Source organism: Aequorivita aurantiaca (assembly GCF_030410135.1).
Taxonomy (GTDB): domain Bacteria; phylum Bacteroidota; class Bacteroidia; order Flavobacteriales; family Flavobacteriaceae; genus Aequorivita; species Aequorivita aurantiaca.
Map to the genome: position 1 here is coordinate 173015 of NZ_JAUGQQ010000004.1, position 57671 is coordinate 230685.

60 protein-coding genes (2 of these 60 running past the window's edge) are annotated in these 57671 nt (G+C 40.6%); 24 read left to right on the forward strand and 36 right to left on the reverse strand.

Features of this window, described 5'->3' with window-relative positions; genetic code table 11:
- From QRD02_RS08445 to QRD02_RS08475, 7 genes are all read right to left on the reverse strand, one after another.
- On the reverse strand, positions 1-331 hold the 5' portion of the coding sequence (locus QRD02_RS08445) for a four helix bundle protein (protein ID WP_290254494.1). 77 nt of this gene lie to the left of the window's left edge; 331 of the gene's 408 nt are visible here — the first part of the coding sequence; its start codon is at positions 329-331; its stop codon lies off the left edge, out of view.
- Between the two features lie 3 nt (positions 332-334).
- Positions 335-1090, reverse strand: a complete 756-nt coding sequence (paaC, locus tag QRD02_RS08450) for a 1,2-phenylacetyl-CoA epoxidase subunit PaaC (protein WP_290254495.1) — start codon at positions 1088-1090, stop codon at positions 335-337.
- Between the two features lie 13 nt (positions 1091-1103).
- Positions 1104-1478, reverse strand: coding sequence for a four helix bundle protein (locus tag QRD02_RS08455; RefSeq protein ID WP_290254496.1), 375 nt, complete (start codon positions 1476-1478; stop codon positions 1104-1106).
- Between the two features lie 34 nt (positions 1479-1512).
- Positions 1513-1803, reverse strand: coding sequence for a 1,2-phenylacetyl-CoA epoxidase subunit PaaB (gene paaB / locus QRD02_RS08460; protein WP_290254497.1), 291 nt, complete (start codon positions 1801-1803; stop codon positions 1513-1515).
- 73 nt (positions 1804-1876) lie between these two features.
- Positions 1877-2833, reverse strand: coding sequence for a 1,2-phenylacetyl-CoA epoxidase subunit PaaA (gene paaA / locus QRD02_RS08465; RefSeq protein ID WP_290254498.1), 957 nt, complete (start codon positions 2831-2833; stop codon positions 1877-1879).
- Between the two features lie 41 nt (positions 2834-2874).
- A complete protein-coding gene (locus QRD02_RS08470) occupies positions 2875-3948 on the reverse strand; it encodes a 2Fe-2S iron-sulfur cluster-binding protein (RefSeq protein WP_290254499.1) in 1074 nt (357 codons plus the stop codon).
- Positions 3949-4043: 95 nt separating this feature from the next.
- On the reverse strand, positions 4044-4613 hold the full coding sequence (locus QRD02_RS08475; RefSeq protein WP_290254500.1) for a TetR/AcrR family transcriptional regulator: 570 nt from the start codon (positions 4611-4613) through the stop codon (positions 4044-4046).
- A 69-nt stretch (positions 4614-4682) separates the two neighbouring features.
- Between QRD02_RS08475 and QRD02_RS08480 the strand changes: the two genes are divergently transcribed.
- The 3 genes from QRD02_RS08480 (at position 4683) to QRD02_RS08490 (ending at position 7278) form a co-directional block, all read left to right on the forward strand.
- On the forward strand, positions 4683-6524 hold the full coding sequence (locus QRD02_RS08480) for an aromatic amino acid hydroxylase (protein ID WP_290254501.1): 1842 nt from the start codon (positions 4683-4685) through the stop codon (positions 6522-6524).
- A gap of 11 nt (positions 6525-6535) precedes the next feature.
- Entirely contained in the window at positions 6536-6841 is a 306-nt protein-coding gene (locus QRD02_RS08485; protein WP_290254502.1) for a rhodanese-like domain-containing protein, read from the forward strand.
- A gap of 110 nt (positions 6842-6951) precedes the next feature.
- Entirely contained in the window at positions 6952-7278 is a 327-nt protein-coding gene (locus QRD02_RS08490) for a thermonuclease family protein (protein ID WP_290254503.1), read from the forward strand.
- Here QRD02_RS08490 and QRD02_RS08495 read toward each other — a convergent pair.
- The 3 genes from QRD02_RS08495 to QRD02_RS08505 form a co-directional block, all read right to left on the reverse strand.
- The gene (locus tag QRD02_RS08495; protein WP_290254504.1) at positions 7273-7887 is read right to left on the reverse strand and encodes a DUF4230 domain-containing protein; all 615 of its coding nucleotides are present in this window, start codon (positions 7885-7887) and stop codon (positions 7273-7275) included. The genes QRD02_RS08490 and QRD02_RS08495 overlap by 6 nt on opposite strands.
- A 64-nt stretch (positions 7888-7951) precedes the next feature.
- A complete protein-coding gene (locus QRD02_RS08500) occupies positions 7952-10711 on the reverse strand; it encodes a carboxypeptidase-like regulatory domain-containing protein (RefSeq protein ID WP_290254505.1) in 2760 nt (919 codons plus the stop codon).
- A gap of 84 nt (positions 10712-10795) precedes the next feature.
- On the reverse strand, positions 10796-11677 hold the full coding sequence (locus QRD02_RS08505; RefSeq protein WP_290254506.1) for a GLPGLI family protein: 882 nt from the start codon (positions 11675-11677) through the stop codon (positions 10796-10798).
- Positions 11678-11836: 159 nt separating this feature from the next.
- Here QRD02_RS08505 and QRD02_RS08510 point away from each other — a divergent pair, with 159 nt between their 5' ends.
- Positions 11837-12637, forward strand: coding sequence for a hypothetical protein (locus QRD02_RS08510; protein ID WP_290254507.1), 801 nt, complete (start codon positions 11837-11839; stop codon positions 12635-12637).
- A 2-nt stretch (positions 12638-12639) separates the two neighbouring features.
- Positions 12640-13254, forward strand: a complete 615-nt coding sequence (locus QRD02_RS08515; RefSeq protein ID WP_290254508.1) for a deoxynucleoside kinase — start codon at positions 12640-12642, stop codon at positions 13252-13254.
- 16 nt (positions 13255-13270) lie between these two features.
- Here the strand turns inward: QRD02_RS08515 and QRD02_RS08520 are convergent, their stop codons facing one another.
- The 4 genes from QRD02_RS08520 to QRD02_RS08535 form a co-directional block, all read right to left on the reverse strand.
- Positions 13271-14533 carry an MgtC/SapB family protein gene (locus QRD02_RS08520; RefSeq protein ID WP_290254509.1) on the reverse strand — a complete coding sequence of 421 codons (1263 nt, stop codon included), beginning with the start codon at positions 14531-14533 and terminating at the stop codon, positions 13271-13273.
- Between the two features lie 124 nt (positions 14534-14657).
- A complete protein-coding gene (locus tag QRD02_RS08525; protein WP_290254510.1) occupies positions 14658-17147 on the reverse strand; it encodes a sodium-translocating pyrophosphatase in 2490 nt (829 codons plus the stop codon).
- 142 nt (positions 17148-17289) lie between these two features.
- Complete coding sequence (locus QRD02_RS08530; protein WP_290254511.1) at positions 17290-18690, reverse strand: MATE family efflux transporter; 1401 nt, start codon at positions 18688-18690, stop codon at positions 17290-17292.
- A gap of 86 nt (positions 18691-18776) precedes the next feature.
- The gene (locus QRD02_RS08535; protein ID WP_290254512.1) at positions 18777-19739 is read right to left on the reverse strand and encodes a helix-turn-helix transcriptional regulator; all 963 of its coding nucleotides are present in this window, start codon (positions 19737-19739) and stop codon (positions 18777-18779) included.
- Positions 19740-19854: 115 nt separating this feature from the next.
- Between QRD02_RS08535 and QRD02_RS08540 the strand changes: the two genes are divergently transcribed.
- The 4 genes from QRD02_RS08540 (at position 19855) to QRD02_RS08555 (ending at position 21378) form a co-directional block, all read left to right on the forward strand.
- A complete protein-coding gene (locus QRD02_RS08540) occupies positions 19855-20343 on the forward strand; it encodes a DinB family protein (protein ID WP_290254513.1) in 489 nt (162 codons plus the stop codon).
- Positions 20344-20345: 2 nt separating this feature from the next.
- Complete coding sequence (locus QRD02_RS08545; RefSeq protein WP_290254514.1) at positions 20346-20558, forward strand: hypothetical protein; 213 nt, start codon at positions 20346-20348, stop codon at positions 20556-20558.
- Positions 20559-20629: 71 nt separating this feature from the next.
- Positions 20630-20935, forward strand: a complete 306-nt coding sequence (locus QRD02_RS08550) for an ArsR/SmtB family transcription factor (RefSeq protein ID WP_290254515.1) — start codon at positions 20630-20632, stop codon at positions 20933-20935.
- 20 nt (positions 20936-20955) lie between these two features.
- A complete protein-coding gene (locus QRD02_RS08555; protein ID WP_290254516.1) occupies positions 20956-21378 on the forward strand; it encodes an SRPBCC family protein in 423 nt (140 codons plus the stop codon).
- Between the two features lie 159 nt (positions 21379-21537).
- On the opposite strand, the gene QRD02_RS08560 is transcribed toward QRD02_RS08555, so the two are convergent.
- Positions 21538-22515, reverse strand: coding sequence for a GlxA family transcriptional regulator (locus QRD02_RS08560; RefSeq protein WP_290254517.1), 978 nt, complete (start codon positions 22513-22515; stop codon positions 21538-21540).
- 262 nt (positions 22516-22777) lie between these two features.
- Here QRD02_RS08560 and QRD02_RS08565 point away from each other — a divergent pair, with 262 nt between their 5' ends.
- From QRD02_RS08565 to QRD02_RS08575, 3 genes are all read left to right on the forward strand, one after another.
- The gene (locus QRD02_RS08565; RefSeq protein WP_290254518.1) at positions 22778-23302 is read left to right on the forward strand and encodes a DinB family protein; all 525 of its coding nucleotides are present in this window, start codon (positions 22778-22780) and stop codon (positions 23300-23302) included.
- An 18-nt stretch (positions 23303-23320) separates the two neighbouring features.
- Positions 23321-23767, forward strand: coding sequence for a VOC family protein (locus QRD02_RS08570; RefSeq protein WP_290254519.1), 447 nt, complete (start codon positions 23321-23323; stop codon positions 23765-23767).
- 139 nt (positions 23768-23906) lie between these two features.
- The gene (locus QRD02_RS08575) at positions 23907-24152 is read left to right on the forward strand and encodes a Kazal-type serine protease inhibitor family protein (protein WP_290254520.1); all 246 of its coding nucleotides are present in this window, start codon (positions 23907-23909) and stop codon (positions 24150-24152) included.
- Positions 24153-24297: 145 nt separating this feature from the next.
- On the opposite strand, the gene QRD02_RS08580 is transcribed toward QRD02_RS08575, so the two are convergent.
- The 6 genes from QRD02_RS08580 to QRD02_RS08605 all read right to left on the reverse strand — a co-directional run bounded on the left by QRD02_RS08580 (position 24298) and on the right by QRD02_RS08605 (position 28023).
- Positions 24298-24567: a hypothetical protein gene (locus QRD02_RS08580; RefSeq protein WP_290254521.1), complete on the reverse strand. Its 270-nt coding sequence runs from the start codon at positions 24565-24567 to the stop codon at positions 24298-24300.
- A gap of 255 nt (positions 24568-24822) precedes the next feature.
- Positions 24823-25314 carry a hypothetical protein gene (locus QRD02_RS08585; RefSeq protein WP_290254522.1) on the reverse strand — a complete coding sequence of 164 codons (492 nt, stop codon included), beginning with the start codon at positions 25312-25314 and terminating at the stop codon, positions 24823-24825.
- Positions 25315-25328: 14 nt separating this feature from the next.
- The gene (locus tag QRD02_RS08590) at positions 25329-25868 is read right to left on the reverse strand and encodes a hypothetical protein (protein ID WP_290254523.1); all 540 of its coding nucleotides are present in this window, start codon (positions 25866-25868) and stop codon (positions 25329-25331) included.
- 400 nt (positions 25869-26268) lie between these two features.
- Positions 26269-26892, reverse strand: a complete 624-nt coding sequence (locus QRD02_RS08595) for an HD domain-containing protein (RefSeq protein WP_290254524.1) — start codon at positions 26890-26892, stop codon at positions 26269-26271.
- A gap of 61 nt (positions 26893-26953) precedes the next feature.
- Positions 26954-27142, reverse strand: coding sequence for a hypothetical protein (locus QRD02_RS08600; RefSeq protein ID WP_290254525.1), 189 nt, complete (start codon positions 27140-27142; stop codon positions 26954-26956).
- An 80-nt stretch (positions 27143-27222) separates the two neighbouring features.
- A complete protein-coding gene (locus QRD02_RS08605) occupies positions 27223-28023 on the reverse strand; it encodes a hypothetical protein (protein ID WP_290254526.1) in 801 nt (266 codons plus the stop codon).
- A gap of 717 nt (positions 28024-28740) precedes the next feature.
- Between QRD02_RS08605 and QRD02_RS08610 the strand changes: the two genes are divergently transcribed.
- The 10 genes from QRD02_RS08610 to QRD02_RS08655 all read left to right on the forward strand — a co-directional run bounded on the left by QRD02_RS08610 (position 28741) and on the right by QRD02_RS08655 (position 40180).
- A complete protein-coding gene (locus tag QRD02_RS08610; protein ID WP_290254527.1) occupies positions 28741-30096 on the forward strand; it encodes a DNA cytosine methyltransferase in 1356 nt (451 codons plus the stop codon).
- Positions 30080-31615: an ATP-binding protein gene (locus QRD02_RS08615; RefSeq protein WP_290254528.1), complete on the forward strand. Its 1536-nt coding sequence runs from the start codon at positions 30080-30082 to the stop codon at positions 31613-31615. The genes QRD02_RS08610 and QRD02_RS08615 overlap by 17 nt, the downstream gene beginning before the upstream one ends.
- 7 nt (positions 31616-31622) lie before the next feature.
- Positions 31623-33851 (forward strand): Z1 domain-containing protein, encoded by a 2229-nt coding sequence (locus QRD02_RS08620; protein ID WP_290254529.1) that lies wholly within the window; start codon positions 31623-31625, stop codon positions 33849-33851.
- Positions 33848-34834, forward strand: a complete 987-nt coding sequence (locus tag QRD02_RS08625; RefSeq protein ID WP_290254530.1) for a PD-(D/E)XK motif protein — start codon at positions 33848-33850, stop codon at positions 34832-34834. The genes QRD02_RS08620 and QRD02_RS08625 overlap by 4 nt, the downstream gene beginning before the upstream one ends.
- Positions 34835-34845: 11 nt before the next feature.
- On the forward strand, positions 34846-35067 hold the full coding sequence (locus tag QRD02_RS08630) for a hypothetical protein (RefSeq protein WP_290254531.1): 222 nt from the start codon (positions 34846-34848) through the stop codon (positions 35065-35067).
- Between the two features lie 240 nt (positions 35068-35307).
- Entirely contained in the window at positions 35308-35778 is a 471-nt protein-coding gene (locus QRD02_RS08635) for an OsmC family protein (protein WP_290254532.1), read from the forward strand.
- 242 nt (positions 35779-36020) lie between these two features.
- Entirely contained in the window at positions 36021-37115 is a 1095-nt protein-coding gene (locus QRD02_RS08640; protein ID WP_290254534.1) for a sensor histidine kinase, read from the forward strand.
- Positions 37102-37779 (forward strand): response regulator, encoded by a 678-nt coding sequence (locus QRD02_RS08645; protein ID WP_290254536.1) that lies wholly within the window; start codon positions 37102-37104, stop codon positions 37777-37779. The genes QRD02_RS08640 and QRD02_RS08645 overlap by 14 nt, the downstream gene beginning before the upstream one ends.
- A gap of 158 nt (positions 37780-37937) precedes the next feature.
- Positions 37938-39497: a TrkH family potassium uptake protein gene (locus QRD02_RS08650; RefSeq protein WP_290254537.1), complete on the forward strand. Its 1560-nt coding sequence runs from the start codon at positions 37938-37940 to the stop codon at positions 39495-39497.
- Positions 39498-39514: 17 nt separating this feature from the next.
- Positions 39515-40180: a potassium channel family protein gene (locus tag QRD02_RS08655; protein WP_290254538.1), complete on the forward strand. Its 666-nt coding sequence runs from the start codon at positions 39515-39517 to the stop codon at positions 40178-40180.
- A 398-nt stretch (positions 40181-40578) separates the two neighbouring features.
- On the opposite strand, the gene QRD02_RS08660 is transcribed toward QRD02_RS08655, so the two are convergent.
- Entirely contained in the window at positions 40579-41565 is a 987-nt protein-coding gene (locus QRD02_RS08660; RefSeq protein WP_290254539.1) for an SDR family oxidoreductase, read from the reverse strand.
- A gap of 257 nt (positions 41566-41822) precedes the next feature.
- On the opposite strand from QRD02_RS08660, the gene QRD02_RS08665 reads away from it, so the two are divergent.
- Positions 41823-41999 (forward strand): hypothetical protein, encoded by a 177-nt coding sequence (locus QRD02_RS08665; protein WP_290254540.1) that lies wholly within the window; start codon positions 41823-41825, stop codon positions 41997-41999.
- A gap of 206 nt (positions 42000-42205) precedes the next feature.
- On the opposite strand, the gene QRD02_RS08670 is transcribed toward QRD02_RS08665, so the two are convergent.
- The 9 genes from QRD02_RS08670 to ku all read right to left on the reverse strand — a co-directional run bounded on the left by QRD02_RS08670 (position 42206) and on the right by ku (position 51527).
- On the reverse strand, positions 42206-43684 hold the full coding sequence (locus QRD02_RS08670) for a geranylgeranyl reductase family protein (protein WP_290254541.1): 1479 nt from the start codon (positions 43682-43684) through the stop codon (positions 42206-42208).
- A 3-nt stretch (positions 43685-43687) separates the two neighbouring features.
- Positions 43688-44716 carry a polyprenyl synthetase family protein gene (locus tag QRD02_RS08675; protein ID WP_290254542.1) on the reverse strand — a complete coding sequence of 343 codons (1029 nt, stop codon included), beginning with the start codon at positions 44714-44716 and terminating at the stop codon, positions 43688-43690.
- Between the two features lie 4 nt (positions 44717-44720).
- The gene (locus QRD02_RS08680) at positions 44721-45416 is read right to left on the reverse strand and encodes a COG1470 family protein (RefSeq protein ID WP_290254543.1); all 696 of its coding nucleotides are present in this window, start codon (positions 45414-45416) and stop codon (positions 44721-44723) included.
- On the reverse strand, positions 45379-46086 hold the full coding sequence (locus QRD02_RS08685) for a COG1470 family protein (RefSeq protein WP_290254544.1): 708 nt from the start codon (positions 46084-46086) through the stop codon (positions 45379-45381). Before QRD02_RS08685 ends, QRD02_RS08680 begins: the two co-directional genes overlap by 38 nt.
- A 12-nt stretch (positions 46087-46098) precedes the next feature.
- Complete coding sequence (locus QRD02_RS08690) at positions 46099-46776, reverse strand: hypothetical protein (protein ID WP_290254545.1); 678 nt, start codon at positions 46774-46776, stop codon at positions 46099-46101.
- Positions 46763-47563 carry a COG1470 family protein gene (locus QRD02_RS08695; protein WP_290254546.1) on the reverse strand — a complete coding sequence of 267 codons (801 nt, stop codon included), beginning with the start codon at positions 47561-47563 and terminating at the stop codon, positions 46763-46765. Before QRD02_RS08695 ends, QRD02_RS08690 begins: the two co-directional genes overlap by 14 nt.
- A gap of 20 nt (positions 47564-47583) precedes the next feature.
- Complete coding sequence (locus tag QRD02_RS08700) at positions 47584-48078, reverse strand: hypothetical protein (protein WP_290254547.1); 495 nt, start codon at positions 48076-48078, stop codon at positions 47584-47586.
- A gap of 255 nt (positions 48079-48333) precedes the next feature.
- Positions 48334-50745: a DNA ligase D gene (gene ligD / locus QRD02_RS08705; RefSeq protein WP_290254548.1), complete on the reverse strand. Its 2412-nt coding sequence runs from the start codon at positions 50743-50745 to the stop codon at positions 48334-48336.
- 2 nt (positions 50746-50747) lie between these two features.
- A complete protein-coding gene (gene ku, locus QRD02_RS08710) occupies positions 50748-51527 on the reverse strand; it encodes a non-homologous end joining protein Ku (protein WP_290254549.1) in 780 nt (259 codons plus the stop codon).
- 166 nt (positions 51528-51693) lie between these two features.
- Between ku and QRD02_RS08715 the strand changes: the two genes are divergently transcribed.
- Positions 51694-53157 (forward strand): exonuclease domain-containing protein, encoded by a 1464-nt coding sequence (locus QRD02_RS08715; protein ID WP_290254550.1) that lies wholly within the window; start codon positions 51694-51696, stop codon positions 53155-53157.
- A gap of 41 nt (positions 53158-53198) precedes the next feature.
- Here QRD02_RS08715 and QRD02_RS08720 read toward each other — a convergent pair whose 3' ends face one another.
- The 5 genes from QRD02_RS08720 to acnA form a co-directional block, all read right to left on the reverse strand.
- The gene (locus tag QRD02_RS08720; protein WP_290254571.1) at positions 53199-53858 is read right to left on the reverse strand and encodes an HAD family hydrolase; all 660 of its coding nucleotides are present in this window, start codon (positions 53856-53858) and stop codon (positions 53199-53201) included.
- 103 nt (positions 53859-53961) lie between these two features.
- The gene (locus QRD02_RS08725; protein WP_290254551.1) at positions 53962-54969 is read right to left on the reverse strand and encodes an LLM class flavin-dependent oxidoreductase; all 1008 of its coding nucleotides are present in this window, start codon (positions 54967-54969) and stop codon (positions 53962-53964) included.
- Between the two features lie 45 nt (positions 54970-55014).
- Positions 55015-56082: an NADH:flavin oxidoreductase/NADH oxidase gene (locus QRD02_RS08730; RefSeq protein WP_290254552.1), complete on the reverse strand. Its 1068-nt coding sequence runs from the start codon at positions 56080-56082 to the stop codon at positions 55015-55017.
- Positions 56083-56116: 34 nt separating this feature from the next.
- Positions 56117-56443, reverse strand: coding sequence for a hypothetical protein (locus QRD02_RS08735; RefSeq protein ID WP_290254553.1), 327 nt, complete (start codon positions 56441-56443; stop codon positions 56117-56119).
- A gap of 40 nt (positions 56444-56483) precedes the next feature.
- Positions 56484-57671: the end of an aconitate hydratase AcnA gene (acnA, locus tag QRD02_RS08740; RefSeq protein WP_290254554.1), read on the reverse strand. The gene runs 1593 nt beyond the window's last position; the window shows 1188 of its 2781 coding nt (coding positions 1594-2781); its start codon lies beyond the right edge, outside the window; its stop codon occupies positions 56484-56486.

Genomic DNA, 57671 nt, shown 5'->3' on the forward strand with positions numbered 1-57671 from the left:
CTGCATTATCAATATCCCTTAAAAGATTGGCTCCATTTTGGATTTTGAGATTTACTCTCGATTCTTTCAGTTCTTTTAAGACAATTCCCATTTTGTGAATAAAATCTTTCGCAGATTCTGCACCTTGAACCTCTCCATAATTTAAAGCTGCGCCAGTTGAAGATCTTATTAGCTGTTTTGATAAATGATCCAATGCATAGTTATATTCAAGTTTCTTAAAGAGATTAATACAAAGAATTGCAAAATCAATTAATCTATCCTCCAAATCAAATTTTCTTTCCACACTATTTTTGTATTGAAAATTGTTAATTGTTAATTGAATATTGAGCATTTATTACCAAGTCATATTCGGATATGTGCGCTGCATATATTGCAAATCGGCCAAAATATAGCCCATGTGCTCCGTGTGAACGCCTTCTTTTCCGCCTTTGGTGAAATATTTATTTTCGGGAATTGCGAGTGTTGCTTCATTTAAAATTTCGGAAACCTCTTCGTAATATTTTTCTTTAAAAGTGGAAACATCTACGCCAACTCCATTCTTAGCCATTTCGGTTTCTGCTTCTGTCATAAAAAAAAGTTCATCCGTAAATCGCCACAGATCGTCAATTGCTTCCTGCATCTTTTGATTGCTCTCTTCAGTTCCGTCGCCTAAGCGTTTCACCCAATCCGATGAAAATCGTTTGTGGTAACTTACTTCTTTAATACTTTTTTTAGCAATTGCGGCCAAAGTTTCGTCTGGGCTATTCTGAAGTTTTTCCAATAACATAAAATGGTAAACATCAAACAGGAATTGGCGACCAATTACATATCCAAAGTGTGTATTGGGCTGTTCAACGAGCAAGCAATTTCTGTATTCGCGTTCAATTCGGAGGAAGGCGATATCATCTTCTGTTTTTCTGTCGCCAGTTAACTTTGCTGCATATTGATAGTAACTTCGCGTTTGCCCCAATAAATCCAACGAAATATTAGTAAGTGCAATATCGGTTTCCAAATTTGGGCCGTGACCGCAAAGTTCGCCCAATCGCTGTGCGAGGATTAGGGAATTGTCGGCGATTGTTAGGATGAAATTAAAATTAAAGGAATTAGGCATTTGGGATTAGGGATTAGTGGTTTCGTTCTTGAATTTTTTTTCTAAGCGAGGAAAGCATTTTTGTTAATTCAGATAAATACATTCTGTTTTCCTCGTCTTCTTTCTGAGAAATGTAGTTTCTTCTTTTGGATTTTGTACTGCAAGAGACACATTCATTACAACTATAAATTGAATAGTTAATATGTTTGATAAATTGCGCGTCACTTCCTGGATATCCTTCTGAAATATTTAGCGCAATTGAATCGGCCGCCCTTCTAAACTGTGAAGAAAGTGCGTATAATTCATGATTAGGAAATTTCATTACTAACGTATTTATAATCTCTCCGAAATCCATGGCTTTTTGATAGACTTGTAAACCTTCAAATTTAAAATGATAGTTACTTTTCATACTATTTCCTAATGCCAAATTCCTAATGCCTCAATTACATATGCTTCACCTCATCCGGTAAATCATAAAAAGTGGGATGTCGGTAAATTTTATCCTGTGCGGGCTCAAACATTTCGCCATTGTGTTCGGGGTTTGATGCTGTAATATTTTTGCTTTCCACCACCCAAATACTTACGCCTTCATTTCTGCGGGTATAAACATCGCGGGCGTTTTCCATTGCCATTTCCGCATCGGCAGCATGAAGGCTTCCGAAGTGTCGATGCTCCAATCCGTTTTTACTGCGGACAAATATTTCCCAAAGGGGCCAGTTTTTCTTTTCAGACATTAGATATTAAATTTGGGATGTTAGACTTCAGATTTTAAACGCTTTTTCTCACGTCTCACGTCTCACATCTATTTTAACTTGCTTTCGCTACTTTTCTTTTTTCATTTTTTTCGGCGTATGCCATTGCTGCGTCGCGTACCCATTCGCCGTTGTTCCATGCACTCACACGGGCGTTCATTCTTTCTTTATTGCAGGGCCCGTGGCCTTTTACTACTTGCCAGAATTCATCCCAATCAATTTCGCCAAAGTCGTAATGGCCCGTTTCTTCGTTCCATTTCAAATCTGGATCGGGAACTTTGATTCCCAAAAGATCCGCCTGCGGCACGGTTTGGTCAATAAATTGTTGGCGCAACTCGTCGTTACTTTTTCGTTTCAGTTTCCATTTCATGGATTGCTCCGTGTGAATCGATTCCGCATCGGTTGGGCCCAACATCATTAAACTCGGCCACCACCAACGGTTTAGCGCATCCTGCGCCATTGCCTTTTGCTCTTCGGTTCCGCGGCAAAGCGTTAACATTATTTCAAAACCTTGACGTTGATGAAAACTTTCTTCTTTACAAACTCGAACCATCGCTCGCGCATACGGTCCAAAGGAAGTATTGCAAAGCGGCACTTGGTTTATAATCGCTGCGCCATCAACAAGCCAGCCAATCGCACCCATATCTGCCCAAGTGATGGTGGGATAGTTGAAAATAGAAGAATATTTCGCCTTTCCGGAATGTAATTGCTCGTACAATTCGTCACGGGAAATCCCCAAGGTTTCGCAAGCCGAATATAAATACAATCCGTGGCCGGCTTCATCCTGCACTTTTGCCAATAATGCTGCTTTTCTTCGTAATGAAGGCGCACGGGTAATCCAATTTCCTTCGGGAAGCATCCCAATAATTTCGGAATGGGCGTGCTGACTCATCTGCCGAATGTGGGTTTGGCGGTATTTCTCCGGCATCCAATCCTTCGGTTCTATTTTTTCATCGCGCGCAATGCGGGCTTCGAAAATTTCTTCTAAATTTTTTACTTCCTTTTCACTCATCTTTTTATGCTTTAAGCTTTAGGCATTAAGCCGTAAGCTAGTTATACATCAAAATCTACTTTTACTTTATCTGAAGTTGGCACAGCTTGGCAACTCAACACCAAATTTTGTGAGACTTCTTTATCACTCAATGCGTAATTTATTTTCATTTCAACATTGCCTTCCAAAATTTCACATTTGCAGGTGCTGCAAACCCCACCCTTGCAGGCAAATGGCAAATCTGCACCCGCTGCCAAAGCCGCATCGAGTATATTGTCAAAATCCTTTGTCATTGTGAATTGAAATTCCTTTCCACCATCCACAATGGTCACTTCAACGCCTTCAACATTCTGCTGCGCCAATCGTTCGGCGCGTTTTTTATCTTCTTCGGTCAGGCCTGTCACGAACAATTCAAAATGAATCAGTTCTTTCGGCAAACCTGCTTCAATTAAATAGTTGCTCACATAATGCACCATTTCCTCGGGACCGCACAAAAACACTTCGCTTGTATCGGGAATGTCGATGAAATTTTTGGTCAACACTTTCATCTTTTCATCATCAAACCTACCGTTGAAAAGTTCGATATCACGGCGCTCTTTCGTCAGAAAATAATAAATCTCCAATCTTCCAAAGTATGCATTCCGAAGCTGTTCCAAAGCTTCTTTAAAGATAATGGATTTCGCGGTTCTATTGGCATAAAACAATTTGCAAGTTGCATTCGGCTCCAATGCCAAATGGGTTTTGATCATTGATAGCACAGGCGTAATTCCACTTCCCGCGGCGAAAAAGAGATAGTTTTTTGCTTTCCCGGGTTGGATATCCACACCGAACATTCCGCTGGGTTCCATTATTTCCAGGGTATCACCCGCCTTCAATTTTGAATTTACAAAAGTTGAAAACGCACCTCCCGGAATTGTTTTTACGGCAACTTGCCATTGTTTTTCCACGGGGCTGGAACACAAACTGTAGCTTCGGCGGGTGTCCTCGCCATCAATATCAGCTTTCAAGGTTAAATGCTGACCTTGGCGGAAATTGAATTCATCCGCCAATTCTTCGGGAACATCAAAGGTTAATACCGAACAGTCGTCGGTTTCTTTGTGAACATCCTTTACTTTTATTCTATGAAATTTCGCCACGTATTTTTGTCGAATTAGGTTAACAAAACTAACGCTTGTTAGTTAGAAATGCAAGGTCCACCCACAAATCCCCTCCAAAAAAGGAAGCGACTTTATTAAATAAGTCCTTTAATTAGTACCGCCACCATATCCCTTTTTAAAATGTTCATATCCAATTTCCCTCTTTTTTGATACCATAAATAAAGCGTTCGCAAGGTGGAAAGTATTGAAAAAAGGATTACTTCGGGATGATGGGCTTTTATTTCACCCATCTCAATTCCTTGTTTTATAATTTTCCTAAAATTCTCTTCATAATCTTCCCGCATTTTTACAAAAGCCGATAAATTTGATTTTTCCAAATGCATCCAATCGTTGTTCAAAGCAGCAAGCGCTTCGGAATAATTCACCGTAATATCTATGTGCATTTCGATTACTTTTTCCACTTTTTCAATTGCAGAAATTTTCTCTGAAACCACGTTTTCCATTCCCACGGTGAATTCCTCCGCGACTTTTAAAATAATTTCGGAAAGTATTTCCTGCTTGCCATTAATGTGATTGTAAAGGCTCGCAGCCTTTATATCCATTGCCGTGGCGATGTCTCGCATTGACACCGTTTTGTATCCTTTTTCATAAAAAAGACGGGAAGCTACTTGTATTATTTCTTCTTTTCGGGAGATTGTTTTCATTGTTGCTGCAAGATAGGAATTTTAGTTTTCAAGACTTATTTTAAAAGCAAAAGACAGTACTTTTGAACTATGGAAAATAAAATTGAAACCAATGAATTGTTGGACCGGTTGCCGCCGCATTTGAAACAGTACATAAAGCCGCAAAATTATGAGCAATACACGCCCATAAACCAAGCTGTGTGGCGTTATGTGATGCGAAAAAATGTGGATTATCTGGCAAAGGTTGCCCACGAAAGTTATTTGGGCGGACTCCGAAAAACCGGGATTTCCATTGATGAAATCCCTACAATGTACGGGATGAACCGTATTTTGAAGGAGATTGGTTGGGCCGCGGTCGCGGTGGATGGATTTATTCCGCCGAATGCTTTTATGGAATTTCAGGCGTATAAAGTGCTTGTAATTGCCAGCGATATTCGCCAACTTGAAAACATAGAATACACCCCAGCGCCCGATATTATTCACGAAGGCGCGGGCCACGCGCCAATTATTGCCAGTCCGGATTATGCGGAATATTTACGCCGTTTTGGGGAAATTGGCGCAAAAGCAATTTCCAGCGCGCACGATATTGAAATGTACGAAGCTGTTCGCGAGCTTTCAATTTTAAAGGAAAGCCCACCCCCCAGCCCCCTTCCAAAGGAAGGAGGAGCATTAACTCCTGCGCAAAAGGAATATTTGCAAAATATCGAAAATGCGGAATTGCGGGTTGAAAAACTGCAAAATAAAAAAGTAAAACCCTCAGAGATTTCATTGATTCGAAATTTGCATTGGTGGACCGTGGAATACGGAATGGTTGGAACTGTTGAAAATCCGAAGATTTATGGCGCTGGACTGCTTTCTTCCATTGGCGAGAGCGTTTGGTGTATGAAAGATGAAGTGAAGAAAATTCCTTATTCCATTGACGCTGCCTACCAAGATTTCGACATTACGAAACCTCAGCCACAACTTTATGTTACGCCAGATTTTGCGTATTTACAGGAAGTTTTGGAAGAATTCGCAAACACGATGGCCGTGCGGAAAGGCGGTTGGCGCGGCTTGAAAAAGTTGATAAAATCGAAACAGCTCGGTACGATTGAAATTAGCACCGGACTTCAAATTAGCGGGCATTTTTCACGAATGATAAAAAATGTCGATAACGAAGTTGTGTATTTTGAAACCGAGGGCGAAACCGCACTTTCGTACCGAGAAAAGGAAGTGATTGGCCACGGAATACTTCGGCATAAAAAAGGGTTTCGTTCACCTTTGGGAAAACTGAAAGGAATTAATCTCTCCATTGAAAATATGGGTCCGCGTGATTTGCAGGCTTATAATTTTTACGACGGAAAACCCATTGCTTTTGAATTCGAAAGCGGCATAACCGTAAAAGGTTTGAACGTTACCGGAATGCGAAATCTTCGTGGCGAATTGATGTTGATTCAATTTACGGACTGCACCGTAAAATATAAAAATGAAGTATTGTTTTCCCCAGAAATGGGCGATTTTGATATGGCCGTGGGCAAGGAAATTGTTTCAGCTTTTGCCGGGGCGGCAGATTATAATTCCTTTGATTTGGTAAACCATATTTCTTCAAGTGAAACTATTAGAGTGGAACTTTCGGACACGGAAAAGGAATTGAACACACTTTATAATTTGGTCCGTGAAATGCGAAATTCAAGAGAATTTAATACGGAAAAACTAAAATCCATTTTCTATGTTTTAGCTGAAAAACATAGAAATGATTGGCTGCTTCCGCTGGAAATACTTGAATTGGTTTTTGAAAATGAGTCCAATTTTTCAGAAGAAGTGCGAGAATATCTTTTAAATATGAAAAAAATAAGACCTAAAGTGGCACATTTGATTGAGGGCGGATTGGAGCTAATTGGAGATCAAACCATTATGCGAAAGCCGTTTCGGAATAAATCGTTAACCACTTAAATAATAAACCAATGGGATTTTTTGATTTTTTATTCGGAAATAAAACGCGGAAAATCGAGGATTTTAGAAATCGAGGAGCCGTTATTGTCGATGTTCGCAGTAAAGGCGAATATGAAAGTGGAGCAATTCCAGGGTCCAAGAATATTCCGCTTCAAAATATTTCTTCAAAAATGGGGGAAATAAAAAGTTGGGACAAGCCCGTTATTACTTGTTGTGCCAGCGGAATGCGCAGCGCGAGCGCAGCCGGAATTCTCAGAACCAATGGAGTGGAAGCTATGAACGGTGGCGGCTGGTTCAGCTTAAGCCAAAAACTTTAACTCTTCCCCAATACCTCCATTTAAAGGACGAAAGAATTTTATCCCTTTTTCAAAGTATTGAATTTCAGTTTTTTGTAGCTTTATAAAATACTAATCAAAAATTTGAAATTATGTATCAATACAAAGCAAAAATTATTGGAGTTTACGACGGCGACACCGTAACCGCAATGGTAGATTTAGGATTTTTCCATTTTCAGCAAATGGTGTTTCGTCTCTATGGTATAAACACACCCGAAATTCGAGGCGAGCAGCGGGAACAGGGATTAATCGTTCGCGATATTCTGCGGGCAATGATTCTCGATAAAGATGTGATTATTAATTCCTATAAAGACAAACAGGAAAAATACGGCAGATATCTAGCAAACATCGTTATTGATGGAGTGGACGTGAACCATTGGCTAGTGCAGAATGGCCATGCCGAGGAATATATGCTATAGTTTCAATTTCTGTAAATCGGTTTCATCTTCGATTATTTTCGAATTATATTGCAACTTCCAGCCCATGGAATTGGTCAAAATATAAATTTTCTGTAGTTCGGAAATAAGCCTGTTTTCGGCATTGGTGCGCAATTCAGATGCTTCAATTTTCTTGCGGAGCGATTTCTCTATTCGGCTTTTAATTTTGTTATAATCCGAAGCCGTAAACTGGTTCAGATAATCCTGAGTGACATCATAATACTGAATATTAGGGTTGATGGAAAGCTCAGGCTCAGGGATTTTAGTAAGGGTAACGGTGCGCGTGTTTTCGTCCACAATTTTTTCAACCTTGCTTAAGTCGTACGCAATCGTGGCCTTCGCATTTACTACGACCAACGCCCTTTTTCTCGCATCAAAAAGACCGTACATTAAATTTTTGCTATCGCTATAACTGAAAACCTGGGCATAACTTCCTTCGGTGACAATCAATTTGCCCACGTTTTTCAATTCCTTTTGAATGAGGGCCGTATTTGCTTCAAGAATTTCACGGTTTTCTTTTTTGTTTTCACAATATCTTAGGCTGAAAACAATTACGAAGGCAATTACAATTCCGAGGAAGATGTTTCTCATGGCAGCAATTTTTAGGTGAATTTAGGAAATATTAATGAGAATGGTTCGCTCGCCCAACAGGATACTATAAGTCATATTTCACAACAAACATCACGATTCGTGGCATCACAAAATATTGTGAAGTTGTGATAAATTGGTCGGTATAACTATCATTGTTGATAGATTTTGTGTCCAAAATATTTGAGGCCTGTACAGAAAATTCCCAAGGGCTTTCACCTTTTCTGTAATAAAGATTTGCATTAAAGAAGGAATATGTGTTCTCAACTGTATTGGCCCGGTTGGAATAATTGTAGTAATCCCATTCCGCAAATAAATTGAAATCCTTCAAAAACCGAATGTTCACATTTGCATATGGCATGTTCGTGTAAAAAACTTGGTTTGCGCCACCATTGTCATAATTGTTTATTATGAAACGGTAGCCAACTTCAAAATTGGGAACGTCTTTAAAATTGCTCAAAACACTGGCATTGTAGTTCTGCGTAAAACTTTCGCTTTTCTGAATTTCACTATTTATGGTGTTATTGGTTTTGCTTAAAAACAATGCTGCATCCAGCTTAAACTGAACCTTTTTTACTGTTTTGCTGAATCTTCCCACAGCCGAAAATGTTTCGTCAGGAAAGTTGCTGTCATAATTTATTGGGCTGCTAACCTGGCTAATACCCACCAACCTCGTGTTCAACTTTACGGCATCCATACGTCGCGTATAGCTCAAATTCCCACCAATGTTTGTGTAATTGAAAAGATTGAAACTAAAATAGGTCAGGTTGTAACTGTGCGAAAGCGAATTCTGAAGATCCCTATTTCCGCGGAAAAGCTGATTGTAATTGTTGAAAACATAGGCCTGGGCATAATTATTTACATCAGTATATTGTGATGTGATTGCATAATTAAACCGAAGATTTTCGCTCTTTTTCATTTCCCAAACCACATTTAAATCCGGCAAAACCATCCATTCGTTTTGGATTGAAGTTGTTCCCAATTGGTCATTTTTCAGGTTATAATTGTGAAGCGTGAGGCCTGGCGTAAAAATAAATTTTCCACTTTTCAGTTTATAGTGCAGGCCGAAAAAGGCATCGGTAAAAGAATAGGTCACATCGTTATTGAAATCATCGGCTTCAAAATTATTTCTGCTGCCATTGTCCAAAATTTGAAAAATACCCGAATTGAATTCTTGGTTGCTGTAAGTGGCCCCAACCGTAAAATTAAGATTGCTCAAATTATTGAGAACATAATAATAATCAACCTTTGCGTCCAACTTGTTGCTCTTTACATTCTTGTTTTGGTTAATATTGTACCGATCCTCACGTTCCAAAGGATCGAAAATATCGGCATCAATATTAAAGGGATCGGTTTCATCAATTACCGTAAAAACGCCGCGAAAGGGAATATTATCCTGCACCGCTTGATAAAAAGGATCCTCATTTTGGTACAAATGCTGCACAGCAGCCGCAAAAATGTTTTTGTCATTTAGTGTATAATATGCATTAACATTTTGATTTATGGAGAAGGGTTCGTTCTTCTTTACTTCGGAAATATCGTTTTGATCGTTCCCGACGGTGGAAATTAAAAAATCATTCTCCGATTGCTTTGAAGTTTTGATGATCGCGTCATAATCCAATTGAAAATTAGTGTTCGGTTTATAGTTCCCGCTCAACTTGAGCATTCCCAATTGGTTGCGCTGATTGTTTTCCGAATTCGTTTTTTCAATTATCTGGGTTGTGGTATATTCACGAAGGCTGTGGTTTACTATGTTTGTTTTATTGTCGCTCAGAATTCCGAAGCCGCTGACATCCAATTTATCGTTCACGGTATAACTGAAATTGGCCGCTATAAATTTTGCATCAATACTTTTTGCACGGTCATTTTGGGAAACCGCAAACCCGAGATCGCTATTGCTGATATTAAAATTTGTCCCGCCGCCCTTGTTAAAATTCTTGAAACCCCCAGTAAAGTTGAAATAATCACGAAATGTGAACGGCACTTCCCCAATATTGTTGAAATCGGTAATAATGTTGATGCTATATTTTGGACTGTAATAAAATAGCTTCGGATGCACTAAATATCTACCGTTTTCCTCGCCGTACTCATCTGCCAAACCCGCTCCCGCAGTCACTTCCCCGAACCAGAAATTCTTTTTTCCTTCTTTTAGCTTTATGTTTATTGCCACATTATCGCGGTCGTTACCGAGGCCTCGCATTTGGTCCACTTCATTGTAATTCCGAAGCACTTCCACTTTATCCACCGCATCGGCGGGAATATTTTTGGTGGCCAACTTGCTGTCCCCGTCAAAAAAATCCTTCCCCTCAACCATGACTTTTGAAACTGTCTTTCCCTCAACTTGTATTTCGCCCTCATCGTTCACTTCAACGCCCGGAAGCTTTTTCATCACATCGCCCAACTTTCGTTCGTCGCCATTCGTGAAACTGTCGGCGTTGTAAACTATAGTATCGCCTTTAACGGTAACGGGCATTTCGTAAACAATTTCCACATCATCAAGTTGATTTTCTTGCGGATTTAAAATGAAATCCAATTCCATATTTTCGGCGTTTTGGGGAACATTCACGGTTTGATCCTTAGTTTCATAACCCAAAAAACTAGCGCGCAAAATATAATTGTTTCCCTTTGGAAGATCGAGTTGGTAACGCCCTTGGTAATTTGTAATTCCGTAGGATTCGGTCTCGCCGGAAGATTTTATGCTGGCAATAACATTGGCAAATTCCAGTGGATTGCCGATGCTGTCCTTAATTGTGCCTTTCACTTTGATGCTTTGGGCGGAAAGGGAAAAAGAGAATAGAAAAAGAAATAATATAAAAGGTTCTTTCATATTTTATGTTGGTCAAAAAACTTCTCGACTGCATTCGAAGAAACAGTCATTGGGCCGGGCAAATGCAGTCGAAACCTAATCTTTTTATCCGCCGAATCCACCGCCACGGCGGCCATTCCCACCACTATTTTGGAAATTTTCCCGTAACTCTTCCGTTTTTTCCTTTACAATTTTATTGTATTCCTCGCGGGTGACTTCCATTCCTTTTTTTGGAGGCTCAATTGTTTCGGCATCTTTTGGGTTCATAACTATTTTGGAACATAAAAGCGTGGTTCGGTAAACGTTCAATTCCAAAATCAGTCCGGGCAGTCCGGCATATTCCCCCGGCCCGTTGCTTACCGGAATCTGTGGCGTAAACCAAGCCGTAACTTCAATTTCCTCCGGAATTTCAATCATATCCATTGGGTCTTGCAACTGTGCTGAATCCTTTTTCACTCCAGAATTTTCCTTTTCATCTTTCTTTTTTGGGCGCGCCATGCTGAAATCGTTCGGGTCAACTTTCTTTATCGCAGTGGCCTTAAAGGCAATGTATTGCCCGATAGGTTTGGATTCCTTTGTAATTCGCCAATCCAACGTTTTAATGGAATCGGTTACCAAAAATTGTTTTCCGAAGAATTCATTTTCCTCAATTATTTTACCGGATTTTAGATTTTTATATTGCGCACCTGGGGTGTAGCTGTTCAACACCATTTTAAACCTGGGATTCATGGGCGTTGCGTCCAGTTTTTCTTCTTCCTTATAAAGAGATTCTTCTTTATTGAAGGTAAGAATGTAGGTTTTTTCCAGCGTGCTCTTCATCATTTGGGAAATTGTTTTCTTCATTTCCTCGGTCATTTCACCTCTGCCACCGCCTAGAGCGTCAAGATCTACGGTAGTTTTGGATTGATAAAAAGCTTGGCCGCTAATGTTCTGGGCATTAATTCCGAAAGAGATAAAAAGTAGAAAAATTAAAATGTATTGATACATATTATATGATTTTGAAGTATGTTGATTTTTAGAAATGTTTAAAAATAGAATATTTTGTTTGAACAAAAGTACGAGTTATCCTTAAGATGAACCAAGGTACAATCTGTTACATTATTTTCCGTTCAAATAGTTCGTCCCATTTTGTAACTTGCCATCATCATGAAACAGCTTTTCCTTCTCCTATTATTTTTTTGCCAAATGGGCATTTCCCAAAGCCTAACTCCGGTAAGTAAAATTCCGTTTACTGCCGATAGATTCATTGGTTTGGATAATTATAAAAACAGCTATTTCATTCGGGATCGGGTGCTTCAAAAACAAGGACCGGACGGACAATATAGATTTAACGATTTGCAACTTGGGCGAATTACTTCCGTAGATATCATCAATCCGCTAAAGGTGGTGGCTTTTTTTCAGGATACGAACACTGTGGTGTTACTGGACAACAACCTCAACGAAATTGAACGTATAAACTTCAATAACCTGCCGCAATTCTTAAACGTGAGCACTGCGACAAATGCGGGCAGCAACAGCCTTTGGCTTTTTAATGTGGACACACAACAATTGGAACTTTACAATTATGGCTCAAAACTGCAAACCGTGGTTTCGCAACCGTTTCCGGGGAAATTGATTTCGCAGGCGAGCAATTTTAACTATTGCTTTACGCTGACCGAAAAGAAATTACGCGCATTTAATAGTTACGGAAGCATATTGAATGAAATGGATTCGAATGGGTTCGAAAAAATAATTCAGCAGAACGAAAACGTGGTTGCCTTAAAAGAAAATGAACTGTTTTACTTGCCAGATTTCGCAAGGCGAAACGACGCAGTTTCTCACGAAATAACCAAGCTTCCAATAACTGAAATAAGCATTAAAGACTTGCAGCTTACCAATGATTTCCTTTATATTTATGACGGCGAAAATTTGCACACTTTTAAACTAACCCTCCCAATTAAAGAATAGCTATGCACGTTGCAATTGCAGGAAACATTGGTTCCGGAAAAACTACCCTTACGCGTTTATTGGCAAAACATTACAAATGGCAAGCCCATTATGAGGATGTGGAGGACAATCCATATTTGGATGACTTTTACAACCAAATGGAACGCTGGTCCTTCAATCTGCAAATCTATTTCTTGAACAGCCGCTTCCGTCAAATATTGGAAATTCGTGAAAAGGGAAAAAGTGTAATTCAGGACCGGACCATTTATGAGGATGCATACATTTTTGCGCCCAACCTACACGCGATGGGGTTGATGACGAATCGGGATTATGAAAACTATCGCTCTCTTTTTGAACTAATGGAAAGTGTGACCGAAGGTCCAGATCTTTTAATTTATTTACGAAGCTCTATTCCAAATTTGGTAGATCAAATCCATAAACGCGGTCGCGATTACGAAAACTCTATAAGCATTGATTACCTAAGCCGCCTGAATGAGCGTTACGAGGCATGGATACACGGTTATGATAAAGGCAATCTCATTATTTTTGATGTGGATAACATAAATTTTGTGGATGATCCCGAACATTTAGGACAGGTAATAAATAAAATAGACGCTGAACTGCACGGACTGTTTTAAAGAAGGAAAGGTAACTTTAGAAATGCCAGCCTTCAGGCCAAAGCCACATCAATAAAAGGCCCGCCGCTATTGAAAGCACCATTGCGCCGCCCAACCACTTTGCCAATTCCTTACTTCCCAAAATGGCAGCAAGCACAATTTTAAAGGCAAAATTGGCCAGCACTCCAGTCATTATCAATCGCCACCCCAGCTCAGTTCCCAAACCGCCTTTAATGGATTGCGCGAGTGAAAGGGTGATTGCATCCTTTTTTGCAAGTCCCCCCACAATGGAAACTATGTATAGGCCACTATTGCCAAATTCCTCCTCCGTATAGGCAACGGCAAGTAAAATAAGCGCGTACAGAAGACCAAAAATAAAAGCACTTTTAAACTGCGCAGGATTTTTAGGTTCGGGCATTTCTTCTTCATTTTCCTCTTTTGAAATGGTATAGAAAAGAATAATGGAAAGTACCGACATAAAAACAAAAAGAATTAGAAACGGCACTATTAAGGCCGGCAATTTTTCTGGAACCACAATTCCTATTTCAACAATAACCCGAATAATGGAAACGGTGACAGCGGCCATAATAACAAAGGCCGACATTTTGCCAAGGGCCTTATTGCTTTTTGAATTTCGCGCATAGCTAACCGTTGTTGCGGTACTACTGATTACACCTCCTAAAATTCCGTTGGAAATCATCCCTGCTTTTTTGCCCACCCACTTGTAAACAAAATATCCCAGAATGCTGATTCCAACAATAAGGGTTACCATGAGCCAGATTTCCCGAGGGTTTAGGACATTTAAGGGGCCAAAAGTTTTATCGGGAAGTATAGGAAGAATGACCAGTGATATGCCCACAAAGGTCATAATTGCTGAAATATCCTTTTCCTTCAATTTGTCAATGAAATTGTGGAGCGTTTCCTTCACATAAAGGAGCACAGCGAGCGCGCCACCAACAACTACGGCTATAAACTGATTGCCCAAAACGAGATAAGAACCAATTGCAAACATCAGCAATACCGCTACTTCGGTGGTTTGACCCACGTTTGTATCGGGCTCCTTCTTAGCTTTTAGATAATTTGCCATTAACATCAACGCCGTGATGGCAATCCCGAAACAGGGCAAAATAAAAGCATTTTCAAAATCTCGAGTAAGAAAACCGGCAAGAACGCCCAAAATGGAAATAAGGGTAAAGGTCCGCACGCCAGCCATTTCGTGGTCTGATTTCTCACGTTGAAGTCCAACAAGAAGCCCAAGCCCAAAGGCGATGCCCAATGTAATTAAATCCGGATAGTTCATAGCAAGGCCTAAGATAGGGAAATTTCAGTATTCAATATTCACAACTCATTATTCAGAATAAAAAAACCTGCAAGTTTCTGGGAAGCCTGCAGGTTGGAACTTAATTTTTGTATTTGGAAATTTGTTATTCCTTATCCTTAATCTTAATTTTTATTCCGTCAACATCTTTCAACTGGGCGCGTACTTCTTCTTCGGTTCCTGTGAAAGTTTTTGTTTCGGTTGTTTCTACGCCGTCAACCGTTCTAATTATGGTCACATTTGCTGTTACCCGATCGTTGTTTTCATTCTTCAACATTTCCACAGTTGTTTCAGTTTTATTCTTTAAATCGCGACCTTCTTCAATTGTGGAACCAGATTCGATATATTGAATTTGCTTGTCAGTGAGAATTGTTTTGTTTCCTTCGGCATCAATGAAATATGAAATTGGCGCTTCGGAATCTTTCGGCGGAACATTCACATCGCCGTGGTTTCCAAGAATTGGCGCGATTACCAAACCAACCAAACAGGTAAGTTTAATCAAAATATTCATAGATGGCCCTGAAGTATCCTTAAAAGGATCACCCACAGTATCCCCGGTTACAGCTGCTTTATGGGCATCGCTTCCTTTATAGGTCATTTCGCCATTGATCATTACACCAGCTTCGAAAGATTTCTTCGCGTTATCCCAAGCACCACCGGCGTTATTTTGGAAAATAGCCCACATTACCCCGCTCACACAAACACCGGCCATATACCCACCAAGTGGTTCAGCACCGAAAAGAAGACCAATAATAATAGGAGTAATAATGGTAATCAATCCCGGAAGAAGCATTTCCTTCAAGGCAGCTTTTGTTGAAATATCAACACATTTTGCATATTCTGGTGTGCCGGTTCCTTCCATAATTCCTGGAATTTCACGGAATTGACGACGCACTTCCTGCACCATTTCCATCGCGGCCTTTCCTACGGATTTCATTGCCATTGCAGAGAAAACCACCGGAATCATTCCACCTACGAATAACATTGAAAGTACGTCTGCGCGGAAAATGTTAATACCATCAATTCCGGTAAATGTAACGTAAGCAGCAAAAAGAGCTAAAGCAGTCAACGCTGCGGAAGCGATTGCGAACCCTTTTCCAACAGCTGCTGTAGTATTTCCAACGGAATCCAAAATGTCAGTACGTTCACGCACGTGTGGTTCTAGTTCGCTCATTTCGGCAACACCACCCGCATTGTCTGCGATTGGACCGAAGGCATCAATGGCAAGCTGCATAGCCGTAGTAGCCATCATTGCGGAAGCGGCCAAGGCAACTCCGTAAAAACCTGCAAGTTCGTAAGAACCATAAATCGCAGCGGCAAATAAAAGTACCGAAGCGAAAGTTGAGTACATACCAACAGCAAGACCTGCAATAATATTGGTTGCAGCACCGGTTGAGGAATTTTTAACGATATCAAGCACCGGTTTTTTACCGAGACTTGTATAATAAGCGGTTACGAAAGAAATCAAGGCGCCCACGGCTAGACCGATACACGCTGCCCAGAATACATTTATGGAAGCGATGGTTTTGTAGCCTTCGCCGAAGAATTTCATATTCATTGTTTCTGGAAGCATCCAGTCTATCAAGAAATAACTTGCAATAAGCGTAATGATTATCGCCGCCCAGTTTCCAGTGTCCAAAGCTTTCTGAACCTGGCTTTCGCGGGCTTCGTTGTTTTTTATTTTCACAAAGAACGTCCCAATGATTGATGCCAAAATACCAACACCTGCAATTACAACTGGCAGAAGAATTGGCCCCATATTGTTGAAACCATCCGTAAACGGAATGTCCAATGACATATCACGAATTACGTAATTACCCAACACCATTGCGGCAAGAACGGTAGCAACATAACTTCCGAAAAGGTCAGCACCCATCCCGGCCACGTCACCAACGTTATCACCAACGTTATCGGCAATTGTAGCAGGGTTACGCGGGTCATCCTCTGGGATTCCAGCTTCAACCTTACCTACAAGATCGGCACCCACATCGGCTGCTTTCGTATAAATTCCACCACCCACACGGGCAAAAAGTGCAATACTTTCGGCACCAAGCGAGAAACCTGCAAGGGCTTCAAGCACGATGGTCATTTCATCATAAAAATTAACGGGATCGGTTCCTATAAATTGACCTATAAAGAAAAGGAAGAACAAGCTCAAGCCCAACACTGCAAGTCCGGCAACGCCCAGCCCCATAACGGTTCCCCCGCCAAAGGAAACTTTTAATGCCTGTGGAAGACTTGTTTTTGCGGCCTCAGCGGTACGTGCGTTTGCGTCGGTTGCAATACGCATCCCAATATTTCCTGCCAAAGCTGAAAATATTGCACCACAAATAAATGCGGGAACAATCATCCAACTAGTTGAAGGCACTATTTGCGAAACTACAAAAAGTAAAACGGCGGCTATTATTGCGAAAATCACCAATAAACGGTATTCTGCATTCAAAAATGCCAACGCGCCTTCTTTGATGCTTTTTGAAATAAACTGCATGCGATCACTACCAGCGGGTTGTTTTTTCACCCAGCTCATCTTCACGAGCATAAACAAAAGACCTAAAACGGCCAGTGCAATAGGAATAAATATAATGTTCTGTTCCATTATTCTAGTTAATTTAGATTGGTTTCAAATTTGCGACTGCAAAAATAGGTAAATTGGTTGGGTTAAAAAATATTAAATATGAAAGAAAAAAGCCCCAGCCAGCGGAAGATTCCCATTTGCTTGGCGATTGATTCTGAAAGGATTAAACTTTTATCGCTTTCCACTTTCCTTTTTTAAACCAAATTATTGCGATTATCGCAATCAACGATTCCGCCAACGCGATGGCCAAAAATACCCCGAGAGGCCCCCAATCCAATACAAGTGAAACCAAATAAGCAAAGGGTAATTGAAATACCCAAAAGCAGAAAAAGTTGATGATGGTTGGCGTTTTCGTATCGCCCGCACCGTTGAAGGCCATCGTTACGGTCATTCCATAGGCGTACAGAAAATAGCCAACAGAAACAATCTGCAAACTTAGTGCGCCGTATTTCAGAACTTCGGGTTCCACACTAAACCAACCGATAATGGTTTTTGCAAACAGCAAATAAATTATTGACACGGCAACCATAAACAATGCGTTATATTTTGCAGTTTTCCAAACGGAAGTTTCGGCGCGTTCGGGTTGATTCGCTCCCAAATTTTGTCCCACCAAAGTGGCCGCAGCATTGCTCAATCCCCACGCGGGCATCATCGTAAACATCATCACCCGAATGGCAATGGTGTAGCCGGCCAATACTTCACTTCCGAATTCACTAATAATCCGCATTAAGAAAATCCAACTGCTGGTTCCGATAATAAATTGCCCAATTCCGCCGAGGGAAACGCGAACCAAGTTTACCATTACGCCTATGTTCACTACAAAATCCTTCCACGCCAACCTAATTCTCGTGCTTCCGTAGAATAAAATATACAATTGGAAAATCACTGCGATTCCTCTGCCAATTGTCGTCGCGATGGCCGCGCCGGCAACACCGTATTCGGGAATCGGCCCCCAACCAAAAATAAAAATGGGGTCCAAAATAATATTGATTGCATTCGAAAGAATGAGCGTCCACATGGCCATCGCGGCATTGCCCGCGCCTCGGTACACCGCATTTATAAGAAACAGGAGCACAATCGTAAAGTTTCCGCCAAAAAGGATTTGGGTATAGCGAAAGCCTTCATCAATCAAATCCTGTTCCGCCCCCATCAGACCAAGGATTTCCTTTGGAAACATTATTCCAATAACACTTACAATTGCGGAAACAAATGTTCCCAATAAAATAACCTGCACGGTAGCTCGCTTTGCTCCTTCCGTATCCTTTTCACCAATGCGGCGTGCAACAATTGCTGTGGCGGCCATGCTTAAGCCCACGGCCAAAGCATACACTAGCGTTATCACGGATTCGGTCAAGCCAATGGTGGCAACTGCGTTCGTACTTATTTGCGAAACGAAAGCAATATCCACCAATGCAAAAATTGATTCCATGCTCATTTCCAAAATCATGGGCACGGCGAGCAGAAAAATTGCTTTTTTGATGCTGGCTTGGGTGAGGTCAATTTCCTTGCCCGCAATGGCTTCCCTTAAAAGACTGAAAAATGATTTGATGGATTGCTTAGCCATTTTTTTTTACAAAAGTGGCGGTAAATGTAGGGAGAAAAGACGCAGAAAGTAATGGGCGATTACGACATTCTAAGGGCATAAGTCTTCTATTGCAATAAATTTTTCTTGCTGTTTTCTATAATTTCCAAAATGTGTTTCCTCAAACTTTCTGGCTCAAGAATTTTGGCATAATCAGCAAACATCAAATACCAGCGCGCAAAGGAGTGTTCTACATTATGGGCGAGAAATGTCATTTCCACGCCCTCCTCTTTTATTTCCTCGGAAATAAAGCCGTGGTTTTTGAGGTCGCTTTTTATATATTTCACGATGGTTTTATCAACCAAAATGCGCACTTCGGTTTTCGGAATTTCTTTTTCCCTTTTACGGAAATCGTCCAGCGTGGCGTGCTCTTTTTGGAACGGTAAATCAGTTCGTTTTATTTCAAGCAATCTGTCTGTACGGAATTGACGGTAATCATTTCGGAAATGGCAGTACGCCAGAACATACCAATAATTATTTTCATGAAAAATGCCCACTGGCTCTAAATATCTTTCGGAAGGCCTTTCAGCTTCCAAGGATTGGTATTTCACAAAAACCTGCTTCTTTTCAGCGATGCTTTCAAAAAGAATTTCCAAGGCGTTCGGAATATTTTCATTGAAAAGATTTTCTGCAGGATTGATGATTATCTGCGATTGCAGCGCATCAATCCAGTCCTTTTCCTTTCCGCGAAGCACCGATTTCACCTTAAACATTGCCGATTCGTAATAACTTCCGAAGGACTTATCAGTAAAATGCTGCATCAGTTTTTCGGCGGCAACAAAGCTACTGGCCTCCTCACGCGTAAACATAACGGGCGGCAAGCGGTAGCCATCCATAATTGAATAACCCACGCCAGCCTCGCTGACTATTGGCACTCCCGAAGTTTCGAGTGAACGCACATCACGATATATGGTGCGGAGGCTAACGTTAAATCGATCGGCCAATTCCTGGGCCTTTACAATCTTTTTGGACTGCAATTGTATCAAGATTGCCACAATTCTGTCAAATCGGTTCAGGGTTTCGTCGCTCATATTCCAAAGATAGTATCAATTAATTTTAAATTATTTTTTTACTACTGACAAACCGCTGTCATCCGCCCCATTTAATTTTGGTATCAGAAACAACAAACATTAAAAACCTATCATTATGAATGCAACAGCACACAAAACAGCACGGGTAATTTCTTCCGAAGAACTTTTGGCTCATTATCAAGGCCATAGAAACCTAACGCGCCGAACTATTGAGGCTTTTCCCGAAAACGAATTCTTTAGTCACAGCATTGGCGGTATGCGCACTTTTGCGGAAATGGTCATGGAACTTTTGGGAATCGCGGGACCCGGAATGCAGGAAATTGTTTCGGGGAAATCGGAGCCATTGAACGAACACGTCGAGCACGACAACAGCAAAGCAAAGATTTTGGAACTCTGGGACCAAACTACCGAGCAAATTAATATGCTTTGGCCAAAAATTTCCGCAGAACGCTTTCAGGAAAACATTTTGCTTTTTGGAATGTACGAGGGCACGGTAATTTCATCCATGCTTTATTTTATAGACAATGAAATCCACCACCGTGGGCAGGGATTTGTGTATTTGCGATCGTTGGGGGTGGAGCCACCAGCTTTTTACGAAAGATAGAAATGGTTTTGGTGTTTAAAACTTCTGTTAGGGCAAATGATGAGGTGAAAAAACTTCGTCCATTGCTCAACAAATTGACTGGCCGAAATGGCCAATGGAATTTCGACTTGGAGGATTGCGACAACATTCTCCGGGTGGAAACCAAATATTTGGAGGCAAATAATATTACTACCACATTGAGAAATCAAGGATTTTATTGTGAGGAATTGGTTTAACGATTTTTCAAAATAAATTTGCGTAACCAAAAAGTTACATATATATTTGTAACCGAACAGTTACCTATACTATGAGACGAGATGTATTTCAAGCCATTGCAGACCCTACGCGGAGGGAAATTATAAATCTTCTATCTACGGAAACCCTAAACTTGAATGCCGTGGCCGAAAACTTTGAAATAAGCAGACCGGCCATTTCAAAGCATATCAAAATCCTCACGGAATGTGGGCTTATTACGATAAATCAAGAAGGCCGTGAGCGTTTTTGCAGCGCTAATTTGCAAAACTTAAAGGAAGTTGCAAACTGGGTGGAACAATATGAAGCTTTTTGGAATAGCAAATTGGATAATCTTGATAAATATCTTTCAAAAAAATAATAACATATAATCTTAACGCCATGGAACAAAAAACGCTAAAAGTAGAACGCACCTACAACGCCCCTATTTCAAAAGTATGGAACGCAATTACCGACAAAAACGAAATGAAGCAATGGTATTTTGACCTTGCCGAATTCAAACCTGAAGTAGGTTTTAAATTTGAGTTTATGGGCGGCACCGAAGAAAAGCAATACCTCCATCTGTGTGAGGTTACGGAAGTAGTGCCCGAAAAGAAAATAACCTATTCCTGGCGGTACGATGGTTATGACGGCAATAGTTATGTGACTTTTGAATTGTTTGAGGAGGGAAACAATACAAGATTGCAACTCACCCACCGAGGCTTGGAAACTTTTCCGGATAAGGATGATTTTGCAAGAAGTAATTTTGAGCAGGGCTGGGATTATTTTATGAATACCGCGCTGAAGGTTTTCTTGGAAGATTGAAAATGTCTGTTCGAGCGCAGTCGAGAACTGTCTTCAACCGTGCGACCGGCTCTGGGTGAACTATACAAATTTCAAATTGGCTGGCGCTCTTTTTATGCGAATCTGTAAATTTGGGATTTGGGATTTGAGATTTGAGATTTGAGATTTTGGATTCGTTTATTAAGCCTGCAGTTTACTATACCTATTCATATAATCCAGCGGGGTCATATCGGTTATTTTTCTGAATACGTCGCGGAAGGCTTTTGGGTCGTTGTAGCCCACGTCATACATTACTTCGTTTACGTTTTTGCGGCCTGTTTCCAATTCTTTTTTGGCGGCTTCCACCTTTACGCGCTGCATATATTCAACAACGGTGTTGCTGGTGGCCTTTTTGAATCGCCTTTCGAATGTCCTTCTGCTCAGGGCCATATCGGCGCACAGGTCATCCACGTTCATTTTCTCCTGAAAGTTGGCTTCAATGAATTCCTGCACCTTTAATATTTCATTATCCTCGTGGCCTTTTTGCCCTTTAAAAATTATAAACGGACTCTGGCTATTTCGGCTTATGTCAATTTCGAACACTTTGGAAGAAAGCACCGCCATCTCGCGCCCAGCAAACTTTTCCACTAAATAAAGATTTAGGTTTAAGGATGAATACGCCCCGCCGCTGGTATAAATCCCGTTTTCATCCGTGATTATTTTATCGTCCACCAAATTCACTTTCGGGAACATTCCGCGGAATTCATCGGCGGCAATCCAATGGGTGGCGCAGTTTTTTCCGTTTAGCAAGCCCGTGCTTGCCAATAAAAAAGCTCCAATGCAAAGACTTGCAACCTCAGCGCCATTTTTATATTGCTGCACAATCCACGGAATAAACTCTTTGTTGGTTTCGACCACCTCCTTATAATTTCCATGAATTGCGGGTATTATTACCAAATCCGTATGTTTTACTTCCTCTATGTTCGCATCGGGAATAATGGTGAAAATGCCGTTACTCAAACGCGCATCTTTATGTGTAGCCACCAATTGTGTTTGGAACAATGGCTCCTTCCCCATTCGCACCAAAAAATCATTGGTCATATTGAACATTTTATGGGTGGCCTCGAGATTGCTGAGGCTGGAATTGCCTTCCGGGACTAAGATTGATATATGTCTCATTTGTAATGTTTAATAGTGGAATTGTTTAAGTGTTTAATTGGCTTAGATTTTTGTTCCGGACTTCGCCTTTCTTTTCGCTATTTCCTAAATCCAAAGATAATTCAAAACCGTGTCGTAATCAACCCATTACATTGCCGCAAATGCACCATTTGAAACCGCCAATTCCTGAGTATCTTTACATTAGTTAGAAATATCTGAATTTATAATGGTGAATTCAGTAATTTCCAATTATCTAAAAGTCGAATAATCAAAAAATCCACTTATGGACACACCAAAATCCCAAAAACTCGAAATCATCATTCCCGCATATAGGATGCATTCCCAAAGTTTTTTCAATGCGCTGGATGGCATTACTGAAGAAATGGCACTTGAAAGAAACAACGGCCAAACCAATCACGTTGTTTGGATGGCGGGCAACTTTGTAAACTGTCGCTATTGGATGGCCAATCTGTTGGGAATGGACGAAAAAGATCCAAACGATGAATTTTTTACAGAGGCGAAAGCATTGGATGAGAAACTGGATTATCCTACTTTGGAAATGTTGTTCCAAAATTTCAAGGACATCTCACCGAAAGTGTATAAAAAACTTTTGGAAGCCACGGACGAACAGCTTTTGAAAGCGTTTTCGTTTGGAATGAACGTGCCTTTCGTGGAAGAAAATGTGCTTAACATAATTGGGATGTGCATTGGGCGCGAAGATTATCTTTTGGGCCAAATAGGACTGATGCGCAAATTACTCGGCTTGAAGGGAATGAGTTATGAAATAAACAACAAAATTGATTACTGACATTTAAAACCAAAAATTATGGCAACAAAATTAAATCCGTATTTAAACTTTGACGGAAACTGTGAAGCAGCGTTCAATCATTACAAAAAAGTATTCGGCGGAGAATTCGCCGGAAACGGCATAATGCGCTTTGGCGATATTCCGCCTTCCGAAGAAATGCCACCGCTGGCTGATGAACACAAAAACCGCGTAATGCACGTTACGCTTCCCATAGGCAGTGAGCTGTTAATGGGGTCTGATACTATGCCGGGCTTCGGCAATGGGCCGTTTAAGATTGGAGATAATACCTATGTGAGCATTCACCCAGATAGCCGGAAAGAAGCCGACCGTTTGTTTAAAGAACTATCCGAAGGCGGTGAAATTGAAATGCCTATGGAGGACCAATTTTGGGGCGATTACTTCGGCTCTTTCCGCGATCGTTTCGGCATTAGTTGGATGATTAATTTTTCTGAAGTTAGTTTGTGAGTTGGTGAATAGGTGAGTTTGTAGGCATTTTATTTATCCTTGGTTCTTAGCTTTCGCCTTTCAGTAAAAAATAATAAGTCTACTTTCTATTTATACAGGTTTAGTGTATTTTAGTAATTGCTAAAAAACTCATACCACTATGACTACTTCCTTTAGAAAATCTTCTTTTGCCGCATCCCTGCTTTTGGTGGGGATGTTGGCATTGTCATCCTGCGGCGCTGGCAAGACCATTGCCTGTATCGATAAAACCAAAATAAGCGATGGTCCGTGCACTATGGAATATAATCCGGTGTGCGGCTGTAATGGCGTCACGTACGGCAACCCTTGCACTGCGGATCGTGCAGGAGTTACGAGCTACGCCGAAGGAGAATGCGCCAAAAAATAAATATCGCCAACTTCGAAGTTGCATTAAAATATACCCGAACTGGGGGCTAAATGCAGCAATCATAAGCTTGGCCCTCACTTTCAACAGACACCAACAAAAAATCCTGCGGGCTTACCCACAGGATTTTTTTTGTAGAGATTACCTACTAACTGTTTCGGCTATTGTCCTGTGCGTCGTGGCCTTCCGTTTTTACAATTTTATTATAAATTCCAAAAAGTAGAAACGGGGCTACCCACTGCCCAACAAATAATGCCGTTTGTTTTTTGCCCATTGCATGCAGGGCGAGGGAAACGCCCATTGCGGCAGTGGAGGTCCACAAAAAGACATCGGACGGCAATTTTGCAGTTTCGTCCTCAATTTTTCTAGCCACAGGACCTTCCCTGTGTTGTTGCTGTTGTTTGTTTGAATTTTCCATAGTATATATTTTTATGGATAAAGTTGAAGATATTCTGGGTTTCTATTGGACTGTATCAAATTCAATTTTGAACGAAAAAATAAATGGACAATAAAGGAACGTTAAATTTTAAGCTACCATCGAGAAATGCGCGGATTTTGTCCTTTTAAACTAACTATTTTTTAAGTAGACAAAACCGAATTGCAGATTTACATGGCAAGGGGCAGCAAGGCTTCAAAATTTAAATTATGAAGAAGTCTTTTTAAGGTTGAACCATTAATTAAACCAATATTCGCTAATAATATTATAGCCCGCCCTTTCAAATGCCTGCAGCATTTTCCGTCGCAAAGATTCATCTTTGGCATCGCGCCCAAGTTCCGTGAAAAACAAATGCGATGTATTTTTACGCGTCTCCAAAACAGCTCCGTCCCTATCCTTTATTATATTAACTTCCTGTACGGAACCTTCATTGGCGGTAAACAGCACATTCATATCCTTTATAAATGCTTCAATATCGTGTATGGAAACTTTTCTATAGGAATATAGAATTTCCTCCGGCGCGCTTTCGGACCGTATTATAAATGCCGCACTTAGGGTGTCATTTTTAATTTGGAACGGTTGCAGTAGCACGGGCATATCAACTGCATCCTTACCATACATTTTTTGTTCCCTTAGAAATTGTTTATAGAGCAGGTCGGTAATTTTTTCTGTTTGGGAAAAGCTTGCAGTGCTAAAAAGCACTCCTAATAATAACATCAATAATCTCATAATGCACACTTTGGTTATCCGTCAAAACGGTTTTTATTGTTTTTGAAATTGCGACCCTCCCTTTTCAGCCGTTTGGCCTTATTTGTTTTCTCGTTTCTGTTTTCGTCACTCTTAAAATACATACAGCTCCTTGCCAGAGTTGAACCTTGCTTCACCATCATTCCATTGTACGGGCAATATTCCAAACCGCAATCGTGTTTGGAATACGCTCCAAAATTCCGATGCTTTATTTGTTTGCCATTCAATATTTTCTGTTGGTTTTCCCGTACCGTTTGCCAGCGCTGGCGCTGTTCCTGTTCCGTAAGTTCTTCGCCCAAAGCGGAAACTTTTATAAAGGTGTCGGGATCCTTAAGTTGAAGAAAATCGAAGGTCTTTTGAAAGAACCGATGGGCGAAATCCCGAACCTCAATACGTTCAGCCATAGAAAGCGTTTCATTCTCCAATAAAGAACGGTATAGACCCAAAGTGTTGAAATCGGAATATAGTTTATGATTTTCGATAAGCTCAAAATAAGTTTCCTTTGGCAATTGGTTAAAGGGTTTTCCTATGTGCATTTGGCTAAGCTTTTTAATTTGAATGATAGAAATTAGGCGTGTCCCAAACCGCAGTTGCGAAGGAAGATCGCTATTATTGATGTTATAACCACTTCATAATTAAGGAAATTTAACGCCTAAAATAATAGTTTATTTTTAACTATATACGCGGTTCCGGGGTTATTTTATGATCGGCTTATTTTCTTCAACACTGCTATTCTTCAACAGAGCATTATCAATACCCCAACTAAGTTTTTGGAATCTCTCCCGCTACCTATCGGGAGAAATATGTTTCCTCCATTAAAGAGGCCAAGTAAACAAAAAAGGACAACTCCGAAATGTTAAATGAAACTTTTTCAATGAATTCATCAACAGTGATTGCAGTTTAGAATTAGCGGCAATAATTCCAGATGCCAGACCACTACAACAATTGCCATTCCGCTCTCACATTTTCCTTCGCCTGTTTTTCAAACCTATCATGGAACTGATCGGTTTTATAAATGCGGTCCATTCCCAGGAAATGCGCTAACACCTTTTTGCGCCCAGCATTAAAAACTGTATCGGAATAAATGGCATATTCCTTTCGCAGCTGTTTCATATATACGGAATACAACCCCCACGGCTGCCCCAGAATGGATAGATCGGCATCGGTAAAATAATTGGTGTCGCTGTCAGAAGATGGAAGATGACCCTTGGTTGCCAGAATCATTTCAATACATTTCTCAAGTTGTTCCTGTGGCAACGAAAGCTCCAAAAGCCGTTCCCTTGCAAGCACAGCACTTTTTTCCTCATTATCACTTTGCGAAGGGTTGTAAACAATATCGTGATAAAATAGAGCAAACAAAACCGCATCCCAATCCGTTATATTTGATTTTACTTTTTCCAATTGTAGATACATATTTTCCAAATGGGACATCGTGTGGTAATGGCGGGAATCTTCAGAATAGCATTGGTTCAGCTCCGTCCACAGGCCTTGAACGATAGGTTGGTTTGAAGTGTATTTTTGGCAGAGGTGGGTGAAAATTTTTCTTATGTCCGTTTTCATAGGTAGATAATTCCTGTGTAATTTACAAACTTAAGAGTTTGCACAAACCTTCAAGATAAAATCACCCAATCTTATTCACCCATTCAAAAAACGAGGTTCTATCCGGTTCCAAGCCCGCTTTCACCCTTGCAGCCTCCTGTTGCAACTGCTGTTGGGTTTTTCTGCGTAGGTAGTAGCAACCTTCTTTCTTACAAATAATGAACTCTTTAAACTCAGGGTAATTCTCAGGCATATAGATCAACTTTGCCATCGGTATCTTTATTTAAGTATAATACAAATAGAAAAACCCTCTCTCATCCAGACGGACAAGAAAGGGAATTCCTTTTTCCTTTAGGCTAAGGTCAATACCTTTAAAGCATTGTCACTAGCTAACTCATAAAATGTACTTCCCAGTTCCTGGTAAAATATTATACCACCGGCAACCACATTGGTAACCTCCAGAGGCAGGGCACTGCCAATGGCAAAGTCCACCGTAAGAACAGTATCACTTGCCGTTTCACTGTTCAGCGGAATATGGCCACTGTAACTGATGAGGCCCTTTCCATCATACTCCTCATCCGTAGGCGAATATCCCTTAGTGGCGGACTCATACTCATAGTTACTCACAAGGCCCGAAGCCAGTAACAATCTAAAGTGGGTAGCCCCCTCAGGCGCAGTTACGGAAAAGTCTGGATTAAACGGTGGTATGGTCCACGTTACCGAATCGCGATTCGCGTTAACCACAGGCGCAGCAAAAGGCGCATAAAAGCGCGAACTGAAAGCACACTTCACATTGAACTCAAAATTCTTGAGCTGAACCGTATGGTCAGAAATTGCCACGGGACGTTCTCCTCTCGCTCCAGAATCCATATCCAGTATTCTGTGCATAACCTTCGAAAGTCGGCTGGAAATCCTGCTGTCCCCCAACTTTTTAACTACCCCGCTAAAAGCAGTTCTAAAACCCTTTCCCGCACTGGCGCTTCCGCCAAACTCCATCATGTTTTCCCGCGTCCTCTTGTATTTCGGATCAGTCATGATTCTGTCTTTGCTTACCCCGCCAGCGGAGCGAACAAGGTTTTTACCGTCTTGTTTGTAGAAGGTCAACCCCTCCAGGGTTCCTTCAATCTTAATAAAGCTCGTATTACGTGCCATAATTTAAAAATTTAGGATGCCTGTTATTTTTTTAAGGCATCAGATTAAACAATTTATTAAAAACTGAAATCGCGACTCTCAATTCAAAAAATAGCAGATAACATTTCGTTATCGGGGGGAAAAATATTTCGCTCTCTAGGGGAAGAAATTTTTTATGCCAAGGCACAAGTAGTTGAAAACGAGCCGACAAAGTAAAATTAGAAAATCGGATTTTCCAAATTTATTTTCATTTTCGCCGGTTCAAAAAAGAGGGTTACTACGTAAAGGGTCCAAAACTTTAACATTTTGGGGCAGTTTTTTACCTCCGATTTTTCGGGTTTTTTTAAAAAATGAGTTAGAAAACGCATGTATTTTGCATACCAAACAACAGGCAAAAAATTGAACGTCCCCAACTAACCTGATGGTGAAAATTTAGAAACTTTTTCACTTCCTGATAAAATAAAACTTATTGCTAAAATGCTGTCCCGTCGAGCGCAGCCGAGACCTCCTGCTCCATCGTAATGCCTAGCCTACACCTAGGCAAAAACAGCCGAAATAGAACATTTACTGATTTTAAATTAGCAAAGATACAATAACTCTACGCTCATAAAACTTAATTAAGAATTTACTACTTTAGCCATTTTGCATATTAATTACAAACCTCAGAATAATTTGAAATTATGAAAACATTTAATATGAAAAATAGGAAATTATTACAATTAGCGGAGAAAATGTAGAATGAGATTTATAGATTTATTCGCAGGACTTGGAGGCTTTCATAAAGCATTGCACGAACTTGGACACGAGTGTGTATTTGCAAGTGAACTCGACCCTGTATTAAGAGATACCTACAAAAAGAATTGGGGTAAAGACATTAACATTCACGGTGACATTAGGAAAATTGTCAAAGACGATATTGACTTAATTCCTGATCACGATATATTATGTGCAGGTTTCCCTTGTCAGCCATTTTCAAAAGCGGGTAAACAACTTGGACGAGAGGACGACAGAGGAACGCTTTTTGACGAAATTGTGAAAATTCTTGAAGCTCGAAAACCTAAATATTTCATCTTAGAGAATGTTCGATTCATTGCCAAGCACAATAACGAAGAAACTTGGAAAGCAATGAAAGTTGAGTTTGAGAGATTAGGGTATCAAGTTGACCATAAAGACTATTCCCCTCACGACTTTGGTATTCCACAACATAGACAAAGAATATTTATTGTTGGCTCATTAGGAAAAAATGCACTCGACGATTTTAGTTTTGACAAGGTCGATAAATACAAAAAAAATGTTGTTGAACTAGAAAATTTCATTGAGCAGAACCCAGTTAGTGCAAAACAACTACCTAAATCAAATCAAGATTGCATACAACTTTGGCAAGACTTAATTGATGCTTTACCAAAAGAGGTAAAAATCCCAGGTTTTCCAATTTGGGGAATGGAATTCGGAGCAGACTATCCATTTGAAGAACAATATCCTCATTTACTTTCTGAAACAGAATTGGGCGAATACAAAGGAAATTTTGGGATTTCATTAAAAGGAATGACCAAGGAAGAACAATTAGCAAATCTACCAAGCTACGCAAGAGTTGTAGATGAGTTTCCTGATTGGAAACAAAGATATATTAAGCAGAATAGGCAATTTTATAAAGACAACAAAAAGTTCATAAAAGAAGCGGTAACGCAAATTTCAAAGTTGCCATCTCAAAGTTGGCAAAAGTTAGAATGGAACGTTGGAGACAGTGAACGGAAAATTCATAATTATCTCTTGCAATTCAGAGCTTCAGGAATTAGAATTAAAAAGCCTGATTTTTTCCCTTCTCTAGTTTGTACAAACACGCAAATTCCAATTATCGGTTGGGAAAACAGATACATTACAAAAAAGGAAGGATTGAAACTTCAATCTTTAACAGGTTTAAAACTACCCGAAAACGACAATGCAGCTTTCAAAGCTTTAGGAAATGCTGTAAATGCCAAAATTGTAAAGCTCATTGCTATTCAGCTTTTGGTTAAAGAAAAGAAAATAAATGGAGTTGCGAAGCAACTCCATTCGTCTAATTCATTATCCAAATCCTATGAGCCAGCAAAATAAAGTAAGTATTCGTCCACAAGTTACTATGCTCTCTGTCCTCAAGCACATAGAATATGAGACTTGGTATGCATTGGCTGAATTCATTGATAATGCAGTTGATAGTTATCTAAAAAACAAACAGATTTTAAAGCAAGTTGAAGGTGATGATTTTGTGCTTGAAGTAAGAGTTGAAATCAATGAACCTGAAAACAGAATCACCATAAGAGATAATGCAGGTGGAATTGGAGAACCCGATTATTCAAGAGCATTTCGAGCTGCGGAAGTTCCACCTGATAATTCAGGTCTTTCTGAATTTGGAATGGGTATGAAATCAGCAGCTTGTTGGTTTGCTGATAATTGGTGTGTTACATCCACAGCATTGGGAGAAACACAGTTGAAGAAGGTTTCTTTCGATATGAAAAAGATTTTTGAGGATAAGTTAGAGGAGTTGGATGTTGAAATTAAATCTTGCGAGAAAAACCATCATTTCACTATCGTAGAGTTATTTGATGTAAACAGAATGCCACGAAGAAAAGGCGTGGGGAAAGTAAAAGACCATTTGCGAAGCATTTACAGAGAATTTATTCGTAGAGGTGTTTTAAGGTTAACATTGAACAATGAGGAATTAAAATTTGATGATCCAAAAATCTTGAATGTTCCTCAATATGATAAACCAGATGAAGACTCTATTCTGTGGCGGAAGGAAATTGATTTTGAATTAGAAAAAGGTTTAGGTGTTCAGGGTTTTGTTGCGATTCGAGAAAAAGCCTCTACATCAGAAGCAGGTTTTGCACTATTTCGCAGAGGGAGGGTAATAGAAGGGAGTTTCGACAGCGGTTTTAGACCTGATTTCATTTTTGGAGCTCCAAACAGCTATCGTTATCAAAGAGTCTTTGGAGAACTTCACTTAGATGGATTTAGTGTAAACTTTACTAAAAAAGGAATTCAGTGGGATGAAAATCTAGAGATTTTCCTAAGACTACTGAAAGATGATATTAGCTCCAAAGACTTTCCATTACTGCAACAAGCAGAACAATATCGCGTAAGAGCAACTGAAAAAGAATACAAAACAGCAACCAAAGCTCTTGACGAAACCGTTAATGATTTTCAAAAGAAAGCATCGCAAGCCATTGCAGATGTTGTTAATTCAATGACAGTTTCCGAGCCCGAAGAAAAGATTGAATTAACCAAAACCCAAAAAACACTTCATAGAGAATTTGACATACGCTTTAATAAAGTCGATTGGAAAGTTTCAATTGAACTTTCATACGACCCTTCGTTAACTGAACTAATTGAAGTTGGAGATAGATTTATTAAGGATGGCTTGTTTGAAGATAAAGTAAGAAAAATAGGTATTAGGCTTTCTTTGACTCATCCCTTTATGATTGAGTTTGCAGGCGTAGATAACAGCAAAATAGAACCTATTTTGAGAATTGTGGCAGCTTTTGGACTATCCGAAATAATTGCAAAAGACAGCTACAAAAATCAAGGAGAGGTGCGGAGAAATTTTAATGAGTTAATATCTAATCTCTCAAAATAATACAGATATGACGGAAATAATCGAAATACAGAATCAAAACCAAAATGGAGGTTGGCAACCATTTGTAGGTGATGAAACTAGTGAACTTTTGCGAAGTAAAGGTTTTACTAATTCTGATAGAAGTTTAAATCAAAGTGGCGAAAGAATATTGGATGAAACATACAGAATTATGCAGGTGTGTGGTAATCCTAATGACCAAACCAATAATGAAACAGGAATTGTAATTGGTTATGTCCAAAGTGGAAAAACTCTTTCTTTCACTACTCTGACTGCATTAGCTAGAGATAACAACTATCAGATTGTAATTGTAATTGCAGGTGTTTCAACTAATCTTGTAAATCAGTCAACACAGCGATTAGCGGACGATTTAAGATTAAACACTCGCTTTGATAGAAAATGGACATTACTCCAAAACCCCAACAGCTACCAAGAAGCTGAAACAATTGAAACAACACTTGCCCAATGGGCTGACCCAACTTTTCCAAAAGAAAGATGTAGAACATTGCTTATTAGTGTAATGAAAAATACATCTCATTTGAACAATTTGGTAAATATAATCGTGGGTCAAGACCTCACAGGAGTACCAACTTTGATAATTGATGATGAAGGAGATCAAGCAAGTCTAAACACTAGGGCAAGATGGGCAGCACGACAAAATCTTGATATAGAAAGTTTAACTGAAAATCAAGTTTCAACTATTTACCGAAGAATAAACGCACTTCGCAATGTTTTTCCACATCACACATTTTTACAATACACCGCAACACCACAGGCAAATCTATTCATAAATATAATGGATAGACTTTCGCCTAATTTCATAAAACTTTTAACTCCCGGACCTGATTACACAGGCGGAATTGATTTTTTTAGAAATAATCCAAATCTTATTTCTGAGATACCACCAAATGAAATTCCTTCTACAACCAATCCGCTTTTTGAAATCCCTGAGAGTTTAAAAAGTGCATTGCAGCTTTTCTTTTTAGGTGTAGTTGCAGGAGAAATGCAAAACAATCACAGGAACAGAACAATGCTTGTACATCCTTCAAGATTACAAGGAGACCACAACGAATTTATAAATTGGATAAGAAACACTTGTAATAGTTGGCAAAGGTTACTTTCAGGTATTGATGACGAAGACAGAAGAGAACTAATTGACGAATTCAGAACTTCATATAATCAATTGCAAATGACCGTTTCGGATTTACCTAGTTTTGAAACGTTAACAGGAAATGATTTAATTCACGCTTTACGCTACACTCAAATTGTTGAAGTCAATTCCCGAAATGGAGCAACTCCACAAATTCCTTGGAATGATTTTTACTCTTGGATATTAGTAGGCGGTCAATCAATGGATAGAGGATTTACTGTTGAAGGTTTGACCGTAACTTATATGCCGAGAAATATCGGTACAGGAAACGTTGATACAATACAACAGAGAGCAAGATTTTTTGGCTATAAAAGACGGTATTTAGGCTATTGTCGTGTTTTCTTAGACCAAGTAACTATTGATGCTTACAATTTTATCGTAGAACACGAAGAAGATGTAAGAAATAGACTTTTAAAATTCCATTTGGATGATAGACACCTAAACGATTTGGACAGAGTAGCTCTACTTAACCAAATGTTGAACCTAACTCGAAGAAACATAATATATGATGATTTAGATAGAAGTACTTTTGGAAATGATTGGTATAGAATTAGAGCTCCTCACGATACTATCGAATATATTGAACAAAATAGACAGGCTGCATTTGATTTTATAAATTCATTTTCTAGGTTTTTTAGTGAAGATTCGGGAGATAATAGGAGAACAATTGAACAACGTAATTTGGTCGCACGTCTTACTCTAAAGGATTGCTACGACAATCTGCTTTTGAGAATGAAGTTTACCAGAGAGACAGATTCGGTCAATTTTTCGCTATTGAGGAGTATCATAAAACAATATATTGATGAAAATCCAACTGAAGAATGTGTTGTATATTTAATGAGTGCCAATTCAACTATAAACTGGCATAGTGGTATTCGTAAGTTGGATAGAAATGATGAAATAAATCCTTTATTTCAAGGTTCTAACCAAAATACAGGATATTTAGGAGCAAGGGAAATTAAAGAGGAAAATATTGTGAGTATACAATTATACCTACTTGATTTTAGATCAACTGATTATACGAATGTATTACTTCCTGCAATTTGGATTCCTGAACATATGGGGGCTGATTTAATAAGGCAAGTATGAAAATAATTGACCTGTTCGATTCTCTAAGCTTGCCTGAAAATGATATCAAGGTTTTCAATGCAATTCCCATCCCCGAATACCCAAATTTTCGAGTTGCAATTGACTTTGAAGGAAATGCAGTTTTATTACTTTCTGTATCAAAAAGAATTAAGGACTTTAGTCTCAAAAATTTTCGCCTAAAATATTTGCAACTTGAACAAAATCTTGAATGTAAAATTTATGAGAATGACTCCTTTAAACTTCAAACATTTACTGTAGTTACATTCCGTTGCAGTGATAGAAACTTGCAAGAATACTTTCTGAGAATATCTGAAACACTTGTAAATACAGTTGGGCCGAATCCAACTCAACAACAAGTAATTGACTCGCTCAAAAAGTTTGTTGAAGTATTTAAAACTTTGACAGATTCTCCAACAAATACAGTAAACGGACTCTGGGCAGAATTATTTTTAATTGAAAACTCAAGCAATCCAAAGGAGCTCATAAATTATTGGCATAATCTACCAGAGGAAAAATTTGATTTTAATGCAGGAACAGAAAGAATTGAAGTTAAAAGCAGTTCAAACTTTGAGAGAAAACATATTTTCTCAGCAGAACAGTTAAATCCACCGTCTGATACACAAGTTTTAATTGCTTCGATTTTTTTAAAGCAACACAGTTCAGGGAATAACATTCAGTACTTAATTGATAGAATTTCTAAAAAGATTGATTACAACTTTGAGATAGTTGACAAGCTAAATACGATTGTTTTTAGAACGCTTGGAAGTTCTTTAGAACATTCTATTGGAGTAAAATTCGATTATGACATAGCTCAACAGTCATTATGTTTTTACAAACATCAGGACATTGACAAAATAGAGGAAGTTTATATTCCAAACAATGTGTCCGAAGTGAAATATAAATCTGATTTGACCAATATTGAACCATTAGAATTAAGTAGTTTAAAAAAATTCAATAAACTATTTCCATATATCAATCTTTAAAATAAATAAAAATGGCTCTAATAGGAAATATAATTAAAGAAAATAAGGATCAAATAAACCTTCGATCGGGAGAAGTTGTTTGTGATATAATAATCGAGAAAGATTATTTACAATTAAGAACTTACGCTATGGGCGATATAGAAAGAGAGAGAGGTAGTAAACAAAATATCCAACTTTCTAAAGAAAAAGCTAAAGAGATCATAACAATACTGGAGCAATTTATCAATTCTTGAATTTATTCAGAAATTCATATACACTTTACCTCCCCAGTACCGCGCATTTTCAACGTCTGACCCACAACAGCAAGGGTTCCTTCTCCCCCTCTGGGAAATATTTGCAACTCATGCCACCAACAAGATGCCTCGCCGCCTATTTATCATAATTTCCCATAATAAAGTTTACCATTATCCCTACTTTAGAGGTATGTTCGGCAAGAAACCACAAACCTGAAAACAAATCATTATTACAACTATATGAAAAAGCACAATTACCAAACAAAAGTAGAGTGGACAGGCAACCAAGGCAGTGGCACTTCCAACTATAATTCCTATAACAGAAACCATACAATAACGATGGTGGGAAAATATGCCAGTATCAATGGTTCATCGGATCCCTCCTTTATGGGCGACAAAACACGCTACAATCCCGAAGAACTGTTTCTATCTTCCCTATCCACCTGCCATATGCTTTGGTATCTGCATCTATGTTCAACAAACAAAATTATAGTCACTGAATATATTGACAATGCCACAGGAGTAATGGAAGAAACCAAAAACGGAAGTGGCAGGTTTACCCAAGTAATCCTCCATCCAAAAGTAAAAATTATGGATGGCACCATGATTCAAAAGGCTAATGAATTGCACAGCGAAGCCAACAAAATGTGCTTTATTGCCAATTCTTGTAATTTTAAAATAGAGCATCTGCCCAGTACGATTAGCGGATAGATTATGGATTGTTGGATTGTTGGAATATTGGATTTTTTGAATAGTGCATTTTTGGCTTTTCGAAAGCACTACAACGTGAAAGCCTAGGTGTGCTAATAGAGATCGAATCAAGCTCAAAACACCAAGACCTAAAACCTAAGATGTAATCTCCAACAAACATAATCAATGCACCCCAATGAATAATGCGGGTATTAAATTTTACAAAATCTTTATATCCCATTCCATAACTTTACATAAAAAAGTTGGCCACACTCACTTTCTCCCGGCAATCCTTAAATAGCCAATACCTCATAAGTATTGCGGCAACCCTCCTTCTTTCCGTTGGCTGTTATTTTATGGTTGAGTTTATAGGCTATAGAACCGTAGCGCTTGTTCTATTGCTTTTGGTTTCTCTACTCGCCATGGTATTTAAAATATACCCGGTGATGGTCACGGCCTTTTTAAGCGCCCTTATCTGGAACTTTTTGTTCATTCCGCCTACACTAACTTTCCATATTGGCACCCCAGAGGATTTTTTGATGTTTCTTATGTATTTTGTCGTGGCACTCATCAATGCCGTCCTAACCTATAAAATCAGACAGTTTGAGCGTAAAAAAAGGGTGGAGGATGAAAAAACCCAAACTATCAAGCTTTACAACACACTCCTGAATTCCCTAAGCCACGAATTGCGTACGCCCCTTGCCACTATCATAGGTGCAATTGATACCATTAAGGATTCGGCAAATCAAATTTCGGAAGCCAATAAAAAAGAACTTTACACAGAAATTGAAATCGCCAGCTTTCGGTTGAACCGGCAAGTGGAAAACTTGTTGAATATGAGCAGGCTCGAGGCGGGAACACTCAAGCCAACATATGATTGGTTTGATGTAAATGAACTTGTTTTCAATACCATTAAACAGAATCAAGAAAGCCAGGAATCGCACAATATTCTATTTCATCCGAATGAACAATTGCCCCTCATAAAAATTGACGGTGGCTTTATTGAAGTTATTTTGCACAACCTCATCCACAATGCCCTCCAGCATACCCCGAAAAATGCAAGAATTTTTATAGATGTTTTGTATCGCCAAACCCATTTGGTTATTACCGTCAGCGATGAAGGCAGCGGATTTCCAAAAGCCGAAATAGATTTTGTATTTGATAAATTCTATAAACTTAATGGCACGGCAAGTGGCGGTACGGGGTTGGGGCTCTCTATTGTAAAGGGTTTTACAGAGGCTCTTAACGGCAAGATTTTCTTGGAAAATTGCCATAATGGCGGTGCAAGATTTACGATTGAAATTCCCGTTGAAACTGCATCAATACTCGAATTAGATTCTAAAAATGAACAAAACTGAAATTCTTATTATTGATGACGAACCTCAAATTCGGAAACTGCTCCAAATTAATTTGGAAAGCAATGATTATAGAGTGATACTGGCCAGCACAGGGAAAGAAGGATTAATTCTTGGCGCCAGCCACCCACCAGATCTGGTGTTGTTGGATCTTGGTCTACCCGACACCAGCGGGCACGAGGTTCTCAAAAAATTTAGGGAATGGTACAACAACCCTATAATTATCCTATCGGTACAGAATAATGAAACAGATATTGTTTCAGCCCTGGATAATGGTGCTACAGATTATTTGTCCAAACCTTTTCGCACTGGTGAGTTGTTGGCACGCATCCGCTCCGCCATAAAGCGCCACCACGCTACCGACAATCAAACCATCCTCAATTTCGGCCCTTTGGAAATAGACCTTGTTTCAAGAAGGGTAAGAAAAGGGGATGAGCCATTAAAATTGACTTCCACCGAATATAACCTTTTGGCAATCTTTGCAAAAAATGAGGGAAAAGTGCTCACCCATCAATACATCCTGCGCGAAATATGGGGTTTTGGATACCAAACGGAAACACAGTATTTGCGGGTATTTGTAGCATCCCTTCGTAAAAAGATAGAGGAAAACCCCAACAGTCCGAAGCACGTTATTACCGAAAGTGGTGTGGGGTATCGATTCCAATAATCTTTATAAAATTTTTATATAGCCTACCCAAACCTTTATATTCCACTTATCCCATTCATTGGAACTTTGCACCATAAAAGTTACAACTATGAAATGGGATTTTTTTTTGATGAAAAACAAGCCATTTCCCTTAAAGAATTAAAACAATCCACAATTCAATGAACAAAACAATCGTAAAACAGGTAGCGAGCCTTCAGATAATTTTGGGAATTGTAATGACTATTCCGGCCATTATGGCGCTTATATACGAAGAATGGTACTCGCTTGTAGGGTTTTTAATTTCCGGAATCTTTACAGCTGGTGTTGGTTTTTTGTTATATTCTCTTTCAAAAGAAACCCGTGAGCCAGAATACAAACATGCCCTCATAATTGCTGCGCTGGGGTGGCTTATGATTATTGTGGTGGGTGGTCTTCCCTATTTCGTGATTGCCCAGATTACGCCTAACGAGGTAATGCAAGCATTTGTTCCGCAAGGCTTTAATTATCAATCCAGTTTAATATATTTTACAAACCCGCTACACTGCATCTTTGAAAGCACCAGCGCTTTTACCACCACGGGGCTTACTATGGCGGTTCACGAACCTTCAGTAGGGAAAGCTGTTCTTTTCTACAGACATTTTTCACAATGGGTAGGTGGTGCTGGTTTTATCGTAATGGCACTGGCCGTGTTTAGGCAAATTCCAGGGCAGGGCAATATGCTGCTCTACGGTTCAGAAGCAAGCGGCACCAAATTGAAAACAACAGTAATACAAACGGCACGCTCTATTTGGAAAGTCTATTTTTTTGTTACCGCCTTAATGATCCTTTACATAGCAGTGGGAACGCATTTTATACTACCGGAATACCCGCTTTCAGAAAATATTTTTGATGCCATTAACCACGCTATGGCCGGCCAATCTACTGGTGGTTTTAGTACGTTGGATGATAGTATTGCTGGGTATCAATCCATAAAAATGGATATGCTTTTTATGTTGCCGATGCTCCTGGGCGGCCTTTCCATTCCATTTCTTTATCGTTTCATCTTTATGAAAAAATATAGTGAGCTATGGACGGATATCCAAACCCGCGCAATGATTATTGTTTCCATCTTAGGAGGCGCAATACTCTCGTTATTGCTCTATAATTCCGATAAAGTAGCAAATCCTGTGCGGGAAGGTATCTTCCAGTTTTTGAGTGCCTTGACCACTACGGGCTGGCAAACCTCGAACATAAATGCCTGGGATGACCTTTCAGTACTTTTTATTGTGGTAGGCGCCATGCTCGTGGGGGGTTCTGCGGGAGCTACAGTTGGTGGAATTAAAATAATCCGTGCACTTTTAATTCAAAAGGGGCTGCGCTGGCACATCAGTAAAATATTTCTTTCAAAGAATACGGTAAAGGCCGTAAAATTCAACAATCAAATTATTTTTTCTGAAGAAATGAACGCTGAACTTGCTCGCGCAGGCATCTTCACGCTCATCTATATTCTCTTCGTGTTCATATCATCACTTGTCACCGTCTATTTTATGTCCTCAGATTTTACACTTGCCGACGCCATTTTTGAATCGGCATCAGCGCAAGGCACCGTAGGGCTTTCCACAGGAATAACCGATCCCTCTATGTCGCCTGTTCTTGAAACCATATACATCATCCAAATGTGGGCCGGACGCATAGAAATCATTCCCGTTTTGGTGCTTATAAGAGTGCTTTTTTACGGGACAAAACCGAGAATAATTTAATCTTAAAAAAAATGAATATGCATTTAATAATTGTAGGTTCTGGACGCACCGGAAAACATGTAATACAGGCCGCCATAGACGATAACCAAGAAGTATATGTTATTGAAAAGAATAGGGACTTGGCCAATTGGACAGCCGCAAAATTTGATTGTGTAGTCATAAACGGCGATGCCACCAGCTTTGAAATTTTAAGGGAAGCAAAAGCCGAAAATGCCGATGCCATTATTGTTACCACAAATGATGATTCGGTAAACGCACTGGTAATTCTTTTAGCAAAAGAAATGGGCATAAAACGGTTGGTTAGCTCTGTAAACAATGACGATCTGCTTCCCGTTTTTGGTCATTTAAATATTGACACGGTAGAAAATCCGTACAGATTGAACGGAAAATATCTATACCGGGCAGTGCAAGGCCCAAACGTAAAGGAATTTCTGGAATTGGGTGATGGCTATGAGTTGCTGGAGTTGGTGGTGGAACAATTATCCTCTGTTGCAAATAAACTTGTAAAGGATTTGAACAGGGAAAAAATACTCCCAAAGGATTCTTCATTTATATTGGTGAAACGCAACAATCAAATTATAATTCCCGAAGGCGAAACACGCATTTTCGTGAATGATATTGTGGTAGTCCTTTCCAAGAAGAATAATGTGGGAGCAGTTTCTGAAATATTTGGCGGTGTATGAACCTGTTCCAAACATTTCAATGATTGTGTGCCTAACGTATGGAAGTCACATTCAATGGCAAAAGCATATCCAGACTCCATGTGAACCCGAACCTTAAACTATCAAAATTTGTGGACCACTGTTGTCTGCACCTCTTTAAGATATTGAAGACCTATTATTCCCGTCAATAATCTAAAGATAATTTTATAGTCGGCCATCTCCGCACTTCCTACTTATCTCCTCCGCATTTCCCCCGCATATGCTCCCGATGTCCTCGGGTGATCAACCCAATTTTTAACACTTTCTCACTTTCCCTTCCTACAAAACTCCAATAGCCATCATAAAGCCATAACAATTTTACTGAACAAGCTCTATTGCAATCCATCAGTGTATCCCGTCCTTTCTCTTCAGCACAGCCATCACTTCCTCCGTGATGCAAACAATAGATAGGCCCCCAAAACCCCAACTCCCGTTAACACCAACGCTTTGGTGGTGCGGGAAGGCACGGGCAGCATGGTCTCCCCATACACCCGCATTGGAGCATCGGAAGGCCTCAGTACATTCCCGTTGGTATCGGTCGCTGCCTGCTTCTTCATCATTAATCTCAAGGCTGCCGAATTGGTATTCACAATAGCCTTTGGAAAGAAGCCATACAACGTTTTAAATATGGCTGCGGACCAATCCGTAAAGGCGCTCTTCTTAGGGTGCTTCGCCATCTGCACCATTGCGGCCGCTAGTTCGCGAGGGTCCGAAGCCATTGGGGGCACCTTAAAATCCAAGCCGTTATATTTCGCAGAGTGCATATTGCCCGTGGAACGTTGAATACTCGGGTAAAGGGCGCACACGTGAATGTTCTTGGCATCGCTCACCTCCCCCTGCAAGGTCTCCACCAACCCCCGAATTCCATATTTTGAAGCGGAATAGGCCGCCCCGTAAGGCGCAGGCATCCATCCTCCTATGGAAATATTATTGATCAGCACCCCATACCCCTGCTTCCGAAAGATAGGCAGCACAAAACGGGCCCCGTGCATATAACCCAACAGATTGGTTTTTATCACTTGGTCCAGCGTTTCAACAGGCATATCCTCAAACTTTCCCGTCGCCATTACGCCCGCATTGTTTACCCAAACATCAATACGGCCGTTATATTCCAACGCTTTTTCTGTCAAGAGCTGCACTTCCTTCGCTACGGACATATCGGTGGGGACGGTCATGGCCACAGCGCCCAATTCCAGACAGCGCATTGAGGCCGTTTCCAAGGCTTTCTCACCGCGCGCGGCAAGGACCAAATGACATCCTTCCTGGGCAAATGCTTCGGCTGCCGCAAGTCCCACTCCGCTGGAAGCCCCTGTTATTACTACTACTTTGCCCTTTAGGCTATTTGTTCTACTTTGAATGCTGGACATAATCTGCTAATTTTAAAAATTGCCGCACATAAGTTACAGTATTTTTGAAGGGTGGATTTTCACTTTTAATAATTCTTAACAGAAAATATGGTGATTACAAATCCACTAACCTCGTTGAATTAAAGCACCACATTCTATTCAACATTCAATTTTTTCCAGAATACTATAAAAGATTTATAAATTGATTAACAGTACCTTGCAAGTTGTTTGCGTTTGGATGGTGTAATTTTATAGGAAAAGTACTAAAACTATAAGCCATGAAAAATTCAGAAAACAATCCCAAATTCAAGCCACAACAAGCACCGAATAAAGGTAAAAAAACCGAAGAAGAGGAAATAGATGAACAATTGGAGCAAACTTTTCCCGCCAGCGATCCGCCATCCTATTCCCAACCCGGGAATGATTTGGATAAAAAGAAAGAGAAAGAATCGTAATTGTACGGAGTAAGCAAAGCGCCATACAGGCAAGGATTAAGGAAGGAAACGACAACAAAGCGTTTCCTTCTTTTTTTGGAAGTGAACGCAACTACTCCACTAATGGTAGAATGAAGAAGTTTCCGATTCTAAATCTGTCTATATTCACCCGGCATTTTATGTTCCTATCCCTCTTTGTAGAATAATTTTATACTGTCTGAACCAGTTTATCGTCCCCGAAGTTTAGCCAAATCAATTCGCGATACCACATGTCCCGCAACGGCTGCAGTTTTTGACAGGGTATTCCCAGCCCATTTTAATTGCTGTACGGGATCTGCCTTTACCTCCTCGACAATTTTAAAAAGGGAATTTACCGCTTCGGCTGAATCGTCAATAATTCCTTCTGGATTTTTTAGACTTTCCATGAGAGCATTGGCCACTTCCACACCACCTTGTTTTATTGATTTGAAAATAAATGGAATCGTCAAGGCCTTATAGGAAGGATATGTGCCTTCAAATATTCCTGCAATAATGTCTGCATAGGCTTTATCCCGTTTGGCGCGGGCAATAAGGATGTTCAGTATTTGCATCCAGACTTTGGTCAGGGTTTTATTTTTGGGGAATTGCACCAACAGATTTGAAAGGGCAAAATCGAACCCCACTTCCTTATGCACCCTTTTTACATAGGAATTTAAATGGCTTTCCGAAAAGTCATTTTCCCCAAGGCATTTCCCTATGGCTTCCGCCGCCCAGCCGGAGCTCAATAAGGCGTACTGGATGCCATCCCCGCTTAAGGGATTTATAAGTCCGGCGGCCTCGCCCACCAATAATACCCGATTTCCACATAATTTTTGGGAAGTGTTGAAAAAGGTGATGGGCCAACCTTCCATTTTCGCTTCCAAAGTTCCATTGCCGATACGATTTTGGATTTCCGAATGGTTGGCAATGTGGTCCTGCAGTAAATTTTTAATGTGGTCGGGCTTTTTGGGGAAGGTTTTGGAAATTAGCGCCATTCCTACATTTGCATCGTTCTTTCCCTTTGGAAACATCCAAAAAATCCCAGGGAAACCCGCTTCGCTGAAATAGATATCCACCCGATCGGTGGGGCCATTCACATTATTATAATATGCGCGAAGACCCAAAAGCTGGTAATCATCAGCGGGCTTGACACCCCGAAGCTGCCGGGCAATGGTGGACCGGCTACCATCCGCACCCACAATCAATCTGGATTTAATCGTGGTCGGCCCCGCCCCAGTCTTAATTGTTACCCACGCCGCTGTGGGGGAAATACTATAATTCAGAACCCGGCTACTTTCCATATAAATTGCGCCTTGCTTTTTTGCCGCCCCATAAATCATATCGTCCAACTCGATACGGGGAATGATACGGGCATGGTACTTTAAGTGTTCGGGTTTGGATAGATTGATATATACTTGGTCATTCTTTAAAAACAAGCCCACTTTCTTAATTTCATTCGCCTTTGCAAAATTTTTGGTTTGGGTAATGCCCATTCTGTCCAGCTCGGCAAGGGCTATTGGGCTAACGCCATCACCACAAACTTTGTCCCGAGGAAATTTTTCGGCTTCAACGACAATTACTTTGGCCCCCATTTTTGCCAAATGGAAGGCCAATGCACTTCCCGAGGGTCCGCCCCCTGCAATAAGAACGTCGCAATCGTAATCTATTATTTGTTTAAGGATGAGCATGGATTAATATTCGCGGTTAATCATATAGATAATAATGGTCTCTATCAAACTCTTGTCCTCAGAATCCGGCAGCCTTGAAAAGATGGTATAAAATTCCTTTAGCGCAGCTCCCGCAAGATATCGTGCTGTGTTGGCGGCGTGTTCAATGGAGCCATAGGCGTGCATCATTTCCAGAATTTCGTGGGCTTTGGCTTGTTGACGTTGTTTAATGGGAATGGATAGGAACTGTAAAATCCCTGCAAGTTCATTCGGGCTGCAATGCTCCATTAAATGAATGAGCATAAGTGTACGTTTGCCTTCCAGGATATCACCGCCAATCTCCTTGCCATATTTTTCTCCATCGGCTACAAGGTTTAAAACGTCATCCTGAATTTGGAAGGAGGTACCCATAAAGTAACCCAGCCTATCAAATTTTTCAGGATTTATCTTTCCCTTGGTGCCTATTATGGCCCCTATGCGAAGGGGATGGATACAGGTGTACCAGCAGGTTTTTTTGAGAATCATCCGCAGATAATCCGCTTCAGTTAATGTGGAAGTATTGTCTTTTCTCCAGCCTAATTCCATTGCCTGCCCTTCCACAGATTCGGTAACCATGTGCTGAACTTCCAAAAATATCTGCATTGCTACCTTATCTCCCAGTACTTCCCGGTTTTTGAACAGCGGATAGAGACCTAGCACCTGCATGGCATCGCCCACATTTATGGCTATGGCCGCGTTCGTACTCTCGTGCAAGGTTGGTTTATTTCTTCTGAAAAAACTCTCGTCCTCAACATCGTCATGGATAAGAAAAGCGTTGTGGAGCAACTCCAGACATACCGCGGAATGGGACGCTTCCTCCTCTTTACCGCCAAAGGCTTTGCAGGCGGCAATACACAGGCCGGGCCGAAAGCCTTTGCCCCCACGATTGGGATATTCTGAAATCAAATTATAGAGATAGGTTTTTGGCTCCTTATCGGGAATATAGCGTTGAATGCCATTTAAGGTATGGGCACCATAATCGGCGAGCATGGATTTCATCAAGGCGGTGTCCATGGCGCTACGGAATTACTTCAACATTAAGTACAACTTTTACCAATGAATTGTCGGCATCGGTAATCAAGCCATTGTATATTCCCGGTTTGGCATTTTTAGGTAGCGTGAGATGAACGGTAACTTCCTTTTCCTCCTTCGATTTGAGGGTAAGACTCGAGGGGCTAATTTTTAAGGCCGTAGAATTTATGGTGTTGCCATTGGGTCCGAAGAGCGAAGTTTTTTGAAATTTTATTTTGGCAGTTTTTTCGGTATCCTCCAAAAGTGAAAATTTAAAAGTATCCGTTTCTCCCGGTCTAAGAGGCTGTTCCGTTTCGAGCAGGGTAAGCGTGGGATTGTTTTTAGTTTCCTTGTTTGTTGTTTTTTCTTCCGGTTTACTGTCGGCTAGTTTGTTTACTTGCTTCGTTATTGCCGTGAGGGCATCAAGGAAAAGGTCCACCGCTTCATGAGTATCGCGGCGGATGCGATTCATAAGATCATCGGGGTCGCTGCGGATTTCGTCCACATCGATTACCTTCTTTTCAATCTTTTTTGCAGCCAAAATACCGGCAGCTATCTCTTCCTCCAAGACATTGACTGCAGAGTTGATTACTTGTTGTGCGCGGGAGAGTATCTCGTCTTTTTTTATCCCTTTAAGGATATCATTTGCCAGATTGCCACCGTCATTACTTTTTCCTTGGTTTTTGTTTTTGTTGGCGGCCATTTCCTGAGTTTTTGGGTGGATTAGCAATTGGGGTTTGGGCAGATTCTTCTTCAATGGTTAATTTGATGAGAAAATAAGCCGGCTCAAATCCCTGTACCTGTACGCTGCTCTGATAGGTGCCCAACCTTAAATCATCATTGACCGCTATATGAATGTCCACCCGCTTCGATATACCGGGAGCTAAGTTGAAGGATTGGGGTTTAAAGGTGGTGGGAAGATTAAGGGAGATTTGGGAATCGGCTTCGTTGACAAATTCTGAATTCACCAATTGGCACAGGACCTCTTCATTTTTTATATTGTCCAAAAGAAATTGAAGGTCCACACTTTTTCCGGCGTGGGTTGTGGCCGAAAGTATAAAGGAAGGTTCTTCGTGATTCCCATCGGCTTCCCCGGAGGAATTTTCGGCAGAAGGATTAAAGGCTTTTTTAGTAATGGCAAAGCCGAGGTCCATCATATTTTTATAATGGTCGAGATTCATTTTGGTAAAAGATGTGAAGGCGCCCATCATTACATCGGGTTGAAGAACATTGAAATTTTTAAGCTCGCGGCCCGAGGTACCAAAATCCTTAAACAGATCGGTACCATGTTTCAGGTATTGCTTATTTATTTCAATTGTTTTTCTGAAGATATCCTCCATATCTCTTGAAAAATCGTCTTTTTCCTTCGCCATGATTCCTGCTTTTTAAGATGGATTTAAGGCCTTGACGGAGTTCGTATTTCTATTGGGTTTGGGTTCACAATAAAAATGCGACTGCCAGCTCTGCCATTTGCGTTTAAATTGATTTTCATCATAAGGAAAAGCTTCGGTTGCCTGATGGTCTGCCACATGAAGAGTGAAGCAAACATTTTGATTTATCTCCCTTTCGCGAAGCACAATTTCGGTTTCATAAGTGCTTCCTGTGGTAAAATGTTTAAGATCGATAGTCATTAAAATTCGTTCACTTCTACCCTGGTTCAGGGTAATTGAATCTTTATTGAGGGTGGGTGCCGTAGGGGCGGGATTGCCGTCAAGGTCCAACAACTCACGAACCCCGACCCTAAAGGTTCGTTGACCGCCGCAATTGTTTGTTGCCAATATTGGTACAATAATACGTTCGCCAGCCATTGCATGCCGTGAAATGGAGGCGATGCAATGCGGAGGGCAGGATTCCTCTGGAGGGCAGCATTTACTTTTTCCTTTTGAGCCTGAAATATTTAATGCCGGAATACCACTTTCGGCAATATTTTTATTGAAATTGGACATGGTTTCAACCATATTCTCAAGCATTGGCTGAAAGCTCTCCATGGAAATATTGGCCATTTTCTGAATATTGTCCGTCAGCATTTGTGGTAGTGAAGCATCACTTTTATTGTTTTTCATAATTTTCATCATTTATATTTTCCCGATGCGATTTTACGTTTATGGAAATCTCCTGGTCCCAAAATCTGAAATTGCCTTCATAATCGCGCTTTGGGTTGGAATTTTTGGGCATAATGAAATTGACATGCAATAAAATTGATTCCCCAGGTTGCACTATTTGGCCGCATTCATCAACCGAAATATCTACCCAATCCGTTAAATTGTCCTTTATATTTTTCGTAACCTCATCGAGAGTGGATTTTAGACCATCTTCGCCACATTCGCGAAACCCTTTTCCGAAGGCACGGCAAAGCAAGTCCATATCAAGAGTGGCAGCGTGTTTTAAGTTGGGAACCTGAAAGGGAAGATTACCAGAGTTAGTGAGCGTAACGATAGCAATATGCGTTGTGCCCGGCGATGTATCCTGAAAAGTGAATTCACTGGGAAACAAATCAACCTCAATAGTCGGCTGGACAATCATTTTCACCTTATGTTTTGTATTTCCGAGCATGATATAATGTTCATAGGTACCGGGGGGAGTATTTGGTGGCAATTGATGAGATACCGGTTCCCGTTTACGTTCACCGGGGTGCAAGCGAAACGCGAAATTTAGCACACTTTGTGCACCTGCGTTTAGGTCACGCTTGCCATCTTCTGCCAAGCCAAGATTTTTAATTCGGATAGGATCACTTTCCCTATTGATGAATTGGATACTTCCCTGCAGATTTGATGGAGGACCGTTCAGAATAATCTCTTCTTCCAGTATCCCCAATCTTTCTTGATGGTTATTTGATGTAACGGTTATCATAATTTCGTTTTTTTGTTACTTCAACCTTCATTTCCCCCTGTAGGGTTCTGTCCGTCGCGTTCAGGAAAGGGTCGGGTGTCGGGTTTACAGCATTCATCCTCACAGTTTTCAGCTGAGGTTGGTACATAGGGTTCCGTAATAATTTGTCCCTCACCGCCCATACAAACATTTAGCACCTCAACCCCGAGCATTTTAACGCAGAGGTTGGAATAATTTGGAATGCGCACGCGCACTTTCATCATGTCCTTAATATCCTGTAAAGTAAATCGGGGAAGGTTTAATATTTCGATTTTACTATCTGTGCTAACCGGTTCACGTGGGTCGCCGGTAAGTTTGAGTACGTTGTCGGTTTCAAGCTTTCCGCTTAAAATGGTATTGAGACTGCCACCGTGTGTAGCGTTAAAGCCACCGGACAGCCGCGAGCCCAGCTCGCCGTCAATTGTTGAATCCACATCAAAAACACCGCCGGGTTTTAAGGTGTGGGAATAGTTCTTCGGAATGGTTGGCATGCTCATAATAGAAAATTTTTAACTTCCTCAAAGTTAGAGGAATATATGTCATTTATTTTCCTTTATCGTTAATATTTTACGCAAACATTAAAAGTTTAACAGTTTTATCCCGCTTATTGTATTTATTAGGAATTGGGAAAGAACCGCGAATTTATATGCTGAAACATGAGGAAAGCAATTATTGTAGAATTTATGGAATTTTATGAACGCGGTTCGTTTCGAGAATTTTGGAGAACTAATGGCGGGGTGCCGCTCGGAAGGTTAACCCATCAAATTATCCATTGCTGTCTCCATATCAATTCCCTCGCCCAAAACAGCCGTAAATAAATCTCCTTTTTTTGCAATGCGTTTAGGCATGGTTTTAATCGTGAAATCTTTCATTTCCAAACCGGGTTTTACTTCTTTCCACAATAATGGTGCGGAAACAGTGGCACCGGGTTTAGGTCTGACACAGTACGGAGCTGCAAGGGTTTGGGCGCGTCTATTTTGCAGGAAATCGAGATAAATTTTATTTTTTCTACTTTTTACCGCCCGTTCCATGCTTGTAAGTTTGGGCAGTTTTTCGTGAATATAATAGCACAAAAGTTTTGTGAAGTCGCGCACCTCGCCATATGTATATTGGCCACCCATGGGAATATACACGTGAATGCCGCTGGAGCCGGATGTTTTACAGTAGCCCTCAATTTTTGCCAAATCCAGTACTTCCTTGGCCGCAAGGGCCACTTCAATAACCTGTTCAAAATTATTTTTATCGGAAGGATCGATATCAATTACGGTATAGGTTGGTTTTTCCAAATCCTGAATGGGTGAATTCCACGGATTGATTTCAATGCAGCCCAAATTTGCCATATATAACAAGGTAGCTTCATTTTGGCAGACCAAATATTCAATTTCCTTTTTGGACGATTCGGAATAGATTTTCACCGTTTCCACCCATTCGGGGAGTGATTCATTATCCTTTTGATAAAAACCTGGTTTATTAATGCCATTGGGATGGCGATGCAGGTTTTGCGGCCGATCCTTTAAATAGGGCAACATGGTTTCGGCAACGTGCAGGTAATAATCAATCAAATCATATTTAGTGTAGCCCGACTCGGGCCAATAAATTTTTTCGAGATTTGACACCGGCACCGAAATCCCGTCCACTTCCAAATGTGAGGAAGCATCCTTGGATTTTGAGGAAGTTTTCTTTTGGCTTTGCGGTTCAATTTCTTCTAAATCCTTATCAGTGCGCAACCCTTTATAAGATGGGTGGCGCATAATGCCGCCTTTGGTCCATTCCGAAAATTTTACCTCACAGATTAATTTTGGCTTTACCCAATTTGGTTTTCTGCCCTTGAGGGCTATTTTTTTGCCGAAAGGATTCTCGTCGGTTTGCAGTGTCTTTAATTTTTTTAAAAGTTCCTTTTGTTCCGCATTGGAAAAGCCTGTCCCGCAATTGCCCACATAAGTGAGGTTTTCCTCCTGAAACATGCCTAGAATTAACGACCCAAAAATAGAACCCCCAGTTTCCGAATCGGTGTAGCCACAGATAATGGCTTCCTCCGTATTGGTGCTTTTAATCTTTAACCAATTCTCGGTACGGAAACCGGGTGAATATTCCGAATCGGCCTTTTTCGCTATAACGCCTTCCATTCCCGCATCGACCGCACGTTTATAGAGCGCGGGGCCCATGGCTTCAATATGGTCGCAATAAAGAACATTTTCTAGCCCCTCCAAAATGTCGGGCAGCAAACTTTTACGTTCAAGCAAAGGAAGCCGAAGAGTGTCGTGGCCGTTTAGGTGAAGCAAATCGAACACATAATAACGCAACTCGCCCTTTGTTTTTTCGGCATCGTACTTTTGAAGTTTTTGAAAATCGGGGTTTCCTTTCTTGTCCACTACCACTACTTCGCCATCCAAAATGCAGTCGTGGGCAATGTTCTCCAATTCCTTTTTTATGGAAGCAAATTTTTTATTGTATGAAATTCCATTTCGGGAATACAGTTCTACCTTGCCATCTTGAATATTTGCCATCACCCGATAGCCGTCCCATTTTAATTCAAAAACCCAGTCCGGGTCTTTAAAAATTTTTTTTCCGGGGCTGGCGAGCATCGGTTTTATAAAAGTTTCCGGATTTAAGGGTTTTACCTTACCCGCTTTTACTGCTTTTTTTTTTGAAGCAAAAACTTCGGAATCATATTCAAGGTCCGTGGAAAATTTGTCTTTCTTTTTGATGAGCAGCCATTGGTTTTTCTCTTCGTCGCGCCTCATTTTCACCAGCGCAAAGGTTCCTTTTATTTTGCTTCCGAAGAATTCAATCTTCAAATCACCTTTCTTTAATTGTTTTAAAGCATCGCCGTCTTCCGAAATTTCATAAGTGCCATCGTCCCAAATATCCATAATGCCGGCGCCATAATTTCCTTTCGGAATGGTGCCGTGGAAGGTGAGGTATTTCACGGGATGGTCTTCGGTCATAATGGCCAGGCGTTTATCTGCCGGATTCATTGATGGACCTTTCGGTACCGCCCAGCTTTTCAAAACCCCGTCCATTTCCAACCGTAAATCGTAATGAAGATGGCTGGCCTGATGTCGCTGAATTACGAAACGCTTGGCATTATCCTTATCCAATTCGCCTTTCGGTTCGGGCGTTTTATTGAACTTTCGCTTTTTTTTGTATTCGTCCAGTGCCACGGTTATGAAGCTTTACTTTTTTTCTTTTTCTTTTCAAGACTGGCTTTCAATTTTGCCATAAGATCATTGGCTGCGGTGGGCGTGGTATCCACTTTTGTAGCGCGAGTTTTTTTGCCCTTTGATTTATTATTGATGATTTTCATCAATTGCTTGTTATAAACGTCTTTGTATTTGTCTAGCTTAAAGGCGGTGGAATAATTTTCGATTAACGAGAGTGCCATATCAACTTCCTTTTTCGAAACTTTTGTTGAAGGAAGTTTCAAATCGCCCGGATCGCGAATTTCATCAGCGAAACGGATAACGTGCAATACCAAGGCATTTTTGTAAACACCAATAAGGCTTAAGTTCTCCTTTTGACGCATCACAAAAGTCGCGACCCCTAATTTCCCGGTTTTCTTTAGTGCATCGCGGAGCAGGTTGTAGCTTTTACCGCCCTCTTTTTGAGGTTCGAGAAAGTATGGACTTTTAAAGAGAAGATCATTCACTTCCGTTTCTTCCACAAATTCTTCGATATCTATGGTTTTGCTTTTTTTCATATTCGCCTTTTCGAAATCCTCTTTCTCAAGCACCACATAACTATCGTCTTTTTTATACCCTTTTACAATATCCTTCCATTCCACTTCCTTCCCCGTATCCTCATTAACACGTTTGTAACGTATTCGAGCATTGTCGTGCACGTCGAGCATATCCAAGGAAATCCTTCTATCCTCGGAGGCGCTGTACATTTTCACCGGGATTGACACGAGGCCAAAACTGATTGAACCGTTCCAGATTGATCGCATAGTTTCTTTTTTATTAAAATTAAAACTATTGGATTTAAGGCAATGGTTTTTTACTATAATTTAACCATTTTCAAAATTGGTAGACTATGGATTATTTCCATTTAACGGGAAATAATCCAATTTTATTTAATTCTATTTCATACTTTTGTTTTCCCAGCAAAAAAAAATGCATATTCCACTTTTCGCAATAATAGATGTTGAAACCACCGGCGGCGGAATTGCCGGCAATCGCATTACTGAAATTTGTATTGCCCTTTTGAAGGATGGCGAAGTGGTCGATAAGTACACTACCCTAATAAATCCGGAACGTGACATTCCGCACCATATTACGGCACTAACAGGAATCGATAATGAAATGGTCGCGAATGCTCCCCGCTTTTTTGAGGTTGCCGAAAAGATAGAGGAATTTACAAAAGATGCCATTTTCGTAGCCCACAACGTGAGTTTTGACTACAACGTTATTCGCGGCGAATACAGGCTTTTGGGGCAATATTATAATCGGAAAAAACTTTGTACGGTACGGCTATCACGTAAATTGATTCCGGGAATGCTTTCCTATAGTTTGGGAAGACTTTGTTCCACCATAAACATACCGCACCTCAACCGCCACCGTGCCGAGGGCGATGTGGACGCCACAACCATTTTATTCCAAAGATTGATTTCGTTGGATGAAGATTTCAGCACCTTTAATTCCTTTTTAAACCCGCGTTCGAAACAGGCTACCCTGCCGCCACACATTCCGGCCGAACAAATTGATGAGCTGCCCGAGAAGGCCGGCATCTATCTTTTCAAAAACCAAAAACACCAAGTGATTTATGCGGGGAAGGCGAAGAATATTAAGAAACGGGTGCTTTCCCATTTTTATGACAAAAAAACCAAGGAATATCAATTAGGGCAGGAAACGCATTTTATAGATTACGAACTTACCGGCGACGAGTTGCTGGCGCTTTTGGTGGAATCGGAACACATTCGGAAGCATTACCCCAAATTTAATAGGGCGCAGAAATGGCCTGCCACTACCTATCAAATCATAAATTATGTAAACCAACGCGGCATTATCCAATTGGCACTAGCAAAAACAAAGGCGTTGCACGATTCTGTGGGCACTTTTTACAATCGCGCAGAGGCCACCGAAAAGCTGGAGGAAATATGCGAGGCTTTTAAACTATGCCCGCGATTTTGCACGCTTCAAAGTACTTCGGAAAAATGTTCGCACTACCGCATCAAAAATTGCGAAGGCATTTGCGAGGGCGACGAGGATGTTGCCGAATACAACTTAAAAGTAAATGTCGCCATTGCATCGCTACAACAAAACAAGACTTCTTTTGCTATTCAATGCAAAGGGCGAATTGCGGGCGAAATTGGTTTTGCCTTAGTGCAGGAGGGCCAATATAAAGGGTTTGGATTTTTTGACCGAAGCGAAGCCATCTGCAATATTGAGGATTACGATCCTTTTTTGAAATTGCAGTCGGCAAGTTACCATACACACGCCATTATCCGAAGTCATTTAAAAAAGAATGGGGAGGCAAATGTGGTATATTTTGACAATCCGTCCACTTTAAATAACCACAGAATTAAAACCATCAAGAAAGAATCTGCGAAAGAAAATATTTTTTCCGAATGGAATTAAAGTAGAACGATTCTCCCCATCCTCCCTTCGAAGGAGAGGAATTAAATGAAAATATTTTTTAGATTGGAATATGAAATTTCCTTAAAACTGCCAATCACTTTATCGGCCTTGCTGTAATCCTGATTTACGGAGTGCGGACTTTTGAAACCCACACAGTAAATATTGGCGGCCTTTGCAGCTGCGATCCCGTTCGTGGAATCTTCAATTACCATACAATTGTCGGGATGTTCTCCGGCTAGTTCGGCTGCTTTGATAAAAATTTCGGGATGGGGTTTTGACGCTTTTAAATCGGCGCCGCTTATTTTGGCCTTGAAATATTTATTCAAATCGAACCTATCAAAAATACGCTCAATATTGGGCATGGATGCCGACGAGGCCAAAACGAGTGTCAACCCGTTGCGGTGATAATCCTCAATCAATTCCTTTACGCCATCCAAAAGGGTGAGGTCTGAGTCGTTTTCAAAAAGATACTTAAAATGTTTTCGCTTTAAGGCAACGAGATTTTCAGGAGTGTCAGAAAGTTTGAAATGGCCGCAAAGCGTTCTGCAAATTGGCAAGGTTGCCTGCCCCGTAAACGAATCGTACATTTCATTATTCACTTCAATATTATAATCCCCAAACATTTTGAAGTAAGCCTTGCGGTGCAATGGTTCCGTGTCCACGATTACTCCATCCATATCAAAAAGTACGGCTTTTAGCATTTTCATATTTTTTTTGCGAAGGTAGTTTAGATTATTGGATTGTTGGATTATTGGATTGTTGGATTGTTAGATTATTGGATGGTTGGAAGGTTGGTTGGTTGGTTTATTTGAAAATTTCTGAAAGTAGTTCAAACGATTGCAAGCGCGCTTTTTGATCATAAATATGGGCTACGGCAATAATCTCATTAACCTGCGTTTCGGCTACAAAATCATTCAATTTATCGCGCACGGTTTCCTTACTGCCCACAAATGAATATTGCATCATTTGCGAAATGTGGGCCTCTTCCATCGGATTCCAAAGACCGTCCATAGTTTTTACGGGTGGTGCAAGGGGTTGGCGGGTGTTTCGAATAACGTTCAGCATAAACAGTTTCATACTCGTCGCCAAGTATTCCGCCTCCGCATCGGTATCGGCAATCACAATATTCACACAGGCCATGGAATAGGGTTTCGATAATTGTATTGACATTTCGAAATGCTGGTGATATAAACGTAGCGCGTCGTGCAAATGTGTGGGTGCAAAATGGCTGGCGAAGGCATAGGGCAAACCCAAAGCCCCCGCAAGTTGGGCGCTATAAGTACTGGAACCCAAAAGATACAACGGCACTTCCAAACCTTCCCCCGGTATGGCCCTTACGGGACTGTGTGAATTAGTTTTGGAGAAATACTTTTCCAGCTCCTGCACGTCTTGGGGGAAATCATTAACAGACTCAACACGCTCGCGCCTTAAAGCCCGGGCAGTGAGATGGTCGGTTCCGGGAGCGCGGCCCAAACCCAAATCTATTCTATCGGGATAGAGGGTAGCGAGCGTTCCAAACTGTTCGGCAACCACTAAAGGCGCATGATTGGGAAGCATTACACCACCGGACCCAACACGAATTGATGTTGTTCCCTGCGCCACATAGCCAATTAATAGTGGCGTTGCGGAACTTACGAGGCTATCGGCATTGTGATGTTCGGAAATCCAAAAGCGTTTAAACCCTAATTTTTCCGTATGTTTTGCCAAGGCGAGACAATTCTCCATTGCAGATTTATGTGTGCTTCCTTGAATTACCGGCACCAAATCCAGAACCGAAAATGATATATTTTTTAAATGATTTTCTTTATTCATATTGTACTTTAAAAGAATGCTTCAAAATTTTTGAAGACATCGCAATTATATTTTTGCCCTATCATATTGAATCGGCCACGAAATATCCTTGTTTAATTCTTTAGCGGCATGCAAAGGGAAATAAGGATTCCGCAGGCTTTCACGGGCGTAAAAAATAAGGTCGGCCATACTTTCCTTTAAAATTTCTTCAGATTGTGCGGCGGTTGTGATTTGCCCCACGGCTCCGGTTAATATATTGGCTTCCTTTTTAATCTGTGCGGCAAAGGCAGCTTGGTAACCGGGAGCGCTGGGAATGGTTGCTTTCGGAACATTTCCGCCCGAAGAAGTATCTATTAAATCAACACCCAACCCTTTTAGTTTCTTTGAAAGTTGCACCGAATCCTCCACCGTCCAACCGCCTTCGGTCCAATCCGTAGCCGATATTCTTACGAAAAGGGGTTTTTCTTCAGGCCATTCCTTTCGTACAATTTCGGTTACTTCCAGCAAAAAGCGGATTCTATTTTCGAAACTGCCGCCGTATTCATCTATTCGAGTATTAGCCAAAGGCGAATAGAATTGATGGAAAAGATATCCGTGTGCAGCGTGTATTTCAACCACATCATATCCTGCTTTTTGCGCCCGGCGCGTCGCTTCAACGTAGTCTGTTTTTACTTTTTCAATTGCTTCGGAATCCATTGAAAGCGGAACGGGCTCGCCATCCCGAAAGGGCAAAGCCGAAGCAGAAACCGTTTGCCAGCCGTTTTCATTTTCGGGAGCAATTTTTCGTGCGCCATCCTTTGGAAGTTGATAGCTCGCCTTTCGGCCTGCGTGCGCCAATTGAATTCCCAGTAATGCATTTTGGGATTGCACGAAATCAACTATTTGTTTAAATTTTTCGATATGTTCCTCTTTCCAAATTCCCATATCGCCGTGGGTAATCCTGCCTTCGGGCGAAACGGCAGTCGCTTCCTGAATTATCAATGCGGAACCACCAACGGCCCGACTGCCCAGATGGACCACGTGGAAATCGTTCGCAAAACCGTCCTCACTGCTGTACATACACATTGGCGAAACGACCATTCGATTTTTGAAGGTTGTGTTTTTTATTTTTAGTGGGGAAAAGAGGATGCTCATTTTTAGTTGTTGGTTGATTGTTATTGGTTGTTGGTTACAAAAATTTTAAAAATCCGTATGCTTTTCGTTTTTTTAAATAGAATGGATCGCTTTCGAAGTGATAGGCTTCCCTTTCAAAGGAAATATTTCTATAGGCTTTGTGGCGATTTTGGTATTGGATCAACCTGAACAAAAACTCAATCCCATACCATAAATAAAAAAAAACAATAAGCATTTCCGCCTGTTGTTGAAGGTGAATTTTTTCATGGTTTAGAAAAACCTGGTCTTCCTTTAAAGAATCATGCTTCAATAACACAAAGGGCCAAAGCGTCATTCCATTAAAGTTTTTTCGGAGGAGTTTTGGACGGACTAGTAGAATCAAAATTTTGAACAATTAATAATTAGTAATTAGTAATTATGACTCAGTCTTTTAAAAATTGGCGCAGTACGTATTGCAGAATTCCTTCGTTTTGATAATAAGCGACTTCAATTGGGGAATCCAACCTTGCGATTGCTTTAAATTCAATTTCGGTGCCATCGTCATTTTTGGCAGTTACAGTTACCTTTTTTAAAGGGGAAAGGTTTTCCGCAATTCCTGTGATATTGAAATATTCGCGTCCCGTCAATCCGTGAGTTTTGGCGCTTTCACCCTCCAAATATTGAAGCGGCAAAACTCCCATCATAATAAGGTTGCTTCTGTGGATACGTTCATAACTTTCTGCCAACACGGCCTTTATTCCCAAAAGAAAAGTTCCCTTCGCGGCCCAATCGCGGGAGGATCCGCTGCCGTATTCTTTTCCGGTGAGTACTATTAATGGGGTTTTGTCTTCTATATATTTTTGCGCCGCATCATAAACGGTCATTTCATCGCCGGATGGGAGATACGTAGTATAGCCTCCCTCCTTTTCTGCCAATTGATTTTTGATACGCACATTGGCAAAAGTGCCACGCACCATTACCTCATCATTTCCACGGCGTGAGCCATAACTATTGAAATGTTTTTTTTCAACCCCTCTCGATCTTAAATACTGTCCTGCGGCGGAATCTTCGGAAAAAGCTCCGGCCGGAGAAATATGGTCGGTGGTGATACTATCACCCAAGACCAAAAGTGCGCGTGCGCCTTGAATATTTTGCAATGCATTTGGCTCATCGGAAAGATTCCTGAAAAAAGGTACTTCTTTTATATAAGTAGATTTGTCTTCCCATTTATAGATCTTGTCTTCCGGCACCTCAAGGTTTCGCCATATTTCATTGCCCTCGAAGATTTCGTCGTAATTCTTTTTAAAATCCTTTGGTGTCAATACTCTTTTCATCACTTCGTGGATTTCATCATCCGTTGGCCAAATATCTTTTAAATAAATAGGCTTGCCGTTGCGGTCGCAGCTCAATGGTTCTGTGGTCAAATCAATATCAACCCTACCCGCGATTGCGAAGGCAACAACCAACATAGGCGACATCAAAAAGTTCATTTTAACCTGTGGATGGATTCGGGCTTCAAAGTTTCTATTTCCGGAGAGAACAGAAGTTACTATTAAATCATTTTCTTCAACTGCCCTTGAAATTTCCGGGGGCAAAGGGCCAGAATTGCCTATGCAGGATGTACAGCCATA

Excerpts from the sequence above, each read along its gene's own strand:
- paaC (WP_290254495.1), bottom strand. The coding sequence starts at position 1,090 with ATGCCTAATTCCTTTAATTTTAATTTCATCCTAACAATCGCCGACAAT.
- QRD02_RS08455 (WP_290254496.1), bottom strand. The coding sequence starts at position 1,478 with ATGAAAAGTAACTATCATTTTAAATTTGAAGGTTTACAAGTCTATCAA.
- paaB (WP_290254497.1), bottom strand. The coding sequence starts at position 1,803 with ATGTCTGAAAAGAAAAACTGGCCCCTTTGGGAAATATTTGTCCGCAGT.
- paaA (WP_290254498.1), bottom strand. The coding sequence starts at position 2,833 with ATGAGTGAAAAGGAAGTAAAAAATTTAGAAGAAATTTTCGAAGCCCGC.
- QRD02_RS08475 (WP_290254500.1), bottom strand. The coding sequence starts at position 4,613 with ATGAAAACAATCTCCCGAAAAGAAGAAATAATACAAGTAGCTTCCCGT.
- QRD02_RS08480 (WP_290254501.1), top strand. The coding sequence starts at position 4,683 with ATGGAAAATAAAATTGAAACCAATGAATTGTTGGACCGGTTGCCGCCG.
- QRD02_RS08485 (WP_290254502.1), top strand. The coding sequence starts at position 6,536 with ATGGGATTTTTTGATTTTTTATTCGGAAATAAAACGCGGAAAATCGAG.
- QRD02_RS08490 (WP_290254503.1), top strand. The coding sequence starts at position 6,952 with ATGTATCAATACAAAGCAAAAATTATTGGAGTTTACGACGGCGACACC.
- QRD02_RS08495 (WP_290254504.1), bottom strand. The coding sequence starts at position 7,887 with ATGAGAAACATCTTCCTCGGAATTGTAATTGCCTTCGTAATTGTTTTC.
- QRD02_RS08500 (WP_290254505.1), bottom strand. The coding sequence starts at position 10,711 with ATGAAAGAACCTTTTATATTATTTCTTTTTCTATTCTCTTTTTCCCTT.
- QRD02_RS08505 (WP_290254506.1), bottom strand. The coding sequence starts at position 11,677 with ATGTATCAATACATTTTAATTTTTCTACTTTTTATCTCTTTCGGAATT.
- QRD02_RS08510 (WP_290254507.1), top strand. The coding sequence starts at position 11,837 with ATGAAACAGCTTTTCCTTCTCCTATTATTTTTTTGCCAAATGGGCATT.
- QRD02_RS08515 (WP_290254508.1), top strand. The coding sequence starts at position 12,640 with ATGCACGTTGCAATTGCAGGAAACATTGGTTCCGGAAAAACTACCCTT.
- QRD02_RS08520 (WP_290254509.1), bottom strand. The coding sequence starts at position 14,533 with ATGAACTATCCGGATTTAATTACATTGGGCATCGCCTTTGGGCTTGGG.
- QRD02_RS08525 (WP_290254510.1), bottom strand. The coding sequence starts at position 17,147 with ATGGAACAGAACATTATATTTATTCCTATTGCACTGGCCGTTTTAGGT.
- QRD02_RS08530 (WP_290254511.1), bottom strand. The coding sequence starts at position 18,690 with ATGGCTAAGCAATCCATCAAATCATTTTTCAGTCTTTTAAGGGAAGCC.
- QRD02_RS08535 (WP_290254512.1), bottom strand. The coding sequence starts at position 19,739 with ATGAGCGACGAAACCCTGAACCGATTTGACAGAATTGTGGCAATCTTG.
- QRD02_RS08540 (WP_290254513.1), top strand. The coding sequence starts at position 19,855 with ATGAATGCAACAGCACACAAAACAGCACGGGTAATTTCTTCCGAAGAA.
- QRD02_RS08545 (WP_290254514.1), top strand. The coding sequence starts at position 20,346 with ATGGTTTTGGTGTTTAAAACTTCTGTTAGGGCAAATGATGAGGTGAAA.
- QRD02_RS08550 (WP_290254515.1), top strand. The coding sequence starts at position 20,630 with ATGAGACGAGATGTATTTCAAGCCATTGCAGACCCTACGCGGAGGGAA.
- QRD02_RS08555 (WP_290254516.1), top strand. The coding sequence starts at position 20,956 with ATGGAACAAAAAACGCTAAAAGTAGAACGCACCTACAACGCCCCTATT.
- QRD02_RS08560 (WP_290254517.1), bottom strand. The coding sequence starts at position 22,515 with ATGAGACATATATCAATCTTAGTCCCGGAAGGCAATTCCAGCCTCAGC.
- QRD02_RS08565 (WP_290254518.1), top strand. The coding sequence starts at position 22,778 with ATGGACACACCAAAATCCCAAAAACTCGAAATCATCATTCCCGCATAT.
- QRD02_RS08570 (WP_290254519.1), top strand. The coding sequence starts at position 23,321 with ATGGCAACAAAATTAAATCCGTATTTAAACTTTGACGGAAACTGTGAA.
- QRD02_RS08575 (WP_290254520.1), top strand. The coding sequence starts at position 23,907 with ATGACTACTTCCTTTAGAAAATCTTCTTTTGCCGCATCCCTGCTTTTG.
- QRD02_RS08580 (WP_290254521.1), bottom strand. The coding sequence starts at position 24,567 with ATGGAAAATTCAAACAAACAACAGCAACAACACAGGGAAGGTCCTGTG.
- QRD02_RS08585 (WP_290254522.1), bottom strand. The coding sequence starts at position 25,314 with ATGAGATTATTGATGTTATTATTAGGAGTGCTTTTTAGCACTGCAAGC.
- QRD02_RS08590 (WP_290254523.1), bottom strand. The coding sequence starts at position 25,868 with ATGCACATAGGAAAACCCTTTAACCAATTGCCAAAGGAAACTTATTTT.
- QRD02_RS08595 (WP_290254524.1), bottom strand. The coding sequence starts at position 26,892 with ATGAAAACGGACATAAGAAAAATTTTCACCCACCTCTGCCAAAAATAC.
- QRD02_RS08600 (WP_290254525.1), bottom strand. The coding sequence starts at position 27,142 with ATGGCAAAGTTGATCTATATGCCTGAGAATTACCCTGAGTTTAAAGAG.
- QRD02_RS08605 (WP_290254526.1), bottom strand. The coding sequence starts at position 28,023 with ATGGCACGTAATACGAGCTTTATTAAGATTGAAGGAACCCTGGAGGGG.
- QRD02_RS08610 (WP_290254527.1), top strand. The coding sequence starts at position 28,741 with ATGAGATTTATAGATTTATTCGCAGGACTTGGAGGCTTTCATAAAGCA.
- QRD02_RS08615 (WP_290254528.1), top strand. The coding sequence starts at position 30,080 with ATGAGCCAGCAAAATAAAGTAAGTATTCGTCCACAAGTTACTATGCTC.
- QRD02_RS08620 (WP_290254529.1), top strand. The coding sequence starts at position 31,623 with ATGACGGAAATAATCGAAATACAGAATCAAAACCAAAATGGAGGTTGG.
- QRD02_RS08625 (WP_290254530.1), top strand. The coding sequence starts at position 33,848 with ATGAAAATAATTGACCTGTTCGATTCTCTAAGCTTGCCTGAAAATGAT.
- QRD02_RS08630 (WP_290254531.1), top strand. The coding sequence starts at position 34,846 with ATGGCTCTAATAGGAAATATAATTAAAGAAAATAAGGATCAAATAAAC.
- QRD02_RS08635 (WP_290254532.1), top strand. The coding sequence starts at position 35,308 with ATGAAAAAGCACAATTACCAAACAAAAGTAGAGTGGACAGGCAACCAA.
- QRD02_RS08645 (WP_290254536.1), top strand. The coding sequence starts at position 37,102 with ATGAACAAAACTGAAATTCTTATTATTGATGACGAACCTCAAATTCGG.
- QRD02_RS08650 (WP_290254537.1), top strand. The coding sequence starts at position 37,938 with ATGAACAAAACAATCGTAAAACAGGTAGCGAGCCTTCAGATAATTTTG.
- QRD02_RS08655 (WP_290254538.1), top strand. The coding sequence starts at position 39,515 with ATGCATTTAATAATTGTAGGTTCTGGACGCACCGGAAAACATGTAATA.
- QRD02_RS08660 (WP_290254539.1), bottom strand. The coding sequence starts at position 41,565 with ATGTCCAGCATTCAAAGTAGAACAAATAGCCTAAAGGGCAAAGTAGTA.
- QRD02_RS08665 (WP_290254540.1), top strand. The coding sequence starts at position 41,823 with ATGAAAAATTCAGAAAACAATCCCAAATTCAAGCCACAACAAGCACCG.
- QRD02_RS08670 (WP_290254541.1), bottom strand. The coding sequence starts at position 43,684 with ATGCTCATCCTTAAACAAATAATAGATTACGATTGCGACGTTCTTATT.
- QRD02_RS08675 (WP_290254542.1), bottom strand. The coding sequence starts at position 44,716 with ATGGACACCGCCTTGATGAAATCCATGCTCGCCGATTATGGTGCCCAT.
- QRD02_RS08680 (WP_290254543.1), bottom strand. The coding sequence starts at position 45,416 with ATGGCCGCCAACAAAAACAAAAACCAAGGAAAAAGTAATGACGGTGGC.
- QRD02_RS08685 (WP_290254544.1), bottom strand. The coding sequence starts at position 46,086 with ATGGCGAAGGAAAAAGACGATTTTTCAAGAGATATGGAGGATATCTTC.
- QRD02_RS08690 (WP_290254545.1), bottom strand. The coding sequence starts at position 46,776 with ATGAAAAACAATAAAAGTGATGCTTCACTACCACAAATGCTGACGGAC.
- QRD02_RS08695 (WP_290254546.1), bottom strand. The coding sequence starts at position 47,563 with ATGATAACCGTTACATCAAATAACCATCAAGAAAGATTGGGGATACTG.
- QRD02_RS08700 (WP_290254547.1), bottom strand. The coding sequence starts at position 48,078 with ATGAGCATGCCAACCATTCCGAAGAACTATTCCCACACCTTAAAACCC.
- ku (WP_290254549.1), bottom strand. The coding sequence starts at position 51,527 with ATGCGATCAATCTGGAACGGTTCAATCAGTTTTGGCCTCGTGTCAATC.
- QRD02_RS08715 (WP_290254550.1), top strand. The coding sequence starts at position 51,694 with ATGCATATTCCACTTTTCGCAATAATAGATGTTGAAACCACCGGCGGC.
- QRD02_RS08720 (WP_290254571.1), bottom strand. The coding sequence starts at position 53,858 with ATGCTAAAAGCCGTACTTTTTGATATGGATGGAGTAATCGTGGACACG.
- QRD02_RS08725 (WP_290254551.1), bottom strand. The coding sequence starts at position 54,969 with ATGAATAAAGAAAATCATTTAAAAAATATATCATTTTCGGTTCTGGAT.
- QRD02_RS08730 (WP_290254552.1), bottom strand. The coding sequence starts at position 56,082 with ATGAGCATCCTCTTTTCCCCACTAAAAATAAAAAACACAACCTTCAAA.